The organism is Aeromicrobium flavum, from assembly GCF_007992115.1.
GTDB classification, from domain to species: domain Bacteria; phylum Actinomycetota; class Actinomycetes; order Propionibacteriales; family Nocardioidaceae; genus Aeromicrobium; species Aeromicrobium flavum.
Window position 1 is genome coordinate 1 of the sequence record NZ_BJZQ01000019.1, and the last position, 52,399, is coordinate 52,399.

At 71.5% G+C, this 52,399-nt stretch carries 50 protein-coding genes; 33 read left to right on the forward strand and 17 right to left on the reverse strand.

The window, feature by feature from the left end:
• Positions 1-96 precede the first annotated feature (96 nt).
• Positions 97-1,290 (forward strand): alpha/beta fold hydrolase, encoded by a 1,194-nt coding sequence (locus tag AFL01nite_RS13810; protein WP_146828358.1) that lies wholly within the window; start codon positions 97-99, stop codon positions 1,288-1,290.
• A gap of 21 nt (positions 1,291-1,311) precedes the next feature.
• Here AFL01nite_RS13810 and AFL01nite_RS13815 read toward each other — a convergent pair whose 3' ends face one another.
• A complete protein-coding gene (locus AFL01nite_RS13815; RefSeq protein ID WP_146828360.1) occupies positions 1,312-2,394 on the reverse strand; it encodes an LCP family protein in 1,083 nt (360 codons plus the stop codon).
• 130 nt (positions 2,395-2,524) lie between these two features.
• On the opposite strand from AFL01nite_RS13815, the gene AFL01nite_RS13820 reads away from it, so the two are divergent.
• On the forward strand, positions 2,525-3,967 hold the full coding sequence (locus tag AFL01nite_RS13820; RefSeq protein ID WP_146828362.1) for an LCP family protein: 1,443 nt from the start codon (positions 2,525-2,527) through the stop codon (positions 3,965-3,967).
• Positions 3,968-4,043: 76 nt separating this feature from the next.
• Complete coding sequence (locus tag AFL01nite_RS13825) at positions 4,044-5,477, forward strand: LCP family protein (protein ID WP_146828364.1); 1,434 nt, start codon at positions 4,044-4,046, stop codon at positions 5,475-5,477.
• Positions 5,478-5,517: 40 nt separating this feature from the next.
• Here AFL01nite_RS13825 and AFL01nite_RS13830 read toward each other — a convergent pair whose 3' ends face one another.
• The 3 genes from AFL01nite_RS13830 to AFL01nite_RS13840 form a co-directional block, all read right to left on the reverse strand.
• Positions 5,518-6,294, reverse strand: coding sequence for an ABC transporter ATP-binding protein (locus AFL01nite_RS13830; RefSeq protein ID WP_146828366.1), 777 nt, complete (start codon positions 6,292-6,294; stop codon positions 5,518-5,520).
• A complete protein-coding gene (locus AFL01nite_RS13835; RefSeq protein WP_146828368.1) occupies positions 6,278-7,141 on the reverse strand; it encodes an ABC transporter permease in 864 nt (287 codons plus the stop codon). The genes AFL01nite_RS13830 and AFL01nite_RS13835 overlap by 17 nt, the downstream gene beginning before the upstream one ends.
• An 87-nt stretch (positions 7,142-7,228) precedes the next feature.
• Entirely contained in the window at positions 7,229-7,897 is a 669-nt protein-coding gene (locus tag AFL01nite_RS13840; RefSeq protein WP_186813959.1) for a TIGR03089 family protein, read from the reverse strand.
• Positions 7,898-8,001: 104 nt separating this feature from the next.
• Here AFL01nite_RS13840 and AFL01nite_RS13845 point away from each other — a divergent pair, with 104 nt between their 5' ends.
• Genes AFL01nite_RS13845 through AFL01nite_RS13855 form a run of 3 tightly spaced genes read left to right on the forward strand, consistent with a single transcriptional unit; the run spans position 8,002 to position 12,433 of the window.
• Complete coding sequence (locus tag AFL01nite_RS13845) at positions 8,002-8,253, forward strand: WhiB family transcriptional regulator (protein WP_146828372.1); 252 nt, start codon at positions 8,002-8,004, stop codon at positions 8,251-8,253.
• 53 nt (positions 8,254-8,306) lie between these two features.
• Positions 8,307-11,114: a glycosyltransferase gene (locus AFL01nite_RS13850; protein ID WP_146828374.1), complete on the forward strand. Its 2,808-nt coding sequence runs from the start codon at positions 8,307-8,309 to the stop codon at positions 11,112-11,114.
• Positions 11,111-12,433 carry a DUF5719 family protein gene (locus AFL01nite_RS13855; protein ID WP_146828376.1) on the forward strand — a complete coding sequence of 441 codons (1,323 nt, stop codon included), beginning with the start codon at positions 11,111-11,113 and terminating at the stop codon, positions 12,431-12,433. The genes AFL01nite_RS13850 and AFL01nite_RS13855 overlap by 4 nt, the downstream gene beginning before the upstream one ends.
• A gap of 6 nt (positions 12,434-12,439) precedes the next feature.
• Here the strand turns inward: AFL01nite_RS13855 and AFL01nite_RS13860 are convergent, their stop codons facing one another.
• Entirely contained in the window at positions 12,440-12,892 is a 453-nt protein-coding gene (locus AFL01nite_RS13860; protein WP_146828378.1) for a metallopeptidase family protein, read from the reverse strand.
• Positions 12,893-12,941: 49 nt separating this feature from the next.
• Here AFL01nite_RS13860 and AFL01nite_RS13865 point away from each other — a divergent pair, with 49 nt between their 5' ends.
• The 5 genes from AFL01nite_RS13865 to ettA all read left to right on the forward strand — a co-directional run bounded on the left by AFL01nite_RS13865 (position 12,942) and on the right by ettA (position 18,612).
• Positions 12,942-13,292 (forward strand): DUF3499 domain-containing protein, encoded by a 351-nt coding sequence (locus AFL01nite_RS13865; RefSeq protein WP_146828380.1) that lies wholly within the window; start codon positions 12,942-12,944, stop codon positions 13,290-13,292.
• A complete protein-coding gene (locus AFL01nite_RS13870) occupies positions 13,289-13,465 on the forward strand; it encodes a Trm112 family protein (protein ID WP_146828382.1) in 177 nt (58 codons plus the stop codon). The genes AFL01nite_RS13865 and AFL01nite_RS13870 overlap by 4 nt, the downstream gene beginning before the upstream one ends.
• A gap of 84 nt (positions 13,466-13,549) precedes the next feature.
• Positions 13,550-15,277 (forward strand): dynamin family protein, encoded by a 1,728-nt coding sequence (locus AFL01nite_RS13875; protein ID WP_146828384.1) that lies wholly within the window; start codon positions 13,550-13,552, stop codon positions 15,275-15,277.
• On the forward strand, positions 15,274-16,872 hold the full coding sequence (locus AFL01nite_RS13880; RefSeq protein WP_146828386.1) for a GTPase: 1,599 nt from the start codon (positions 15,274-15,276) through the stop codon (positions 16,870-16,872). Before AFL01nite_RS13875 ends, AFL01nite_RS13880 begins: the two co-directional genes overlap by 4 nt.
• Before the next feature lie 57 nt (positions 16,873-16,929).
• Complete coding sequence (gene ettA / locus AFL01nite_RS13885; protein WP_146828388.1) at positions 16,930-18,612, forward strand: energy-dependent translational throttle protein EttA; 1,683 nt, start codon at positions 16,930-16,932, stop codon at positions 18,610-18,612.
• 78 nt (positions 18,613-18,690) lie between these two features.
• Here ettA and AFL01nite_RS13890 read toward each other — a convergent pair whose 3' ends face one another.
• Positions 18,691-19,179, reverse strand: a complete 489-nt coding sequence (locus AFL01nite_RS13890) for a MarR family winged helix-turn-helix transcriptional regulator (protein WP_146828390.1) — start codon at positions 19,177-19,179, stop codon at positions 18,691-18,693.
• A 108-nt stretch (positions 19,180-19,287) separates the two neighbouring features.
• Here AFL01nite_RS13890 and AFL01nite_RS13895 point away from each other — a divergent pair, with 108 nt between their 5' ends.
• Complete coding sequence (locus AFL01nite_RS13895; RefSeq protein WP_146828392.1) at positions 19,288-19,824, forward strand: YceI family protein; 537 nt, start codon at positions 19,288-19,290, stop codon at positions 19,822-19,824.
• 82 nt (positions 19,825-19,906) lie between these two features.
• Here the strand turns inward: AFL01nite_RS13895 and AFL01nite_RS13900 are convergent, their stop codons facing one another.
• A complete protein-coding gene (locus AFL01nite_RS13900; protein ID WP_146828394.1) occupies positions 19,907-20,509 on the reverse strand; it encodes a TetR-type transcription factor C-terminal domain-containing protein in 603 nt (200 codons plus the stop codon).
• A gap of 87 nt (positions 20,510-20,596) precedes the next feature.
• Here AFL01nite_RS13900 and AFL01nite_RS13905 point away from each other — a divergent pair, with 87 nt between their 5' ends.
• The 4 genes from AFL01nite_RS13905 to acpS all read left to right on the forward strand — a co-directional run bounded on the left by AFL01nite_RS13905 (position 20,597) and on the right by acpS (position 32,223).
• A complete protein-coding gene (locus AFL01nite_RS13905) occupies positions 20,597-21,814 on the forward strand; it encodes an acetyl-CoA C-acetyltransferase (RefSeq protein ID WP_146828396.1) in 1,218 nt (405 codons plus the stop codon).
• On the forward strand, positions 21,811-22,566 hold the full coding sequence (locus AFL01nite_RS13910) for an SDR family oxidoreductase (protein ID WP_146828398.1): 756 nt from the start codon (positions 21,811-21,813) through the stop codon (positions 22,564-22,566). Before AFL01nite_RS13905 ends, AFL01nite_RS13910 begins: the two co-directional genes overlap by 4 nt.
• 271 nt (positions 22,567-22,837) lie before the next feature.
• Positions 22,838-31,819 carry a type I polyketide synthase gene (locus AFL01nite_RS13915; RefSeq protein ID WP_146828400.1) on the forward strand — a complete coding sequence of 2,994 codons (8,982 nt, stop codon included), beginning with the start codon at positions 22,838-22,840 and terminating at the stop codon, positions 31,817-31,819.
• Positions 31,810-32,223, forward strand: coding sequence for a holo-ACP synthase AcpS (acpS, locus tag AFL01nite_RS13920; RefSeq protein ID WP_146828402.1), 414 nt, complete (start codon positions 31,810-31,812; stop codon positions 32,221-32,223). Before AFL01nite_RS13915 ends, acpS begins: the two co-directional genes overlap by 10 nt.
• A gap of 17 nt (positions 32,224-32,240) precedes the next feature.
• Here the strand turns inward: acpS and AFL01nite_RS13925 are convergent, their stop codons facing one another.
• The 3 genes from AFL01nite_RS13925 to fabG are packed head-to-tail and all read right to left on the reverse strand — an operon-like array spanning position 32,241 to position 34,679.
• Entirely contained in the window at positions 32,241-32,864 is a 624-nt protein-coding gene (locus AFL01nite_RS13925) for a TetR/AcrR family transcriptional regulator (protein WP_246119729.1), read from the reverse strand.
• 20 nt (positions 32,865-32,884) lie between these two features.
• A complete protein-coding gene (locus AFL01nite_RS13930; RefSeq protein WP_146828406.1) occupies positions 32,885-33,922 on the reverse strand; it encodes a phosphotransferase family protein in 1,038 nt (345 codons plus the stop codon).
• Position 33,923: 1 nt separating this feature from the next.
• Positions 33,924-34,679: a 3-oxoacyl-ACP reductase FabG gene (fabG, locus tag AFL01nite_RS13935; protein ID WP_146828408.1), complete on the reverse strand. Its 756-nt coding sequence runs from the start codon at positions 34,677-34,679 to the stop codon at positions 33,924-33,926.
• A 129-nt stretch (positions 34,680-34,808) separates the two neighbouring features.
• Between fabG and AFL01nite_RS13940 the strand changes: the two genes are divergently transcribed.
• The 3 genes from AFL01nite_RS13940 to AFL01nite_RS13950 are packed head-to-tail and all read left to right on the forward strand — an operon-like array spanning position 34,809 to position 37,289.
• Positions 34,809-36,317 carry an acyl-CoA carboxylase subunit beta gene (locus AFL01nite_RS13940; RefSeq protein ID WP_146828410.1) on the forward strand — a complete coding sequence of 503 codons (1,509 nt, stop codon included), beginning with the start codon at positions 34,809-34,811 and terminating at the stop codon, positions 36,315-36,317.
• Entirely contained in the window at positions 36,314-36,541 is a 228-nt protein-coding gene (locus AFL01nite_RS13945) for a biotin/lipoyl-binding carrier protein (protein WP_146828412.1), read from the forward strand. The genes AFL01nite_RS13940 and AFL01nite_RS13945 overlap by 4 nt, the downstream gene beginning before the upstream one ends.
• A gap of 43 nt (positions 36,542-36,584) precedes the next feature.
• Positions 36,585-37,289, forward strand: coding sequence for a thioesterase family protein (locus tag AFL01nite_RS13950; protein ID WP_146828414.1), 705 nt, complete (start codon positions 36,585-36,587; stop codon positions 37,287-37,289).
• On the opposite strand, the gene AFL01nite_RS13955 is transcribed toward AFL01nite_RS13950, so the two are convergent.
• Both AFL01nite_RS13955 and AFL01nite_RS13960 read right to left on the reverse strand, forming a co-directional pair.
• Positions 37,290-37,694, reverse strand: coding sequence for a globin domain-containing protein (locus AFL01nite_RS13955; RefSeq protein WP_146828416.1), 405 nt, complete (start codon positions 37,692-37,694; stop codon positions 37,290-37,292).
• Positions 37,691-38,593, reverse strand: coding sequence for a mechanosensitive ion channel family protein (locus AFL01nite_RS13960; RefSeq protein WP_246119730.1), 903 nt, complete (start codon positions 38,591-38,593; stop codon positions 37,691-37,693). The genes AFL01nite_RS13955 and AFL01nite_RS13960 overlap by 4 nt, the downstream gene beginning before the upstream one ends.
• 56 nt (positions 38,594-38,649) lie before the next feature.
• On the opposite strand from AFL01nite_RS13960, the gene AFL01nite_RS13965 reads away from it, so the two are divergent.
• Together AFL01nite_RS13965 and AFL01nite_RS13970 are read left to right on the forward strand one after the other, a co-directional pair.
• Positions 38,650-38,997: a hypothetical protein gene (locus AFL01nite_RS13965; protein ID WP_146828418.1), complete on the forward strand. Its 348-nt coding sequence runs from the start codon at positions 38,650-38,652 to the stop codon at positions 38,995-38,997.
• A gap of 136 nt (positions 38,998-39,133) precedes the next feature.
• On the forward strand, positions 39,134-39,925 hold the full coding sequence (locus AFL01nite_RS13970; protein ID WP_146828420.1) for a hypothetical protein: 792 nt from the start codon (positions 39,134-39,136) through the stop codon (positions 39,923-39,925).
• A 9-nt stretch (positions 39,926-39,934) separates the two neighbouring features.
• On the opposite strand, the gene AFL01nite_RS13975 is transcribed toward AFL01nite_RS13970, so the two are convergent.
• Positions 39,935-41,272 (reverse strand): CHAP domain-containing protein, encoded by a 1,338-nt coding sequence (locus tag AFL01nite_RS13975; RefSeq protein WP_146828422.1) that lies wholly within the window; start codon positions 41,270-41,272, stop codon positions 39,935-39,937.
• 193 nt (positions 41,273-41,465) lie between these two features.
• Here AFL01nite_RS13975 and AFL01nite_RS13980 point away from each other — a divergent pair, with 193 nt between their 5' ends.
• The 9 genes from AFL01nite_RS13980 (at position 41,466) to AFL01nite_RS14015 (ending at position 47,335) form a co-directional block, all read left to right on the forward strand.
• Positions 41,466-42,080 (forward strand): type IV toxin-antitoxin system AbiEi family antitoxin domain-containing protein, encoded by a 615-nt coding sequence (locus AFL01nite_RS13980; RefSeq protein ID WP_146828424.1) that lies wholly within the window; start codon positions 41,466-41,468, stop codon positions 42,078-42,080.
• Positions 42,077-42,844 (forward strand): nucleotidyl transferase AbiEii/AbiGii toxin family protein, encoded by a 768-nt coding sequence (locus AFL01nite_RS13985; RefSeq protein ID WP_222593545.1) that lies wholly within the window; start codon positions 42,077-42,079, stop codon positions 42,842-42,844. Before AFL01nite_RS13980 ends, AFL01nite_RS13985 begins: the two co-directional genes overlap by 4 nt.
• 164 nt (positions 42,845-43,008) lie before the next feature.
• Entirely contained in the window at positions 43,009-44,220 is a 1,212-nt protein-coding gene (locus tag AFL01nite_RS13990; protein WP_146828426.1) for a TadA family conjugal transfer-associated ATPase, read from the forward strand.
• Positions 44,208-45,062 carry a type II secretion system F family protein gene (locus AFL01nite_RS13995; RefSeq protein ID WP_146828428.1) on the forward strand — a complete coding sequence of 285 codons (855 nt, stop codon included), beginning with the start codon at positions 44,208-44,210 and terminating at the stop codon, positions 45,060-45,062. Before AFL01nite_RS13990 ends, AFL01nite_RS13995 begins: the two co-directional genes overlap by 13 nt.
• Positions 45,059-45,967 carry a type II secretion system F family protein gene (locus tag AFL01nite_RS14000; RefSeq protein WP_146828430.1) on the forward strand — a complete coding sequence of 303 codons (909 nt, stop codon included), beginning with the start codon at positions 45,059-45,061 and terminating at the stop codon, positions 45,965-45,967. The genes AFL01nite_RS13995 and AFL01nite_RS14000 overlap by 4 nt, the downstream gene beginning before the upstream one ends.
• 15 nt (positions 45,968-45,982) lie before the next feature.
• Positions 45,983-46,147 carry a hypothetical protein gene (locus AFL01nite_RS15370; protein ID WP_186813960.1) on the forward strand — a complete coding sequence of 55 codons (165 nt, stop codon included), beginning with the start codon at positions 45,983-45,985 and terminating at the stop codon, positions 46,145-46,147.
• Positions 46,144-46,521 (forward strand): TadE family protein, encoded by a 378-nt coding sequence (locus tag AFL01nite_RS14005; RefSeq protein WP_146828432.1) that lies wholly within the window; start codon positions 46,144-46,146, stop codon positions 46,519-46,521. Before AFL01nite_RS15370 ends, AFL01nite_RS14005 begins: the two co-directional genes overlap by 4 nt.
• Positions 46,518-46,934: a hypothetical protein gene (locus tag AFL01nite_RS14010; protein WP_146828434.1), complete on the forward strand. Its 417-nt coding sequence runs from the start codon at positions 46,518-46,520 to the stop codon at positions 46,932-46,934. The genes AFL01nite_RS14005 and AFL01nite_RS14010 overlap by 4 nt, the downstream gene beginning before the upstream one ends.
• The gene (locus tag AFL01nite_RS14015; protein WP_146828436.1) at positions 46,931-47,335 is read left to right on the forward strand and encodes a pilus assembly protein TadG-related protein; all 405 of its coding nucleotides are present in this window, start codon (positions 46,931-46,933) and stop codon (positions 47,333-47,335) included. The genes AFL01nite_RS14010 and AFL01nite_RS14015 overlap by 4 nt, the downstream gene beginning before the upstream one ends.
• Before the next feature lie 20 nt (positions 47,336-47,355).
• On the opposite strand, the gene AFL01nite_RS14020 is transcribed toward AFL01nite_RS14015, so the two are convergent.
• Positions 47,356-47,559 (reverse strand): hypothetical protein, encoded by a 204-nt coding sequence (locus AFL01nite_RS14020; RefSeq protein ID WP_146828438.1) that lies wholly within the window; start codon positions 47,557-47,559, stop codon positions 47,356-47,358.
• Between the two features lie 171 nt (positions 47,560-47,730).
• Here AFL01nite_RS14020 and AFL01nite_RS14025 point away from each other — a divergent pair, with 171 nt between their 5' ends.
• Positions 47,731-48,090 (forward strand): histone-like nucleoid-structuring protein Lsr2, encoded by a 360-nt coding sequence (locus AFL01nite_RS14025; RefSeq protein ID WP_146828440.1) that lies wholly within the window; start codon positions 47,731-47,733, stop codon positions 48,088-48,090.
• Between the two features lie 76 nt (positions 48,091-48,166).
• Here the strand turns inward: AFL01nite_RS14025 and AFL01nite_RS14030 are convergent, their stop codons facing one another.
• Genes AFL01nite_RS14030 through AFL01nite_RS14040 form a run of 3 tightly spaced genes read right to left on the reverse strand, consistent with a single transcriptional unit; the run spans position 48,167 to position 50,609 of the window.
• Positions 48,167-48,904: a hypothetical protein gene (locus AFL01nite_RS14030; RefSeq protein WP_146828442.1), complete on the reverse strand. Its 738-nt coding sequence runs from the start codon at positions 48,902-48,904 to the stop codon at positions 48,167-48,169.
• Positions 48,905-48,922: 18 nt separating this feature from the next.
• Positions 48,923-49,939, reverse strand: coding sequence for an SGNH hydrolase domain-containing protein (locus AFL01nite_RS14035; RefSeq protein ID WP_146828445.1), 1,017 nt, complete (start codon positions 49,937-49,939; stop codon positions 48,923-48,925).
• A 55-nt stretch (positions 49,940-49,994) separates the two neighbouring features.
• Positions 49,995-50,609 carry a DUF2510 domain-containing protein gene (locus AFL01nite_RS14040; protein ID WP_146828447.1) on the reverse strand — a complete coding sequence of 205 codons (615 nt, stop codon included), beginning with the start codon at positions 50,607-50,609 and terminating at the stop codon, positions 49,995-49,997.
• A 105-nt stretch (positions 50,610-50,714) separates the two neighbouring features.
• On the opposite strand from AFL01nite_RS14040, the gene AFL01nite_RS15375 reads away from it, so the two are divergent.
• Positions 50,715-50,864, forward strand: a complete 150-nt coding sequence (locus AFL01nite_RS15375) for a hypothetical protein (protein ID WP_186813961.1) — start codon at positions 50,715-50,717, stop codon at positions 50,862-50,864.
• A gap of 80 nt (positions 50,865-50,944) precedes the next feature.
• On the forward strand, positions 50,945-52,354 hold the full coding sequence (phoA, locus tag AFL01nite_RS14045; RefSeq protein ID WP_146828449.1) for an alkaline phosphatase: 1,410 nt from the start codon (positions 50,945-50,947) through the stop codon (positions 52,352-52,354).
• Positions 52,355-52,399 lie beyond the last annotated feature (45 nt).

Below are 52,399 nucleotides of genomic sequence, written 5' to 3' on the forward strand. Positions count from 1 at the left end.
GGCGGGTCGGTGCCGAGATTCGGCGCCGACCCGCCGGCGGTGCGTCTTCTGCGCGGACGCCCGGTCGAACGCGGGGTCCACGCGTAGCATGACGGCGTGATTCGACGACTGGCCGCCGTGACCCTGAGCACCGTGATGCTCCTGACCGTGGCGGCGTGCTCCGGCGAGGAGGAGGCGAAGCGCACGAAGGGGCCCGTCGGCTCCGCCTTCTACCGCCCGCCGGCCGACCTGGCCGACTACGACCACGGCGACGTCATCTGGTCGCGCAAGCTCGACGGCGGCCTGGGCCTGCAGAAGGCCGACGTGGACCTCGTCCTGTACGCCCAGCAGGGCGTGGGCGGCGACATCGTCGCCACCTCGGGGTTCGTGGCCGTGCCCGAGGGGCCGGCGCCGAAGGGCGGCTGGCCTGTCATCACGTGGGCGCACGGCACGACCGGCATGGCCGACAGCTGCGCGCCCACGCGGTCCGAGGCCGCCGTCGCGCTGCCGGGGTCGGTCAGCACCACCACGACCCGGCTGCAGCGCTGGCTCGACTCCGGGCACGCCGTCGTCGGCACCGACTACGAGGGCCTCGGCACGCCGGGCGAGCACCCCTACCTGATCGGTGCCTCGCAGGGCCGGGCCGTGCTCGACATCGTGCTGGCCGCCCGCCAGCTCGACGCCGATGTCAGCGAGCGCGTGCTGGTGGCGGGCCACTCCCAGGGTGGTCACGCCGCCCTGTGGGCCAGCTCCCTGGCCCCGCGCTACGCGCGCGAGCTCGACGTCGTGGGCACCCTCGCCTATGCGCCCCCGTCGCACCTGTCCCTCGCCGCGGAGGCCGGGCTGACGGGCGACGCGGACGTGCCGGCGGCCTTCGTCGCGATGATCCTGCGCGGGCTCGAGGTGGCTTACCCCGACCAGATCCCGGTCGCGAAGCTGCTCAACCCGCGAGGGATGAAGCTGTACCCCCGCGTGAGCGAGGACTGCCTGCTCGACCTGTTCGGCAGCAACGGGTTCGGCCTGGCGCCGATGACGGCGTTCGCGGCGAAGGGCGCCGATCCCGACCTCGTCCGGGGCAAGCTCGACGCCAACGACCCGAGCTTCCCCGACATCCGTGGACCGATCCTGATCGTGCAGGGCACGAAGGACACCACGGTGCCGATGGTGCTGACGAACGCGCTCGCCAAGGCCTATCGCGGCCGGGGCCTGGACATGACCTACACGAAGTACCGCGGCGCCGAGCACACCAACGTGCTCGACCGCTCGACCAAGCAGGTCACGACGTTCACCGAGACGGTGTTCGCCGGCTGACCGGGGTGGCCGGGCCGGCGCTCAGTCGCGCATGCCGTCCTCGGTGCACAGGTCGCCGAGCTGGTCGGTCGTGCCGGCCTTGAGGTGACCGAAGTACTTCACGGCGCGCTCGCGGTCCCACTGCACCGAGAGGTCGGCGATCGGGACGGTGCAGCTGCGGCCGTCGCCGCCGACCGCCTTGCCGAGCTTCCACGCGAAGCGCACGAACGAGGGCAGGCTCACGTCGTCGCCGACCGCGAGGGACTCGGCCGTGGTGGTCGCGACCTTGCTGAACGTGAAGGGGTTGAGCACGGTGGCGGGGGAGAGCGCCGCCTCGCCGATCGCGCCGATGACCTCGCGCTGGTGCTGACCGCGGGCGATGTCGCCGTTCGCGAACGCCTTGCGCGACCGGGAGTACGCCAGCGCCGTCTTCCCGTTCACCTCCTGGCAGCCCTCCTTGATGTTCAGGCGGGCGTCCTTGTCCTTGATGTCCTGCTCGGGGCAGATCTCGATGCCGCCGAGCGCGTCCACGACGTCGCGCAGGCCGACGAAGCCGATCTCGGAGTAGCCGTCGATGTGCACGCCGGTCTCGCCCTCGAGCGTCTCGACCAGCAGCGGCGGGCCGCCGAACGCGTAGGCCGCGTTGACCTTCGTGCGGCCGTGGCCGGGGATGTCGACCAGCGAGTCGCGGGGGATGGAGGTCAGCACGGACGGGCCCCCGCCGCCGTACGTCAGCAGCAGGATCGTGTCGGTGCGGCCGCGCGAGCGGTCCTTCGGGCGCTTGTCGGTGCCCACGAGCAGCCAGGTCGTGGCTCCGTCCTCGGGGCGGTCGCCCCCGGGAGTGGCGTCGACCTTGGTGATCTTCGACCACGCCACGAGCGGCACGATGACCAGGAAGGCGATCCACAGCACGAGCAGCAGCCACAACAGGCGCCACTTGCCCCGCGGCTTGCGCTGCCGGGGCTCGTCGGAGCGCTTCGGGCGCCCGGCCTTCGACCCCGGCGGAGGGAGGTTCGGCGGCGGCACGGCGGAGCCCGACGCGGCGGGGCGCGGCTGGTGACGACCGGACTCGTCCTCGTACAACCAGTCGTATCCGTCGCCGTCCTTGGGACCTGAGGGGGACATGTGGTGAAGGTACCGCGTACGTCCGTCGCGTGATTCCCACGCCCGGCCCTCGGCGCGTCATCCGCTCGATCCGGTGATCGCGCTCGATACTGAGGAAACCTACGGACCCTTCCCCACCGTGAGGACATCGATGCTCAACGACCGCCCGAGCGCTCTCGGCGGCACCTACGCCGACCCGACCAGCGCGACCGCCCGGATCCAGTTCCGGCGCGCCCTCACGCTCGCCGCCATGACCCTCGTGATGCCGGGCTCGGCGCAGCTGGTCCAGGGCAACAGGCGCGTCGGCCGGATCGCGATCCGGGTCTGGCTCACCGTGCTGGCCCTCGCCGCGGTGTTCGTGCTGTTCGCCCTCATGGACCGCCAGTTCGTCTTCGGGCTGGCCACCAACGCCACCTTGCTCACCCTCGGCCGCTGGGTCCTGGTCGCCCTGGCGTTGGGCTGGATCTCACTCATCGTCGACGCCTGGCGGCTCGGCCGCCCGCGCGAGCTGGCCCGACCGCACCTGGCGATCTCCACGGTCCTGCACGGCGCGCTCGTCGTCGGCACCGCGGCCGTCCTGTTCTTCGCGGCCCACACGGTGTCGGTGATGAACGGCTTCACCGACACGGTCTTCGCCTCCACGACGGTGTCGAAGCCGCACGACGGCCGTTACAACGTCCTGTTGATGGGCACCGACTCCGGCCAGGACCGCTCGGGCATGCGGCCCGACTCGATCAACGTCGCCAGCATCGACGCCGACACCGGGAAGGCCGTCCTGATCGGCCTGCCCCGCAACCTCGAGAACGTGCCCTTCCCGAAGGGCTCGCCGCTGCGCAAGCAGTTCCCGAACGGGTTCGACTGCGACGGCTGCTACCTGAACGCCGTCAACACGTGGGCCAACGACCACGCCGACCTCTTCACGACGAAGGAGCCGGGCATCGACGCCACCATGGGCGCCGTCGAGGAGATCACCGGCCTCAAGCTGAACTACTACGCGCTCGTGAACATGAAGGGCTTCTCCCGGCTCATCGACGCCGTCGGCGGCGTCGAGATCAACGTGCGCGAGCGCACCGCGATCGGCGGCATCGGCTCGCCGATCCGCGGCTACATCGAGGCCGGCGAGCAGCAGCTCTCCGGCGACAAGGCGCTCTGGTACGCGCGGTCGCGCGTCGAGAACGACGACTGGTCGCGCATGGGCCGCCAGAAGTGCGTGATGAACGCGATGGTGCGCCAGCTCAACCCGCAGAAGGTCCTGATGAACATGCAGGACATCGCCAACTCCAGCTCGGCGATGCTGCACACGAGCATCCCGCGCCAGGACCTCAACGTGTTCATGGACCTGGCCCTCAAGACCAAGTCCCAGCCGATCTCCTCGGTCTCGCTGGTGCCGCCGGTGATCTACACCGGCAACCCCGACTACGACAAGGTCCGCCGCCTGGTGTCCGACGCGGTCGGCTCGTCGCAGCGCAACGCCGAACTGCAGAAGGCGGCGCTCGTCACGGCGAAGCTCCCGCTCATCGAGGCCGGCGGCGAGACCCAGAAGAAGGACCCGCGCAAGGCCAACCGCAGCGCCGACCTGAACGAGACCTGCTGACGCGCCCCCGTGGTGTCATTCGTCAGGGACGCCGGGGTTTAATGGACCGTCATTCGCAGTCGAGGGGAGTCGTGCGTTGAGCGCTCTCGGGGCACGACCGACCCGGGTCGCCCAGAAGGGTGGACTGGGCCGCGCCCTCGTCCTGATCCTGGGCACAGTCGTGTGGCCGGGCATCGCCCAGTTCCTCGCCGGTGCGCGCCGCCTCGGCGCCGCCGTCATGGTCGCCTGGGTCGCGACGATCACGGCCGTCCTGGTCATGTGGTTCCGCTTCCGCCCCGACCGCGCGCAGGTCATCGACTGGCTGACCGATCCTGAGGTGCTGCAGGTCGCCCGCATCACCGGACTCGTCGTCACGGTGTTGTGGATGCTGCTGTTCGTCGACGCCTGGCGCCTGGCGCTCGTGCGCAGCCTCGACTGGTGGAGGCTGGGCCTGATCTCGGTCGTCAACGTCACGATCGTGGCGCTGGTGACCTCCACGACCTACCTCGGCTGGAACACGGTGACGGCGTCGAAGGACGTCGTCGAGCAGGTCTTCAGCGAGACCGAGGTGAAGTCGCCGCTCAAGGGCCGCTACAACATCCTGCTGCTGGGCGCCGACTCCGGCTCCGACCGCTTCGGCCTGCGGCCCGACTCGGTCAACCTCGTCAGCATCGACGCCGAGACCGGAGTCCCCCTCATGGTCTCGCTGCCGCGCAACCTGCAGAACGTGCCGTTCCCCGAGGACTCGCCGATGCGCGCGGTGTACCCGTACGGCTTCAACTGCGGGTCCGAGTGCCTGCTCAACGCCGTGCACACGGCCGCCGCCAACCGCACCGACCTGTACCCCGGCAGCAAGGACCCGGGCCTGGACGCCACGCTCGACGCCATCGAGGGCGTCACCGGGCTCAAGGTCAACTACTACGTCCTGGTCAACATGAACGGCTTCAAGAGCCTGGTCGACGCGGTCGGCGGCATCACGATGGACATCAAGGAGCCGATCGCCAAGTTCGGCAAGGACGACGCCTGGAAGCAGGTCTACATCCAGCCGGGACGCCAGAAGCTCAACGGCGACGACGCCCTCTGGTACGGGCGCAGCCGGGTCCAGTCCGACGACTACACGCGCATGGGCCGCCAGAAGTGCCTCATGCAGTCGATGCTCGAGCAGTTGAGCCCCGAGCAGGTCGTGCTCAACGCCGGCAAGCTCGCCAAGAGCTCGGCCGAGATGCTCAGCACCGACATCCCGGCCTCCGAGCTGGGTGCCTTCGGCGACCTGGCGCTCAAGGCCAAGGACCGCAAGATCGCCACCCTGTCGGTCGTGCCGCCGAAGTACTCCACGGTGACGCCGGACTTCGAGCAGATCCGCGCCGACGTCGCGAAGCTGGTGGCCAGGAGCGAGCGCCAGCAGCAGCGCGGTGCGACGTCGCCGACGCCCACCTCGGCCGCCCCCACGACGGAGGCGCCCACGGCGACGCCCACCACGGAGTCGCCCGGGGCCGCCAACAACACCGACGACCTCGCCGCCAGCTGCTGACCTGCAGAGCGCCACTCGCGGGACGGTGGCGCGGGCTGGGTCAGCGGGTGGCTTCGTAGGCGCTGATGACCTCGTCGGGATCGCCGTCCATCATCAGCTCGCCCTTCTCGATCCAGATGACGCGGTTGCACGTGTCGCGGATCGACTGCATCGAGTGGCTGACCAGGAACACGGTGCCGGCGTTGTCGCGGATCTCGCGGATGCGCTGCTCGCTGCGCTTGCGGAACTTGCGGTCGCCCACCGCGAGAGCCTCGTCGACGATGAGGATCTCGTGCTTGCGGACGGTGGCGATCGCGAACTTCAGGCGCGCGGTCATGCCGGAGGAGTACGTGCGCATCGGCAGGTCGATGAACGGGCGGATGCCGGCGAAGTCGACGATCTCGTCGTAGCGCTCCTCGACCTCGCGCTTGGACAGGCCCATCGCCAGGCCGCCCAGGATCACGTTGCGCTGACCCGAGAGGGTCTTGATTAGAGCCGCACCGACACCCAGCATGCTGGGCCGGGACACGGCGTAGACGGCGCCGCTGGACGACGGGGTCAGTCCGGTGATCGCGCGCATCAGCGTGGACTTGCCCGAACCGTTCGAGCCGATCACGCCGATGCTGTCGTTCTCGTAGGCCGTGAACGAGACGCCCTTGAGTGCGTGCACCGTGCGGGTGCGCTTGGCGCGTCGCAGCAGCCCGCCGCGGTCGGCCTCGGTGGCGCGCTTGCCCGTGGCGTACACCTTGTACTCGACATGGAGGTCGTCCACGATGACGACGGGCAGGCGGCTGTCCGGCCGCGCCCGCTTCCCGGTGCCCTCAGTCGACACGACCATAACGCTCCTCGGCAGCCCAGAAGAAGATGGTTCCGACGATCAGCAGTCCGATCGACCAGCACACCAGGATCGGCCAGAACTGCGTCCGCACGTCGTACAGCGGATCACTGTCGAGCAGCAACTCGCGCGCCAGGCTCAGGAAGGCGTAGAGCGGCTGGTACTCGACGTACTTCAGCAGCAGCGGCGTGTCGGCGAAGCGCACGTCGACGCTGAAGAAGATCCCGCTGGTGTAGAAGAGGAAGCGCGAGGCGAACGGCAGCAGGTTCGACAGGTCGGGCAGGTGCACGGTCAGGCGTGCCGTGATGAACGCCAGACCCAGGCAGAACATGTAGTACAGGATCAGCAGGGGAACCATCAGGAACCAGTTCAGCGACGCCTTGTGACCCAGGGCCAGCAGGAAGACCATCAGCAGCACGATGGTGGGGACCAGCTGCATGAACTTCTGGGTGACCACCGAGATCGGCAGCGACATCCGGGGGAACGAGAGGCTCTGCACGAGCGCCTGGTTGTTCGTGATGGCCTTGGAGCCGGCGCCGAAGCTCGACGAGAAGAACTCGAAGACGAACACGCCGATGATCAGGAAGACGATGAAGTCGGGGACGCCCCGCGTGCTCCGCATCAACGTGCCGAAGACGAGGCCGAACACGGCGGCCTCGAGGATCGGCTTGAGGACGATCCACAGCATGCCGAGGCGATGGCGCTGGTTCTCGGCCTCGATGCGGAACTTCGCCAGCGAGACGATGAAGTCCCTGCGTTGCGCGACGCCCCGCAGGTACTTCAGCAGCGGGGGTCGGCCGCCTACCCGGTGCAGGCCGTAGGCCTGCGGGTCGTCGACCTCTGAGGACATGCGCGGTTCCTGTCGTGAAATTTCCGGCGCATCCGTCGGCTGCCCGGATGCCCCGACGAGTCTAGGGCACCCCCCATGGCGATCGACTCAACGTCTCCGGTCGTCGAGCCGGGCATGTTCCTGCTGGGCGATGCGGTCGAGGTCGGCAGGCTCCGCACCGGCCACGATGACGAGGGAGCCCCCTCCCGCGAGGGCCGCCACGAGGTCGGCCGCATCGTGCGCGAGCGATTGCGGCTCACGCACGACGCGGTCCGTCAGCGGCGCGGCGGCGAGCAGCCCGGCGTGCGTGGTCGTGCGGCCGTCGAGGTCCAGTGCGACGTCGTCCGGGGTCGGCGGGTCGAGGTCGACGAACACGTCGGGACTCGAGGGGACATGGATCGCGGTGTCGAGGAAGCCGGCCGGCTCGGTGGGGAAGCGCCCGCCGAGGGGGCGCAACGACGCGGCCAGGCGCACGGGCTCGTCCGCCTCGAGCTCAGGACCCGACAGGCCGATCTGTGCGTCGTGGTCGGTGACGACGGCGCCGATGCGCCATGCCCCGAGCAGCCAGACGGTGCGCAGCCAGTGACTCGGCAGCCCGATCCGGATCCGCGTGCCGCGCTCGGCGTCGAGCTCGTCCACGAGCAGGTTGGCCACCTTGGCCACCCAGTTCGCCAGCGTCACGCCGCTGAGCTCGACCCGCTCGCCGGTCGAGACGTCGTAGTAGGTCACGACCGGGGTGGGGGTGGGCGTCAGGACGGTGGCGAGGGTGGGGGTCACGAGTTGCACGCTAGCGCGCGCCGCCGAGGCGCGACACGCCGAAGAATCCCTGACATTTGCTATTCGGCTTGACGTTTGGCAGAGAGACGTCTGTAATTACAGACATGTCATTAGTCGGTTGGATCGAGGGCGACGACCCCGAGCTCATGTGGCAGGAGCGCGCGCTGTGCGCTCAGACCGACCCCGAGTCGTTCTTCCCTGAGAAGGGCGGCTCCACGCGCGAGGCGAAGCGCGTGTGCCTGAGCTGCGACGTCAAGGGAGAGTGCCTCGAGTATGCCCTCGCCCACGACGAGCGCTTCGGCATCTGGGGTGGACTGTCCGAGCGTGAGCGTCGCAAGCTCAAGAAGCGCGCCTGATCGCGCACGCTGCTGACCCCGGCGGCTCGACGCCACCGCCTAAGGTGGCGACCATGCACGCCGACGCACCCGAGGACGCTCCCGTCCCCGCCTGGCGTTCCCGCCCCCCGACCGTCCTGGCCGTCCTGGTCGCCCACCGCGGATCGCGCTGGCTCTCCCAGACGCTCGCGTCGCTCGACCGCCTGAACCACCGTCCCGACCACCTGGTCCTCGTCCACGACGACAGCGACCCGGCCACCCGCGACCTGCTGCTCGCCCACGCCGGCGCCTCGCGGGTCGTCAAGGCGAAGCCCCGAGGTGGGTTCGGCGCCCAGGTCGCCGCCGCCGTCGAGTCCGAGACCGAGGCGTACGACTGGATCTGGATGCTGCACGACGACCAGATCTGCGACCCTGACGCGCTGTCCGGCCTGCTCGACGAGGCCACCGCAGATCCCGACATCGGCATCGTGGGCCCGAAGGTGCGCGAATGGCCGTCGCTGCGCCGCCTCCTCGAGGTCGGTCTCACCGTGACCGGCACCGGTCAGCGCGAGACGATGCTGGAGTCGGGCGAGCCCGACGCCGGCCAGCACGACCGCCCGCGTGACGTCCTCGCCGTCGGCTCGGCCGGCATGCTCGTGCGCCGCGACGTGTGGGAGCGGCTCGGCGGCACCGACCCGCGGCTGCCGCTGTTCTTCGACGACATCGACCTCGGTTGGCGCGCCAACCGTGCCGGCTACCGCGTCCGCACCGCCCCGCGCTCGGTCGTCTTCCACGCCGAGGCCAGCGGCAACCGGCGCCGCGTCCGGCGCAAGGGCGTCCGCGAGCACGCGGGCGAGCGCCGCGCGGCTGCCCTCCACACGATGCTGGCCAACAGCGACCCGCTGGCGTTCCCGTTCACGACGATCCGGCTGTTCCTGGGGTCGCTCGTGCGCTTCGTCGGCTTCCTCATCGGCAAGGACCTGCGGTCGGCCCGCGGCGAGATCATGGCGATGGTCACCGTGTTCGCCAACCCGGGCCCGATGATCGCCGCACGCCGCCGCCGCAAGCCCATGGTGAAGCGCAGCAACCGCGAGCTGGCCGACGTGTTCGCTCCGTTCTGGATGCCGTACCAGCACGGGCTCGACGTCGCCGCCACCACGATGCAGGCGGTCGTCCGGCCCGAGTCGGTCGAGTCGATCGGCCTGCGCACGATCGGCGTGGCCGACGACGACGAGGAGGATCCCGTCGTCGTCGACCTGCCGCCGTGGTGGCGCCGTCGACCGTGGCTCACGTGGGTCATCGTGCTCCTGCTCGTGTCGGTCGTCGCCGCGCGGTCGGTGGCCGCGGGGCACCTCTTCAGCCCCGTCCTGCCGGCGTCGCCGGGTTCGGTGAGCGACTGGTGGGGCCTGCTGTTCGAGCGCTCGCACGCCGTCGGGCTCGGCAGCGCCGACGGCGCCCCGGCGTACGTCGTGCCCCTCGCGCTGGTGGGCCTCGTCGCCTGGTTCGCCCCCGGCCTGATCGCCTGGATCCTCACCGTCCTGGCCGTGCCGTTCGCGGCGCTCACCGCCCACCGCTTCGGGCGGCTGGTCAGCGACGACCGGGGCGCCCGCATGGTGTGGGCGGTCTCGTACGGCCTCATGGTGGCCGTCACCGGCGCCGTCGCCGGCGGACACCTGGGCACCGTCGTGACCCTCGTCGTCGCGCCGCTGTTCGCCAACGTGCTGCTGCGCCTGGTGCTCGAGCCCACCTGGACGCGTGCCGCGCTCGTCGGCCTGTGGATCGCGCTCGTGGCCGCGTTCGCGCCGGTGGCCTGGGTCCTGGGCATGATCGCGCTGGTCGTCTGCGCCCTGCTCGTCCGGCCGGCCGCCCGCCACCTCGCGCTCAGTGCCGTCGTGGGCACCGTGCTGCTGGGCCCGTGGCTGGTCGACCGGGTGCTCTCCGGCCGGATCTGGTGGGAGGCCGGCAACCCGGTCGACGCGCGCGCCACGGCGTGGGACGTCGTCACCGGCACCGGCGGCGGGATGGGCTCGGCCCCGTGGTGGGTCGCGCTGCCGCTGATGGTGCTGGCCGTCGCGGCGCTCGTCCCCGAGGCCACGCGCCGCTCCGTCACGGGCGCCTGGATCGTGGCGCTCGTCGGACTGGCCGCCGGTCTCCTGGCGTCCGTCTCCACCTTCGTCCCGTACCCCGGCGCCCCCGAGGTGCGGGCCTGGGCCGGACTCGGAGCCGGAGTGTGGCTCGGCGGCCTGCTGACGGCCGTCCTCTTCGCGTGGCCGGTCCTGCGCACCCGACGCCATCGCGCCTGGCGCCGTCCTGCGATCGCGCTGCTGGCCGCGTTCCCGATCCTGGCCGGCGGCTGGCTCGTCGTGCGCGGCATCGACGATCCCCTCGAGTCGGGCGACGCGCGGGTCGTCCCGGCCTTCCTGGCGGCCCGACCCGGCACCACCGTCGTGCTCACCGGCGACTCCGAGGCCGGCATCGTCGCGGACGCCGTCGTCGGTCCCGGCCCGTACCTCGGTGCCGAGGCGCTGCGGACGACGGCCGACCGCGAGGAGCGGTTGCACGACACGATCGTCTCCCTCGTGACCACGCCCACCCGTGACGACGTCGACCAGCTCGCGCGGCTCGGCGTCGACAACCTCTACGCACCCGATGTCGACCTCGACCTGGCCCGCCGCCTCGACGCGGCTCCCGGCCTCGCGCAGAAGGGCAGCGACTCGCCCGACTCCCGGGTCTGGTCCGTGCAGTCGGAGGTCGAGCCCGACGCCGCGCCTCGTGCCGGCACATCCCGGCCCTGGCTCGCCGGGCTCTGGGTGCTGGCCTGGATCGGCGCCCTCATCGCGGCGCTGCCCGTGCGCCGCGACCCGGCCTCCGGGCCGTCGCCGGACGAGGAGGACGACGCATGATCGGCCGATTCCCCGTACGACTCGTCCTGCCGCTGATCGCCGTGCTGCTCGTGGCGGCGGTGTGGTTCGTGCCCGAGCCCGAGCCGCCCGTGGTCGCCGGCGGCAGCAGCAGGGTCGACGTCCGACAGAGCGTGTGGGCGTGCCCGGTCGCGTCCGGCTGGACCGTGGCCGCCGGCCAGGTCGCGCCCGGCACCGAGGCCGTCGCGCGCCCGATCCCGTCGGAGGCCGCCCCGGATCCCGTGTGGGCCCAGGCCGATCGCTGGCGCACCGCCGAGCCCGGCGGCCAGGGCCTGGTCCTCCAGCAGACCGGTGAGGGGTCCGGCTCGGTCGGCTACGTCGCCGGCGACCGCGGCCGCTCAGCGATCCTCGGCTCCTGCCCGCCGGTCGTCGACGAGGCCTGGTTCGTCGGCCTGGGCGACCGCGGGCGCAAGGACGCCACGATCACGCTGATCAACCTGGGCGAGAACCGCGCGGTGGCCGACCTGACGTGGTGGGGTGCCAACGGCCCGATCCAGTCCCTCGACACCTCGGGCCTGGTCGTCGAGGCCGGTGAGCGCCGCGAGATCTCGGTCGACGAGGTCGCCGCCGGCGAAGGGGCGGTCGCGGCGCACGTCTCACGGCGTCGCGGCTCGCTGACGGCGGTGGCCCTCGACGCGGGCCCGGGCGGTGCCGACCTCGTGTCGCCGGCGCCCGGCGCCGCGCGGTCGCAGGTGCTGGCTGGCCTCCCGCGGGGCGACGCCACCCGCCTCGCACTCGCCAACCCCGGCACCTCCACCGCGCACGTCACCGTAGCGGTGCGGGGATCGGAGGGCTCCTTCGCGGCGCAGGGCCTCGAGAACGTGTCGGTCGAGCCCGAGTCGACACGCGTCGTGGACCTGCCCGAGGCGATCGACCTCGACCGGGCGTCGCTCTCGGTGACCTCCGACCTGCCCGTGGTCGCGTCGGCATCGGTCGAGACCGACGACGACGTCGCGCGCGTCGTGCCGTCGCCGGCGATCACCGGCCCGGCCGTCGTTCCGGTCCGACTCGCGGGGCGTGCCGTGCGGCTCGTGCTGACCAGCGACACGTCCGCCCAGGTCGAGGTCGAGGCGTTCTCGGCCACGATGACGTCGCTGGGCACGCAGCGCGTCGCCGTCCAGGAGGGCGCCTCCACCACCGTCGGCCCGGCGCGGGGCAGGCCCGCCTACCTGGTGATCACGCCCGCGGACGGCGCCGAGGTCAGGGCCGGTCTCTGGCAGGTCGACGGCGACCGGGTCGCCGCGACCCCGGTTCGTCCGGCGCCGGTCTCGGTGATCGCGCCGGGCGTCTCGGTGCGCTGAGGCGGCTCAGCCCCGCGGGTCGAGGTCCTCGGGGTCGTGGTGCCAGACCTCGCCGAGGCGGGTGAGCAGCACGGCCCAGACGAGGTCCTCGACCTCACCGGCCGACCGCGCCCGGCCGATGATCGGCAGCCGGTAGAGCACGATCCGGTAGCCGCCGGGAGCGGGATTGACGATGCTGCGGGGGACGGGCTCGTCCCAGCCCGGCGGCAGCAGTGGCGCCTCCTCGATCGCGACCTCGACATGGTCGGGCTCGCGGTCGAAGTGCCGGTCGAGCCGGGTCAGGACGTCGGAGACGAGGTCGTCGAACGCCTCGCGCGGGTTGCGGTGGACGGGCGCGCCGCGGGGGCTCAGGGGGCCGGGCAGCGACAGCACGCCGCGCGGTCCGCGCCCGCGCCGGTCGCGCGCGGCGCCGGGACGCGGGCCGTGGACCTCGGGACCTGGTCCGGGTTCGCTGGCCACCCGGTGAGCCTACTGCGGTCCTGCGGTCCGGCGGGCTAACCTCGCCCTCGTGGGACTGCAACGTCGATGCTCGCGCGCAGGCTGCCCGAACTCCGCGGTGGCCACGCTGACGTACGTGTACGCCGATTCGGTCGCGGTGCTCGGACCTCTCGCCACCTACGCCGAGCCCCACGCCTACGACCTGTGCTCGCGCCATGCCGAGCGGCTGTCCGCCCCGCAGGGGTGGAGCGTCGTGCGCCTGGCCCCGGAGTTCCACGAGCCCGAGCCGACGCACGACGACCTGGTCGCCCTCGCCGAGGCGGTCCGCGAGGCCGGGCGCCCGATCACCGAGCCGGCCGCGGACGACGGCGGGCCCGTGCTGCGCCTGGTCCGCAACGACTCGACTACGGTGGTCCCGTGAACCTCGATCCAGCGCTCGTCGAGATCCTCGTCTGTCCCCAGTGCCGCTCCGGCCTGTTCGTGGACGTCGAGGCCGAGGAGCTCGTGTGCAACGGCTGCGCCCTGGCGTATCCCGTCCGCCGCGACATCCCCGTGATGTTGGTCGACGAGGCGCGACCGCTCAACCCCTCCTGACACTTCTGTCACATCAGTAACCACCACCACAGCCGTTCGGTGGGTCCGGTCCCCGCGTCTCGACTACCATTGAAGAGATCTGAGATGACTGAGCCGACCGCTGTTCCCCCGCGCGAGGCCGTGGTCGAGGACGGTTTGCTCCAGGGCCTGTCGGGTCTCGCCGCTGCCGTCGTCGCCACGCCCTTGGTGCTTGAGGTACCCGGAGTCGACCGGGACCGGGCCCTCCAGCGCGAGGTCTCCGAGCAGCTGGGCGACTACGTCGTGCCCCGGTTGGAGAACATCGGCGCCCCGTTGCTGGTCGTCGTGGGCGGCTCCACGGGGGCCGGCAAGTCCACCTTGGTCAACTCGATCGTGGGCCGCCGGGTCACGGCCACGGGCGTCCTCCGTCCCACCACGCGCACGCCGGTGCTCGTCCACCACCCCGCCGACACCGAGTGGTTCCGGTCCGGCCGCATCCTGCCGGAGGTCGCGCGCACCGGGTCCAACAGCCGTCGCGCCAACACGATCCGCCAGGTCGCCTGCTCGACGCTGTGGCCGGGCATCGCCGTCCTGGACGCCCCCGACTTCGACTCCATCGACGAGACCAACCGCGAGATGGCCGAGCAGCTCCTCGGGGCCGCCGACCTGTGGCTGTTCGTCACGTCGGCCGCGCGCTACGCCGACCAGGTCCCGTGGGACTACCTGCGCCGTGCCGCCGACCGCGATGCCTCGATCGCCGTCGTCCTCGACCGCACGTCGGACGAGGCCCTCGTCGAGGTGCGCCGCCACCTGGCCCGCATGCTCAGCGAGCACGGACTGTCGGACGTGGCCCTGTTCTCCGTGCCCGAGTCCACCCCCGACTCCGAGGGCGTCCTGCCCCCGTCGGACGTCGAGCAGGTCGTCACCTGGCTGCACGTGCTGGCCGACGACGAGGCGCAGCGGCGCGCGATCGTCCTCAAGACCCTGCAGGGCGCGATCCTGCACGACATCGAGTCGTCACGGCAGCTCGAGGGCGCGCTCACCCGCCAGGTCGACGCCGCGGCCCAGCTGCGGCAGGACGTCGAGTCCGTCTACCTCGGCGCGCACAGCGACCTGATGACCGCCGCGACCGACGGCACCATGCTGCGCGGCGAGGTGCTGGCCCGCTGGCAGGACTTCGTGGGCTCGGGCGAGATCTTCCGCAAGCTCGAGCGCACCGTGGGCTCGTGGCGCGACCGGCTCTTCAAGCGCAAGCCCACCAGCCCCGAGGAGGTCGAGGAGGCCGCGCTGTCGGGCCTGCACCTGATGATCCTCGACCGGGCCGAGCGGGCCGCCGAGGAGGTCGCCCGCGCCTGGGACGGCTCCGAGGCCGGACGGGCGCTGCTCGACCGCCAGCGCGGACTCGACCGCGCCTCCCGCGACGTCCGCGTGCGGGCCGAGCGCATCGCGCGCGAGTGGCGCGAGTCGGTGTTCGATCTCGTCGCCGAGCAGGGTGCCGACAAGAAGACCAAGGCACGCGCGCTGTCCTTGGGCGTCAACGCCGCTGGCGTCACGCTCATGGTCGTCGTGTTCGCCGGCACCGCCGGCCTGACCGGCGCCGAGCTGGGCATCGCCGGTGGCACCGCCGCGGCTGGCCAGGCCGTGCTCAACGCCGTCTTCGGCGACCAGGCCGTGCGAGCGCTGGCCGAGCAGGCGGGACAGGACCTCTCGCGCCGCCTCGAGGACCTGTTGGAGTCCGAGGCCGACCGCTTCCTGGACCTGCTGCCCGACCCGGTGGCGCTCGAGACCTCGCAGTGGCAGCTGGAGGCCGCGATCGCGGCCGTCGACAAACCTCGAGGGAGGCGGAGCCGATGAGCGCCCTGGACGAGCGGGTCACCGCACTGCGCTCGGCGATCGACGCCGCCGGCGACGTCATCGACCCCGAGCTCGTCGCCCCCGCGGAGGCGACCTTCACGCACGCCCGCGAGCGGCTGGACCACTCGATGCAGCACACCGTCGTGGTGCTGGCCGGGTCCACGGGATCGGGCAAGTCCTCGCTGTTCAACCGGCTGAGCGGCCTCGAGCTGGCCGAGGTCGGCTACCTGCGTCCCACCACGTCGCAGCCGTTGGCCTGCGCGTGGGGCCCGGCGGGCGCGACGGAGCTGCTCGACTGGATCGGCGTGTCGCGGCGCGACCAGATCTCGCGGCGCAGCATCCTCGACGCCCCGAAGGATGACGCGTTCGAGGGCCTCGTCCTGCTCGACCTGCCCGACCACGACTCGGTCGTGATGGCCAACCAGGAGGTCGTCGACCACGTCGCACGGTACGCCGACCTGTTCGTGTGGGTCCTCGACCCGCAGAAGTACGCCGACGCGGCGATCCACGCGCGCTACCTCCGCCCGCTGGCCACGCACAAGGACTCGTCCGTCATCGTCCTCAACCAGGCCGACCGGCTGAGCGAGACCGACCTCAAGATGGCCGTGAACGACCTCGAGCACATCCTCGAGCGCGAGGGCTTCGCCGGGGTGCCGGTCATCGCCACGAGTGCGCTCACCGGTGCGGGCCTGCCCGAGCTGCGTGCCGAGATCGGCCGCCGGATCACGTCCAAGCGAGCGTCCCAGGCGCGCCTGGTCGCCGATGTGCGCCAGGTCGCCCTGCAGCTCGCCGCGGTCGGGGGAGTGGAGCCCGTGCCGGGCCTCGACCGCCCCACCCGCGACGGGCTCGTCGACACCTTCGTCGCCTGCGCCGGCGTCCCGCAGATCGCCGACGCCGTTGAGGACTCGATGGCGCGCCGCGCGGTCGTCGCCACCGACTGGCCGCTGATCGGCTGGATCGGACGGCTGCGCCACGACCCGCTGCGCGAGCTCGGCTTCGGTCGGTCCGCGCGCGACGCGGTCGCCGGCACGATGCCGATCTCCCCGACGGTGCAGCGCGCCCGGGCCGACCTCGCCCTGCGGGAGGCCACCGAGGCGGCCACCGAGGGCATGTCCCGGCCGTGGCGCGCCTCCGTGATCGACGCGGTCGTCGGCGACGGCGCCCGTGCCGTGATCGACGAGCTCGACGAGTCCGTGGCCGGCGTCGACCTGGGCCTCAAGCACCGTCCGCTGTGGTGGACCGCCGTCGGCGCCCTGCAGTGGCTGACCTTCCTGGCCGTGATCGGCGGCGTCGCCTGGGCGATCGCCTCGGTCGCGGGCCTGGTCGACCCCGACCCGTGGTCCGGCGCACCCCGGCCGCTGGGCCTGAGCCTGCCGATCATGCTCATCGCCCTCGGCCTGCTCTTCGGGATCGTGCTGACGGTCGGCTCGCGCTGGCTGGGCGCCGTGGGGGCCCGCCGGGCGGGCGCCAAGGCCGAGAAGAAGCTCACCGAGGCCATCAACCGCACGACCGAGCGCATCGTCGTCGCGCGCCTGCGCAGCGAGCTCGACCGCTACGAGCGTTGGCGCAACGGCCTGGCCAACGCCACCCGCTGAGCGGGGGCCACTGCGGTTCGCCGCCCTTGCCGTGCTCTCGCTAGGCTGGTGGGCATCATGGCTGACTACGTCCTCTCTCTGCGCAACGTCCGCAAGGCCCATGGCGACAAGGTCGTCCTCGACAACGTCTCCCTCTCGTTCCTGCACGGGGCGAAGATCGGCGTCGTGGGCCCCAACGGCATGGGCAAGTCCACGCTGCTCAAGCTGATGGCGGGTCTCGAGCACTCCAACAACGGCGACATCGTGCGCGACCCCGACGCCTCGGTGGGCATGCTCCAGCAGGAGCCCCCGCTGACCGAGGGCAAGACGGTGCTCGAGAACGTCGAGGAGGCCGTCTCCGAGATCAAGGGCAAGATGAAGCGCCTCGAGGAGGCGTACGCCGAGATGGGCGAGCCCGACGCCGACTACGACGCGCTGATGGCCGAGACCGGCGACCTGCAGACCTACCTCGACAACACCAACGCGTGGGACATCGACAGCCGCCTCGAGCAGGCCATGGACGCGCTCCGCTGCCCGCCCACCGACGCGATCGTCGACACCCTCTCCGGTGGTGAGCGCCGCCGCGTCGCGCTGTGCAAGCTGCTGCTGCAGCAGCCCGACCTGCTGCTGCTCGACGAGCCCACCAACCACCTGGACGCCGAGAGCGTGCAGTGGCTCGAGGGTCACCTCAAGAGCTACCCCGGCGCCGTCCTGGCCGTCACCCACGACCGGTACTTCCTCGACAACGTCGCCGAGTGGATCGCCGAGGTCGACCGCGGCCAGATCCACGGCTACGAGGGCAACTACTCGACCTACCTCGAGACGAAGAAGGACCGCCTCAAGATCGAGGGCCAGAAGGACGCCAAGCGCGCCAAGATGCTCGAGCGCGAGCTCGAGTGGGTCCGCTCCAACGCGAAGGGCCGCCAGACCAAGAGCAAGTCGCGTCTGGCCCGCTACGAGGAGCTCGCCGCCGAGGCCGAGAAGGCCCGCAAGATCGACACCACGGACATCAACATCCCGGCCGGCCCGCGCCTGGGCGACGTCGTGCTCGACGCGAAGGGCCTGACCAAGGGGTTCGAGGGTCGCGTCCTGTGGGACGACATCACGTTCTCGCTGCCGCGCGCCGGCATCGTGGGCGTCGTCGGTCCCAACGGCGTCGGCAAGACCACCCTCTTCCGCATGATCACGGGCAACGAGGAGCCGGACTCCGGCGTCCTCGAGGTCGGCAAGACGGTCAAGATCAGCTACGTCGACCAGAACCGCGCCAACATCGACCCGAACAAGAACGTGTGGGAGGTCGTCTCCGAGGGCCTGGACTTCATCAAGGTCGCCAACTTCGAGATGAACTCGCGCGCGTACGTCGCGTCGTTCGGCTTCAAGGGCTCCGACCAGCAGAAGAAGGCCGGCGTGCTCTCCGGTGGTGAGCGCAACCGCCTGAACCTGGCGCTGACCCTCAAGCAGGGCGGCAACATGCTGCTGCTCGATGAGCCCACCAACGACCTCGACGTCGAGACCCTGTCGTCGCTCGAGGACGCGCTGCTGGACTTCCCCGGCTGCGCCGTGGTGACCTCGCACGATCGCTGGTTCCTCGACCGCATCGCCACGCACATCCTGGCGTGGGAGGGCACCGAGGACGAGCCCGGCCACTGGTTCTGGTTCGAGGGCAACTTCGCGTCCTACGAGGCCAACAAGGTCGAGCGCCTCGGCGAGGAGGCGGCCCGCCCGCACCGCGTCACGCACCGCCGCCTCACCCGCGACTGAGGTCCCCGCCTCGCTGAGTTGCACGTTTCGCCCGCGACACACCGTGTTGCGGTGCCGGAACGTGCAACTCAGCGCGTCCTAAAAGGTCCGGCCGCCGATCGCGGCCTGGATGGCGTCCATGACGCGCTGGGTGGCGGCGAGGTCCTCGGCGGAGCACTGGTCGATCAGGTACTCGCGCACGCCGCGCACGTGCGTGTGGGCGGCGGTGGCGAGCAGCTCGAAGCCCCGGTCGGTGAGGACGGCGGTGACGCCGCGGCCGTCGGTGCCGCACTGGGTGCGCAGGACGATGCCGTCGCGCTCGAGCCGGCTGATCGTGTGGGTGATGCGACTGCGCGAGTGCGACAGTGCCGCGGCGAGGTCGGCCATGCGGATGGAGCGGTCGGGCGCCTCGGAGAGCCGTACGAGGATCTCGTACTCCGACATCGACAGGCCGTGCTCGCTGCGCAGGTCGCGGTCGAGGCGGTCCATTAGCACGGTTGTGCCGCCCAGGAACGAGCGCCATGCCTGCTGCTGGGTCTCGTCGAGCCAGCGGGTCTCGTTGACGGAGGCGATGGTCAGATCGGTCATGAGACTAGTTTACCCGTTCAAGTACTTGATTGAAAGTTCAACCATGTGCTAGCGTGGATCTTGTTGAACGATCAACAGGACGATCAACCCCACACTTCAGGAGACACCATGAGCGACATCACCCCCGGCACCTGGCAGCTGGACCCCACGCACACCGAGATCGGCTTCACCGTCCGCCACATCATGAGCAAGGTGCGCGGCAAGTTCGAGAAGTTCGAGGGCACGATCGTCACGTCCGAGGACGTCACCGCCTCGCACGCCACGGCCACCATCGACCTCTCGTCGATCAACACCGGCACGGCCGACCGTGACAACCACCTGCGCTCGGGCGACTTCTTCAACGTCGAGAGCACGCCGACGATGACGTTCGTCTCCACCGGCGTGGTGCGCAAGGGCGACACCGACTTCGTCGTCACCGGCGACCTGACGATCAAGGACGTCACGAAGCCGATCGAGCTGGCCGTCGACTTCCTCGGCGAGGGCAAGGACCCGTGGGGCGGCACCCGTGTCGGCGTCGAGGCCACCGGTCAGCTGAGCCGCAAGGACTTCGGCATCGACTTCAACATCCCCCTCGAGGGCGACAAGGTCATGATCGGCGACAAGATCACGCTGCAGATCACGGCCGAGGCGGTCCTGCAGGCCTGACCTGCGCCACCGTCGAACGGGGCTCGCGACACCCATCCCCCCGGGGTGTCGCGGGCCCCGTCGTCGTGTCCGGGGGAGGGGCTCAGGCTGCGCCGACCATGCGCACGGCCAGCTCGCCGTGCAGAGCGGCGATCTCGTCGGGCGTCGTCGGGCCGCCCGGGTGGTACCAGCGCACGAGGTCGATGCTGAGCGAGAGCAGCGCCAGCGCCGTGCCCTTGGCGTCGGCGACGCTCATGACGTCGGCCTTCACGCCGGCTTCGATGGCTTCGCGCATGAGGGCCTCGATCGCGCGGCGGTACTCGGCGATCTCGGCACGGTGCTCGGGGGTCAGGGCATCGAACTCGTACTGCACGATGCGGCCGACGCGGCTGTTGACGGCGTGCCAGCGGCTGAACTCGGCGACCATCGCGCGGACGCGCTCGACGGGGTCGTCGGTGCTGGTGGAGGCCTGGTGGATGATCTCGACGGCGGACAGGTGCCCGCGGCGCGAGATCTCGAACAGCAGGTCCTCCTTCGTCGCGTGGTGCACGTAGACCGCCGCCGGGCTCATGCCCGCACGGGACGCGATGTCGCGCGTCGTGGTGCCGGCGAACCCCGATGTCGCGAAGGCCTCGACGGCGGCGTCGAGGAGGCGCTCACGGGTCGATGCGGATCGGTCGCGACCGTTCGCCGAGTCGGTGGTCATGGTGGACAGCATGACGCAGGAATGTCAGACTAAGCAAGCGCTTAGTCATCGGCGGGTCGCCCGCCGGCACATCGAAAGGCAACAACCATGCCCGAAGCAGTCATCGTCTCCACCGCGCGTTCCCCGATCGGCCGTGCCGGCAAGGGGTCCCTCAAGGACATGCGCCCGGACGACCTGACCGTCCAGATGATCGAGGCCGCGCTGGCCAAGGTCCCCGGCCTGGACCGCCGCGACATCACCGACCTGCACCTCGGTGTGGGGCAGCCCGCCGGCGAGGCCGGCCACAACCTGGCGCGCGCCGTCGCCGTGCTCTCGGGCATGGACCACCTGCCCGGCGTCACGGTCAACCGCTACTGCTCCTCCTCGCTGCAGACGACGCGCATGGCGTTCCACGCGATCAAGGCCGGCGAGGGCGACGCCTTCATCTCGGCCGGCGTCGAGACCGTCAGCCGCTTCGGCAACGGCTTCGCCGATCTGCCCGGCACCGAGAACCCGGCCTTCGCCGACGCGATCGCCCGTACCGCCAAGCGCGCCGAGGGTGGCGCCGACACGTGGGTCGACCCGCGCGGCAACAGCGAGCTGCCCGACCTCTACATCGCGATGGGCCAGACGGCCGAGAACGTCGCGCAGCACCTGGGCATGAGCCGCCAGGAGCAGGACGAGTTCGCGGTCCGCAGCCAGAACCTCGTCGAGCAGCGCATCGAGGAGGGCTTCTGGGCCAAGGACATCACGGAGGTCACGCTGCCCGACGGCACCGTCGTCACCAAGGACGACGGCCCCCGCGCCGGCACCACGATCGAGGCCGTCAGCCAGCTGAAGCCGGTCTTCCGTCCTGACGGCACCGTCACCGCCGGCAACGCCTGCCCGCTCAACGACGGCGCCGCCGCCGTCGTGATCATGTCCGACACGAAGGCCAAGGAGCTGGGCCTGACCCCGCTCGCGCGCATCGTGTCGACGGCCGTCACCGGTCTGTCGCCCGAGATCATGGGCCTCGGTCCGGTCGAGGCGATCCCCGCCGCGCTGAAGCACGCCGGCATGGGCATCGACGACATCGACCTGTACGAGATCAACGAGGCCTTCGCCGTCCAGGCGTGGGGCTCGGCGCGTGAGCTCGGCATCCCGATGGACAAGCTCAACGTCAACGGCGGCGCCATCGCGGTGGGCCACCCGTTCGGCATGACCGGCGCGCGCATCACGTCCACGCTGATCAACTCACTGCAGTGGCACGACAAGCAGTTCGGCGTCGAGTCCATGTGCGTCGGCGGCGGCATGGGCATGGCCATGGTGCTGGAGCGCCTCTCGTGACTGCACGCCGCTTCGACGGCAAGGTCGCGATCGTCACGGGCGCGTCGCGCGGCATCGGTCTCGGTGTCGCGCAGCGCCTGGTCGACGACGGTGCGAAGGTCGTCATCACGGCGCGCAAGACCGAGGCCCTCGAGGCCGCGGTGGCCGAGCTCGGCCCGGACAACGCGGTGTACGTTGCCGGTCCGGCCGACGACACCGACCACCAGGACGAGACGGTCGCGAAGGCGATCGAGACGTTCGGCGGGCTGGACTTCCTGGTGAACAACACCGGGATCAACCCGACCTACGGGCCGATGATCGAGATGGATCTCGCGGCCGGCCGCAAGATCTTCGACGTCAACGTGCTCGGTGCCGTCTCGTGGGCGCAGAAGGCCTGGGCCGCGTCGCTCAAGGAGAACGGCGGCGCGATCGTCAACATCGCGTCGGTCGCCGGCCAGAAGCCCGCCCCGATGATCGGGATGTACGGCGCCTCGAAGGCTGCGGTGATCCACGTGACCCAGGAGCTGTCGCTCGAGTTGGCTCCGGCCGTGCGCGTCAACGCGGTCGCCCCGGCGGTCGTCAAGACCCGCTTCGCCGGTGCCTTGTACGAGGGACGCGAGGAGGAGGTCGCCTCGGCGTACCCCCTCAAGCGGCTCGGTGTGCCCGAGGACATCGCGGGCGCCGTGACGTTCCTGCTGTCGCAGGACGCGGCCTGGATGACGGGTCAGTGCCTGACGATCGACGGGGGTCTCACCCTCACCGGCGGCGTCTGACGCCGCCACGCCACGACGGGCCCCGGGACGTGTTCCCGGGGCCCGTCGTGGTCCCTTCTGCTGAATCCTGCGCGAAACGTCGATTTGACGGCGGTCTCAGGCATAACTTGTCCCCATCGTGTGGGTAACCATGTGTGCAAACGCGAGTTGCAGTTACACCAGTCACACCACCCCCGCCGACCACGCGCGAGGGGGTGGGTGTGACCTAAAACATGAGGAAACCCTCGGGTTAAAGATGAGGAATCCCTCATGTTTATGTCACGATGGATGCATGACGACGCTCGACACCTCCCTGTTCCACGCTTCGACCCAGCCCGACCGCCGCACCGACAGCCTGCTCGACGACCTGCGCTCGGGCACGCCGTGGGCGCTCGTGTTCGGCGGACAGGGCGGTGACTGGCTGCATCCGCTCGCCGACCTGGTGCGCGACTTCGCGCTCGACGGCGAGGTCGCCGACCTCGTCCGTCGCAGCGACCGGATGCTGGCGCCCGTCGCCGCCGAGCTGGCGCGCGGGGGAGTGGGGTTCGACCCGGTCGTCTGGGTCGACGTGCTGGCCGTCGGCGAGTCCGCCGAGGACGTCGACGCCCCCGGCCTGCCCGCAGGCGCCGACATCACGGCGCCGGCCGCATCCGTCCCGGGCATCACCCTCGCCCAGCTCGCCGGGCTCCGTGCCCTGTCGCGCCAGGGCCTCGACGTGGCCGCCCACCCGCCGGTCGCCGTGGCCGGCCACTCGCAGGGCGTCCTGGCCGCCGAGGTCCTCGCCGGCGTCCCCGAGGTCGAGGTGCTCGCACTCGCCCGCCTGATCGGTGCCGCCGCACAGCTCGTCGGACGCCGCCGCGGCCTTCTGGGTCGCACGATGCTCGCCGTCTCGGGAGTCGTCCCCGAGCGCGTCGCCACCATCGTCGAGGGCACGGGCGCCGTCTGCCACATCCGCAACGGCCGCCGTGCCGTGGTCCTCTCCGGGCCGGAGTCCGCGCTGGCCGCCGCCACCGACCGTCTCGAGCAGGTCGCCGCCCGCGAGAAGGACGAGCGCGAGCGCAAGGTCACCGGCGGTGCTCCCTTCAGCCCGGTCATCGAGCCCGTCGACTCCGCGCTCGCCTTCCACCACCCGGACCTGGCCGGCACCGCCGACCTCGTGGCCGAGTGGGCCACCCGCATCGGCATCGACGCCGAGCATGCCCGTCGCGCCACCGAGCGGGCGATCGTCGATCCCGTCGACTGGGTCGCCGACGTGACCGCCGCCCTCGACGCCGGCGCGCGCTGGATGATCGACCTCGGCCCGGGCGACCTCGCCTCGCGGCTGTCGGCTGCCGAGGCGCGCTCGCGCGGCGTCGGCCTGGTCGCCGCCACGACGCGCCGCGGCCACCGCGAGCTGACGATCACCGGCGCCCGCCCCGTGCCCCCGGTGGCGTGGTCGTCCTTCGCACCCCGCCTCGTGACCCTGCCCGACGGCTCGACCACGGTCGAGACCGGCTTCACCCGGGCGACCGGCAAGTCGCCGATCCTGCTGGCGGGCATGACGCCCACCACCGTCGACGCCCCGATCGTCGCCGCGGCTGCCAACGCCGGCTTCTGGGCCGAGCTCGCCGGCGGCGGCCAGGTCACCGAGGAGATCTTCGACGCCCGCATCGCCGAGCTCGACACGCTGCTCGACGAGGGCGCCACGTTCCAGTTCAACTCGCTCTTCCTCGATCCCTACCTCTGGCGGCTGCAGCTGGGCCAGAACCGACTCGTCCAGCGCGCTCGCGCTGCGGGCGCGCCGATCGACGCCGTCATCGTCACGGCCGGCATCCCCGAGCTCGACGACGCCGTGACCCTCGTGGACGAGCTGACCGAGACGGGCATCGAGCACGTCGTCTTCAAGCCCGGCACCGTCCGCCAGATCCGCGAGGTCCTCGCGATCGCCAAGCAGGTCGAGCGCACGGTCATCGTGCAGGTCGAGGGAGGTCGCGCCGGCGGTCACCACTCGTGGGAGGACCTCGACGACCTGATCCTGGCCACCTACGGCGAGCTGCGCGCCCAGCCGAACGTCGTGCTGTGCGTCGGCGGCGGCATCGGCACCTCCGACGCCGCGGCCGCCTGGCTGACCGGCACGTGGGCCCAGCGCCACGGCTTCCCCGACATGCCCGTCGACGGCATCCTCGTCGGCACGGCCGCGATGGCGACGCTCGAGGCGACGACGGCTCCCGAGGTGAAGCAGCTGCTGGTCGAGACCCGCGGCACCGGCGCCTGGGTCGGCGCCGGCACGGCGAAGAACGGCATGGCCTCCGGCCGCAGCCAGCTCGGCGCCGACATCCACGAGATCGACAACACCGCCTCGCGCACCGGCCGCCTCCTCGACGAGGTCGCCGGCGACGCCGAGGCCGTCGAGGCCCGCCGTGACGAGATCGTCGAGGCGCTCGACCGCACGGCGAAGCCGTACTTCGGCGACGTCGCCGCGATAACCTACGGCCAGTGGCTGCGCCGCTTCGTCGAGCTGTCCGGCACCGCCGCCGACGGCTCGCCGCAGTGGCTCGACGTGTCGTTGCGCGACCGCTTCCACGCGATGGTCCAGCGGACCGAGGCCCGCCTCGCCGCCGAGGACCGTGGCGACATCCCGACCCGCTTCGCCGAGGCCGCCGACGTCGAGGACGGCCCGGCCGCCCTGGCTCACCTCCTCGAGGCCCACCCCGACGCCGAGACCGTCACCCTCCACCCCGCCGACGAGGCCTTCTTCGTCGAGGTCTGCCGCCGCGCCGGCAAGCCGGTGAACTTCGTGCCGGTCATCGACGCCGACGTGCGCCGCTGGTGGCGCTCGGACTCCCTCTGGCAGGCGCACGACCCGCGCTACTCCGCCGACGAGGTGTGCGTCATCCCGGGCACCGCGAGCGTCGCGGGCATCACGCGGGTCGACGAACCCGTCGCCGACCTGCTGCAGCGCTTCGAGGACGCCGCGATCGACGCCCTGCTGGCCGCCGGCCGCGCCCCGCAGCGGGTGCCCGGCCGCCGGCGCGAGGACGAGGCCCAGCTGGCGGGTCCGCTCGCGCTGGTCCTGGCCGCGCCCGACGTCGCATGGGCCGGTCGTACCGTCCGCAACCCCGTCCACCGCCTCGGTGCCGAGTGGGTCCTGACCGGCGCGGACGCCGCCGAGCAGGCCACCACCGGTGCCCGACTGTCCGTCGCGGGGGAGCCCGGCGTCGACCTCACCGTGCCGCTCGGCGCGGGCCGCGAGCTGACCCTGCGCATCGACCTGCCCGCCGTCACCGCGAAGGGCCACGCGCCGGTCGTCACGACCGACGCCGCCGTCGCCGCCATGTCGCAGATCGTCCGGGGCGCCGTCGCCGGCGACCTGCCCGAGGTCTCGAACGGCGTCGCGCACCTCGCCGCCGGCTGGGATCCGGACCTCGCGGCCGACCACGCCGCCGTCAGCGCCGGCCCGCTCGTGCTGGGCCGTCACCGCGTGCCCGACGTCCTGGTCGGCCTCGCCTGGCCGGCCGTGTTCGCCGTCATCGGCGAGGCGCGCACCGCCGAGGGCCTGCCCGTCGTCGAGGGCATGCTGGACCTCGTCCACCTCGACCACGCCATCACCGCCGGGCGACTCCCGGACGAGCGGACCACGCTCGACATCCGGGCCCGCCTGGCCTCGGTGGAGGAGTCGCAGTACGGCCGCGTCGTCACCGTCGACGTGACCGTCGGCGACGTCGCCACCCTGCGTGAGCGGTTCGCGATCCGCGGCCGCACGGGCACCGCGACGCTGGCCGATCCCGACCGCGCCGGTGCCGCCCTGGGCGACGCCGACGTCAAGGACACGCCGCGCCGCACCCGCGCCCGCGTCACCGTGACCGCCCCGTCGGACCTGACCGCGTTCGCCGCGGTCACCGGCGACCACAACCCGATCCACACCAGCACGGCCGCCGCGCGCCTCGCGGGCCTCGGCGCGCCGATCGCGCACGGCATGTGGACCTCGGCCGCCGCGCAGCACGCGGTGACGTCGGAGACCGGACGCCGCATCGCCGGCTGGACGACCCGCTTCATGGCCCCGGTCCGCCCGGGTGCCGAGGTCGAGGTCCGCGCGGACCGCGTCGGCCTCACCGAGGGTCGCGAGGTCCTCGACGTCACGGTGCGCTCCGAGGGCGAGATCGTCATGGCCGCCTCGGCCCTGCTCGACGCGCCCCGTACGGCGTACGCCTTCCCCGGCCAGGGCATCCAGAGCCCCGGCATGGGCATGGCGGGCTACCAGCGCTGCCCCGCGGCGCGGGAGGTCTGGGACCGGGCCGACAAGCACACGCGCTCGGCGCTGGGCTTCTCGATCCTGTCCGTCGTCCGCGACAACCCGACCGAGCTGACCGTCCGCGGCGTCACGCACCACCACCCCGAGGGCGTGCTCTACCTGACCCAGTTCACCCAGGTCGCGATGGCGGTGCTGGGCGCGGCCCAGATGGCCGAGCTGCGCGAGGGCGGCGCCTTCGTCGACGGCGCGGTCCTGGCGGGCCACTCCGTCGGCGAGTACAACGCGCTGGCCGCGGTGTCGGGCGTCATCAGCCTCGAGGCCGTCGTCGAGGTCGTGTTCCAGCGCGGCTCCGTCATGCACACGCTGGTGCCCCGCGACGAGAAGGGCCGCAGCGACTACCGCCTGGCGGCGATCCGTCCCTCGCAGATCGGCCTGGCCGACGACGAGGTGAAGGACTACGTCGAGGGCGTCGGCGAGGCCGCGGGAGAGTTCCTGCAGATCGTCAACTACAACCTGCGCGGCTCGCAGTACGCAATCGCCGGCACGGTGGCCGGCCTCGAGGCGCTCGAGCGCTCCGTGGCCGAGCGCCGCGAGCGGTTCGGCGGCAAGGCCGCGTTCATCCTCGTGCCCGGCATCGACGTGCCGTTCCACAGCCGCGTCCTGCACGGTGGCGTGCCGGACTTCCGCGCCAAGCTCCAGGAGCTGCTGCCGCCGTCGATCGACCCGTCGATCCTCGAGGGCCGCTACGTGCCGAACCTGGTGCCGAAGCCGTTCAGCCTCGACGAGGACTTCATCCGCGAGGTCGAGCAGTACGTCGGTACGACGGTCCGCCGGTCGGAGGACCCGGGCATGCTGTGCCGCGACCTGCTGATCGAGCTGCTCGCCTGGCAGTTCGCCAGCCCGGTGCGCTGGATCGAGACGCAGGACCTGATGTTCACCCCCGTCGAGGAGGGCGGCCTCGGGGTCGAGCGCTTCGTGGAGGTCGGCGTCGGCTCCGCGCCCACGGTCGCGAACCTCGCGGCCGGCACGCTGAAGATCCCCGGCTACCCGAGCGTCGAGGTGCTCAACGTCGAGCGCGACGCCGCCGCCGTCTACGGCACCGACGAGGACCCGGCTCCGGTCGAGGACGAGCCGGAGACCGCCGCGCCGCAGGCCGACACGGCTGCGCCGGCCCCCGCCGCGCCCGCCGCCTCGGGTGGCCCCGCCACCCAGACCGCCGCCGACCTGCCGTTCTCGGCAGCCGACGCCACGCAGGCCCTCATCGCCTGGTGGACGAAGCTGCGCCTGGACCAGCTCGGTGCGGCCGACTCGATCGAGTCGCTCACCGACGGCGCGTCCAGCCGCCGCAACCAGCTGCTGATCGACCTGGGCGGCGAACTGTCGCTCGGCGCGATCGACGGCGCCGCGGAGGCCGACCTCGTGACCCTCGGTGGTCAGGTCGACGCCCTGGCGCGCACCTACAAGCCCTTCGGGCCGGTGCTCGGTGAGGCGTTCGGCGACCACCTGAAGAAGGTCCTCGGCCCGACGGGTCGCAAGCAGTCGGCCGTCGCCGAGCGCGTCACGGGTGCGTGGCAGCTGGGTGCGGGCTGGGCCTCGCACGTCCTGGCCGAGCTGGCGATGGTGACCCGCGAGGGTCAGAGCGTCCGCGGTGGCGCGTTCGGTGAGGCGACGATCGCCTCGGCCGGCGACGTCGACGCCGCGATCGACGCCGCGGTGCAGTCCGTGGCCGCGCGCCACGGGGTGACGGTGCAGATGCCGTCCGCCGGCGGTGGCGAGGGCGGCACCATCGACGCTGCCGCCCTGGGTGAGTTCACCGCGGCGATCACCGGCCGCGACGGGGTGCTGGCCTCCGCGGCCCGCCTCGTGCTGGAGCACCTCGACCTCGTCGACGTGCCCGAGGCGGTCGAGCCCGACGAGCAGGCGGCCACGGTCGTCGAGCGGGTCGAGGCCGAGCTGGGGGCCGACTGGATCAAGGCGACCGCCGGCGTGTTCGACGCCGAGCACGCGGTCGTCCTGGACGACCGCTGGGCCTCGGCGCGCGAGGACCTCGCGCGACTGGCGCACGGTGACGACGTCGAGGGCGCCTTTACCGGCACCGGCGAGGTCGTCGCGCAGCAGGCCGAGCACTGGCTCGCCCGCACCGGCGACGAGCGGTTCGGCCGCATCGCCGCCGAGGCGCGCGACACGACCCCGGGCGACTTCGCCGGCGAGGTCGCCGTCGTGACCGGCGCGGCCGACGGCTCGATCGCCGGCTCCGTCGTCGGTGGCCTGCTGGCCGGCGGCGCGACCGTCGTGGCGACCACGTCGTCGCTGGCGCCGAAGAAGCTGGCCTTCTTCAAGAGCCTCTACCGCCGGCACGCCCGGGCCGGCGCGGTGCTGTGGGTCGTCCCGGCCAACCTCGCGTCGTTCGCCGACGTCGACGCTCTCGTCGAGTGGATCGGGTCCGAGCAGTCCCGCACCGCCGCCGGCGTCACGACCGTGTCGAAGCCGGCGCTGACCCCGACCCTGCTCGTGCCGTTCGCGGCTGGCCGGGTGATGGGCGACGCCACCGAGGCCGGCCCCCGGGCCGAGCTCGAGATGCGCATCCTGCTGTGGTCGGTCGAGCGGCTGGTCGGCGCGCTGTCGTCGTCGGTCACCGACCGCAATCTCGACGCCCGCCTCCACGTGCTGCTGCCGGGCTCGCCCAACCGCGGCATGTTCGGCGGCGACGGCGCCTACGGCGAGGCCAAGGCCGCGCTGGACGCGCTCGTCACGAAGTGGGGCTCGGAGAAGCGCTGGGCCGACAAGGTCACGCTGGCCCACGCCATCATCGGCTGGGTCCGCGGCACGGGCCTGATGGGCGCGAACGACCCCCTCGTCGAGGCCGTCGAGGCCGCGGGTGTCCGCACCTGGTCGCCCGACGAGATGGCCGCCGCCCTGCTCGAGGCCTGCACCCCGCAGGCCCGCCGGGAGGCGACCGAGGGTCCGCTCACGCTCGACTTCACCGGTGGCCTCGGCGACGCCGATCTCGACATGAAGGCACTGGCGGCTCAGGCAACAGCCGGCGATCGCGTGGCTGACGAGCGCAGCCAGTCGCCCGTCGAGATCCCGGCCCTGCCGGCACCCCCGTCGCGGCTGGACCGCGTCGAGACGCCGGACTGGTCCGACGTCACCGCGCGCCCCGAGGACCTCGTGGTCATCGTCGGCGCCGGAGAGCTGGGCCCGTACGGCTCGGCACGCACGCGCTTCGAGATGGAGGTCGAGGACCGCCTGTCCGCGGCCGGCGTGCTCGAGCTGGCGTGGTCCACGGGCCTGCTCAGCTGGGACTCGACGAACCGCGGGTGGTTCGACACCGAGTCCGGCGAGGTCGTCGCCGAGCACGAGATCGCCGACCGGTACGAGGACGCGGTCCGCGAGCGGATCGGCGTGCGCCGGTACGCCGACGACGGCGAGATGGTCGACAACACGGCGCCGCTGCTGGCGTCGGTGTACCTCGACCAGGACCTCACCTTCACGGTGTCGGGCGAGGCCGAGGCGCAGGCGATGCGCGAGGCCGACCCCGAGCACACCCGGATCGCGCAGGACGCCGAGGGCGAGTGGACGGTGACCCGCCAGGCGGGCACGCAGGTCCGCGTGCCTCGCAAGATGAAGCTGACCCGCACGGTGGGCGGCCAGATCCCGACGGGCTTCGACCCGACGGTCTGGGGCGTCCCGGCCGAGATGGTCGAGGCGGTCGACCGCGTGGCGCTGTGGAACCTGGTCTGCACGGTCGACGCGTTCCTGTCGTCGGGCTTCACCCCGTCCGAGCTCATGCGCTGGACGCACCCGACGCTGGTGGCCAACACCCAGGGCACGGGCATGGGCGGCATGTCGTCGATGCACTCGCTGTACATCGACACGCTGCTGGGCGAGTCGAAGCCGAACGACATCCTGCAGGAGGCTCTGCCCAACGTCATCGCGGCGCACGTCGTGCAGTCGTACGTCGGCAGCTACGGCGCGATGATCCACCCCGTCGCGGCGTGCGCCACGACCGCGGTGTCAGTCGAGGAGGGCGTCGACAAGATCCGCCTGGGCAAGGCCGAGTTCGTCGTGGCCGGTGGCTTCGACGACCTCTCGGTCGAGGGGATCGTGGGCTTCGGCGACATGTCGGCCACCGCGGAGTCCGCGGCCATGGCGGCCAAGGGGATCGAGGACCGCTACTTCAGCCGGGCCAACGACCGTCGCTACGGCGGGTTCGTCGAGTCGCAGGGCGGCGGCACGATCCTGCTGGCCCGCGGCGACCTGGCCGCGCGGATGGGCCTGCCGGTGCTGGGTGTCGTCGCCTACGCGGCCTCGTTCGCCGACGGCGTGCACACGTCGATCCCGGCGCCGGGCCTCGGTGCCCTCGCGGCGGGTCGCGGCGGGCGCGGGTCGCAGCTGGCTCGCTCGCTCTCCGCGCTCGGCGTGGGCGCCGACGACATCGGCGTGCTCAGCAAGCACGACACGTCGACGGGCGTCAACGAGCGCAACGAGTCCGAGCTGCACGAGCGGCTCGCCGGAGCGCTGGGTCGGTCGGACGGCAACCCGCTGTTCGTCATGAGCCAGAAGGCGTTGACGGGTCACGCCAAGGGCGGCGCGGCCGCGTTCCAGCTCATCGGCCTGTGCCAGGTGCTCGAGGGCGGCGTCATCCCGCCGAACCGGAGCCTGGACTGCGTCATGGACGACCTGGCCGAGCACGAGCACCTGGTGTGGCTGCGCGAGCCGCTGGCGACCGGTCCGCTGAAGGCGGGCCTGCTGACCAGCCTCGGCTTCGGCCACGTGGCCGGGCTCATCGCCGTCGTCCACCCGCAGGGCTTCGTGGCGTCGCTGTCGGAGGACGAGCGAGCCACGTACCTCGAGGCGGCCGAGCGTCGCCGGATCGAGGGTCGCATGCGGCTCGTCGACGCCATGTACGGCGGCGACGCGCTGTACCGGCGCCCGGTGGGCCGACGACTGGGCGAGTCGGGCGTGCGGGAGCGCGAGGCCGCGCTGCTGCTCGACGACAGCGCCCGGCTCGGGGACGACGGGGTCTACGCGTGCCGGTGATCGGCACGGGCATCGACCTCGTGCACGTGCCCGGATTCGCCGAGGAGTTGCGGCGACCGGGCACCCGCGCCGGCAGCGCCTTCACCGCTGCCGAGCGCCGCGACGCCCGGAGCTCTCCTTCTGGCTCCGGGCGTCGCACCCCCGACCTCGAGATGGCGTCGCTGGCGGCCCGGTGGGCCGCCAAGGAGGCCTTCATCAAGGCGTGGTCGGAGTCGCTTTGGGGTCAGCCCCCGGTCATGGACGAGCACGTCCACGCCTCCATCGAGGTCATCCGCGACGCGTGGGGCCGCCCCCGGGTGCGACTGCTCGGTGAGGTCGGCAAGCGCCTCCCCGACGTGACGATCCACGTCAGTCTCAGTCACGACGGCGACCTCGCCACCGCGATGGTCACGCTGTCCGCCTGACCCGGACGGGGGAGGGGTCAGGTGGCGCCGGCCTCGGCGGCCAGCAGGTAGGAGGCCAGCAGCCGCTTGAGCTCGATGATGGCCTCGTCGTGCTCCTGCAGGTCGCGTACCGAGAAGTTGAGCATCGAGTAGGCCATGTGCACGAGCACCTCGGCCATGATCTTGCGGCGGTCGCGCGGGGTGCCGGGCGTGAGCGGCGCCAGCACGTGCGCGACGCGGGCGGCCAGCTCGCGCTCGGTGATCTCGGCGGTCGTGCGGGTGATCGGCGTGGACTGCACGGCGTACCAGACGGCGCTGCGCGAGGGGTCGTTGATCCACAGCCGCGACATGTGGTCGACGAGGCGGTCGAGCAGGACCAGCCAGTCCAGCGTCGGCAGCTCGCTGGCCAGGCTGTCCAGCTCGGAGGCGATCGCGACCGCGTTCTGCCGGTCGAGCTCGCACACGATCACGTACTTGTTGGCGAAGAACTGGTAGAGCGTGCCGATCGGGAGGCCAGCGCGCTGCGCGACCTCCTCGCACGTGAACGACTCGAACCCCACCTCGAGCAGCAAGTCGCGCGAGACCTGCAGCAGGTGGTCGAACTTGACCTTGCTGCGCTCCTGCGTCGGCCGCTTGCGCGGTTGGAGGATCTGGGTCGTCACGGGCGTCACCCTACCCGCGATTACTTGGAAGTAGCATCCAATCCCTGCTGCACGAGCGGGTCGATCATGGCGCCGATGCCGTCGAAGCCCGATCCCACGGTCTGCCCGTGCGAGTGCCGGAAGTAGATGCCCTCCAAGATCACGGCGAGCTTGAAGTACGCCAGGCCGAGGTGGAAGCCCAGCTCGCTGACGTCGCGACCCGAACGGGACGCGTAGCGCTCGACGACCTCGTCGGGGGAGAGGTAGCCCGGAGCGCGGGGCGCGTCGGTGACCTGACCGCTCGACGGACCGGCCGCCAGGGCCAGGTTCTGGTAGGCCAGCATGACGGCGACGTCGGTGAGCGGGTCGCCGAGCGTGCTCATCTCCCAGTCCAGGACGGTGGTGATGCGGTCGCCGTCGTTCGTGTCGACGAGGACGTTGTCGAGGCGGTAGTCGCCGTGCACGATCGTGCCGTCGCTGGACGCGGGCACCGACGACGTCAGCCGCTCGGCCAGCTCGTCGATGCCGTCGATCTCGCGCGAGCGCGAGGACTCGAGCTGCTTCTTCCAGCGGGCCACCTGGCGGGTGAGGTACCCGTCGGGGCGGCCGAAGTCGGCCAGGCCCACGGACGCGTAGTCGACCGCGTGCAGGTCGACGAGGGTGTCGACGAGGCGCTCGGTGATGGCGCGCGTGCGCTCGGCACCGATCGGCTCGAGGTCGACCGCGCGCTGGAACGCGGTGCCGGACATGCGCTCCATGACGTAGAAGTTCGCTCCGATGACGGAGTCGTCGGAGCACGCGGCGATCATCCGCGGCACGGGGACGGCCGTGCCGGCGAGCGCCGCCATGACCTTGTGCTCGCGGCCCATGTCGTGGGCCGTGGCCAGCACGTGACCCAGCGGGGGACGGCGCACGATCACGTCGCGCTCGCCGTTCGACACGACGTACGTCAGGTTCGACTTGCCGCCGGTGATGAGGGTGGCGCTGAGGTCCCCGGGGAGTTCCCCGGGAACCTCAGCGTCGAGCCACGTGCGCAGGGCCCCGAGGTCGAGTCCCTTCACTTCGTCAGAAGCGGTCACGTCAGTCCTTCGGTCCGCCGGCGACGTAGATGACCTGGCCGGAGACGAAGCCCGCGGCCTCGCCGCACAGGAACGCCGCGGTGTTGGCGATGTCCTCGGGCTGGCCGACGCGCTGCACCGGGATCTCCTTGGCGGCGTACTCGATGAAGTCGTCGAACGGGACGCCGATGCGCTCGGCGGTTGCCGCGGTCATGTCGGTCTGGATGAAGCCCGGGGCGATCGCGTTGGCGGTGACGCCGTACTTGCCCAGCTCGATCGCCAGGGTCTTCGTGAAGCCCTGGACGCCGGCCTTGGCGGCCGAGTAGTTGGCCTGGCCGCGGTTGCCGAGGGCCGAGGTGCTCGACAGGTTGACGATGCGGCCGTACTTGGCCTCGGTCATGTACTTCTGGACCGCCTTCGTCATGAGGAACGCGCCCTTGAGGTGGACGTTCATCACCAGGTCCCAGTCGTCCGAGGTCATCTTGAACAGCAGGTTGTCGCGGATGACACCGGCGTTGTTGACCAGGACGGTGGGGGCACCGAGCTCGTCGGCGACCTTGGTGACGGCGGCCTCGACGGCGTCGGCGTCGGCGACGTTGGCGCCGACGGCGAGCGCCTGGCCACCGTTCGCGACGATCTCGTCGACGACGGTCTGGCAGGCGGCCTCGTCGAGGTCGAGGACGGCGACCTTGTAGCCGTCGGCGGCGAATCGCTTGGCGATGCCGGCGCCGATGCCGCGGGCGGCTCCGGTGATGATGGCGGTACGGGATTCGGACACGTGGTCTCCTTGGGTGTCTAAGCGCTTGCTTAGTTCACCGTATCGCACGGCTCACGGGTGCGGAAGGTCACATCCGAAACGCGCAGCAAGAATATGAGGGATTCCTCATGTTTGGTCTATAGTCGAGGAATGCCTCATGTTTCTCACGACCGGCTGACGACGCAGACGACCGACTCGGTCTCGGCCCCCCGGGCCAGCCTGGACCAACGCCGACGCGAGCGGTTCGCCCGCGTCGAGCCGCGCGGCGCCCGGGTGCACACCGCCCGCGAACGGGCCGAACTGCTGCTCGACGAGGGCACCTTCGTCGAGCTCGCGCCGCTCAAGTCGGCCCAGTCCGGTGCCGGCAGCGGCGTCGTGACGGGATGGGGCCTGGTCGACGGGCGTCCCGTCGTCGTGGCGTGCCACGACGCGGCCATCGCCTCGGGCGCCATCGGCGCGGTGATGGCGGCGGCGATCTGCCGCGCCCAGCGGTTCGCGATCGACAGCGGCTTCCCGATCGTCTACGTCAACGACTCCGGCGGCGCCCGGGTGCCCGACGGCATCCACGCCCTCCACGGCTGCGGCGAGATCTTCGCGCTCAACGTCGAGGCGCAGCAGCGCATCCCGCAGATCTCGGTGATCCTCGGCCCGTGTGCCGGGGCCGCGGCCTACTCGCCGGCGCTGACCGACTGGACGATCATGGTCAAGGGTCACGGGCACATGTTCCTGACCGGCCCCGACATCGTCCGTGCGGCCACCGGCGAGGATGCCACGGCCGACGAGATCGGCGGCTCGGGCATGCACACCCGCACCAGCGGCGTGGCCCACCTGGAGGTCGAGACCGAGGTCGACGCGCTGCAGTCGGTGCGCCACCTGCTGTCCTACCTGCCGTCGAACACCGAGGCCCGCCTCCCCGTGGGCGACCCGGTGCCGGTCAACCCCCGCTCCGCCGACGCCCTGCCCACCGTCGTGCCCGAGAAGGCCAGCGTCGTGTTCGACATGCGCGCCGTCGTCGACGGTGTGCTCGACAACGGCGCCCGGCTCGAGCTCATGCCCGAGCACGCCGGCAGCGCACTGACCCTCTTCGGCCGCATCGACGGCCGCCCCGTCGGTGTCGTCGCGAACCAGCCGGCCGTCCGCGGCGGCATCCTCGACTCCAAGACCTCGGTCAAGATCGCCCGCTTCGTCGAGTTCTGCGGCCGCTTCGGCATCCCGATCGTCACCCTCGTCGACGTGCCCGGCTTCCTGCCCGGCACCGTCGAGGAGGGCCGCGGCATCATCACGCACGGCGCGAAGGTGCTCAAGGCGTACGTCGAGGCCAAGAAGTCGATGCGCCTCACCGTCGTCGTGCGCAAGGCCTACGGCGGCGCGTACATCGCGATGGGCTCGACCTCGCTGGGCGCGGACCACGCGTGGGCCTGGTCGAACGCCGAGATCGCGGTGATGGGTCCCGGCGGAGCCGTGGGCCTGCTGCACCGGCGCGCGCTCGCCGCGGCCGACGATCCCGGCGCCCTGCGCGACGAGCTGGCGGGCGAGTACCGCGAGAACGTCGCCCGTCCGTTCCTGGCCGCCGAGGCCGGGATCATCGAGGACGTCATCCACCCCGAGGAGACTCGCGACCGGCTGGTCTCCGCGATGCGCCTGCTGGAGCACCGATGATCGACGCCAAGGCCGAGATCGTCGGCAACGTCTGGAAGATCCTGGCTCGCGAGGGCGACCAGGTCGGACCCGGCGACCCGCTGGTCATCCTCGAGACCATGAAGATGGAGATTCCCGTCGTCGCGCCCGCCCACGGGCACGTGGCGTCGGTGCTGGTCTCCGAGGGCCAGATCGTCCAGGAGGGCGACCCGGTCGTCGAGATCGACGACACGCTGGGAGCCTGACGCCGGCTCCGGATCGCAGCATGAGGGGTGGCAGGATGCGCGGATGACCCCGTTCCGCCACGAGATCCCCATGCGCTGGGCCGACCTCGACTCGTTGAACCACGTCAACAACGTCGTCTACCTCAAGTACGCGGAGAACGCGCGTGCGGCGATGGGCGAGCTGCCCGAGGGCCCGATCGGCACCATGCGGGTGCAGTTCAAGCGCCCGATCCTGCTGGGGCGTGCGCCCGTCGTCGTCGAGAGCCGGCTCGAGCCGCAGCGCGTGTCGCAGACGATCCTGGTCGCCGGCAGCGAGCACGAGTTCGCGACGGTCGAGACGGACTTCGGCACCCTCACCGAGGACACGAAGGTCAACGAGCAGGCGCACCTGGCGTCGATCGCCCTGCGGCACACCGATGCCGACGCGTCGGGCCGGGTCAGCGAGCCGCAGGTGTTCGAGCTGTTCCAGGAGAGCCGGATCCCGTTCATCTCCACCGTGCTGACGCAGATGACGCCGGGCCGGTTCGTGGTGGCGAGCGTCGAGGTCCGGTACCACCGCGAGATCCGCTGGACCGCTGCGCAGCTCGAGGTCCGGGCGTGGGTCTCGCGGGTCGGCAACGCCTCGTTCACGATCGAGGCGCAGCTGGTGGAGGACGGCGTGGTGCTCACCTCGTCGACGGCGATCCTGGTCGGCTTCGACGCCGACACGCAGGCCTCGCGCCGGTTCAGCGACCAGGAGCGCGAGTCGCTCGCCGCCGCCCTGGCCTGATCAGCCGGGCGAGTTGATCATGAAGTTGGCCGCGTGCTGCGCGTACGCCCAGAACTGGGCGTCGTGCTCGGGTTCGAGCCTCGCCGCGTCGAGGCCCTCGCGGAAGTGCTTGAGCCAGCGGTCGCGTCCGTCCTCGGTGACCGCGTAGGGCGCGTGCCGCATGCGCAGGCGGGGGTGTCCCCGCAGTTGCGAGTACGTGTTCGGCCCGCCCCAGTACTGCTCGAAGAACAACGTGAGGCGTTCAGCGGCCGGCCCGAGGTCGTCCTCGGGGTACATGGCCTTGAGCACCTCGTCCTGCGCGACGCCCTGGTAGAAGACGTCGACGATGAGCTCGATCGTGGCGCGTCCGCCGATCGCCTCGTAGAACGTCTCCGGCTCCGCGGAGGTCGGCTGGGACTCGGTCATGCGGCGCCTCCCGAGGGCGGAAGTGTGGTGGAGGGGATGCGGATGCCCGCCTCGTCGAAGCGGCGCAGCACCCGGCTGCGCAGGGCTCGGCCGACGTCGCCGGCGTGCAGGGGAGCGGTCTTGAGCACGGTGCGCACGACGGCACCGTCCTTGTCGAAGCGCTCGACGCCCCAGACCTCGGGCTCCTCGATGATGACGGACGACAGGGTCGAGTCCTCGAAGAGCGCGTGGGCCTCGTCGCGCAGGATCTGCTGGACCAGCTCGAGGTCGGAGCCGTAGGCGACGGTGACGTCGAGGACGGTGCGGGCCCACTCCTGGCTCTGGTTGCCGACGCGCAGGATCTCGCCGTTGCGGACGTACCAGGCGGTGCCGTTGACGTCGCGCAGCTTGGTGACGCGCAGCCCGACGGACTCGACGATGCCGGACGCCTCGCCCAGGTCGACGGCGTCGCCGACGCCGTACTGGTCCTCGAGGATCATGAAGATCCCCGAGAGGAAGTCCTTGACCAGCGTCTGGGCGCCGAAGCCGAACGCCACGCCCGCGACGCCGGCACCGGTCAGCAGGGGAGCGATCGGCAGGCCGAAGACGCCGAGCACCATGACGAACGCGATGCTCCAGATGGCGCCGGAGGCGATGCTGCGCAGCAGCGACCCCATGGTTTCCGCGCGCTGCCGGCGACGCTCGCTCGTGCCGGAGCGCAGGTCGGACAGGAACACGCCGGCCTTGGAGTTCGCCAGGATCCCCGGGACGGGCCCCTGGGCGGCACGGCCGGTGAGTCGGTTGATGAAGCGGTGCGCGAGCCAGCGCAGCACCATCGCGATGACGATGATGAGGACGGCGCGGCCGGGCACGTCGAGCAGCCAGGCGACCACGTCCTCAGGTGTCCATGACCAATCCACCCCTCAACCCTACGGGTGAGCGGTCACGCCCCGATGTCGGTGGATACGATGGGCCCATGAGCCTCGCCCGAGTGATCACCACCGTCACCGCCGCCCTGCTCGCCGTCGTCGCGGCCGCGATGCCGGCCTCGGCCGAAACCCGCCCCGACTCGGCCGACTGGCCCGAGGACCCGCAGGCGTTCTCGTTCCTCGAGTGGGTGGGGCTCTTCATCGGCGGCACGGCACTGCTCTTCGTCGTGATCTGGCTGATCGCCGCTGCGATCAACTCCAAGAGCCAGCACTACCGGCCCACCATCCCGGCCGAGGGCGCTCACCAGTCCGGCCACGACATCGAGGCTACGCACCGCATGCCGCTGCCGGGTGCCGCCTCCGCCACCCCGAGGGACGCCGACCCCACGAAGTGACACGGCGACGGACCTCGGTCCGTCGTCCCGCGAGCGCCAGTCGGCTCCTGGTCCTTGCCACCCGCGCCCGCGCGTCATCATCCTTGAGGCACGGGGTCGCGTTCGTCTGAGGCCGTCCCCGAGGTCGGGGGGCCGCATGTCCGAGCAGCGCATGACGCCGAGTCGTCGCCTGAAGGTGATGGGCGCGGCGCTCGCCTCGATCGTCGCCGCGTGGGCGGTGTCGTACTTCGGCCCGGGACTGTGGTCCGAGGCCAAGGAGGCCGCGGGTCAGGACCCCCTGCGCGTCACCGTCCTGGCGTCCGACGAGTTCGTCTCCCCGGTCGAGGCCGAGCACCGCGGTGAGTACGTGTGGCCGGCCGACACCGAGGGCATCCGTGACCGGGCCGCGGCGTGGGTGGCCGGCGAGGGCGCCCTGCCGCCGGACGAGGTGTCGCGTGAGGAGGGTGCCTTCGACGCGCACTCGACGATGTTCCGGCTCCAGCTGCGAGCGTCGGGCGGCGACACCGTGACCATCCACCAGTTCGAGGTCGAGACGCAGGACCGCAAGCCGCCGCTCGCGGGCTACTGGTTCACCGGCGACCAGGGCGGTGTCGCCGACGTGTCGTACCTGAGCGTGTCGCTCGACGACGAGAAGGTGACGTGGATGGATCCGCAGACGGGTGTCGAGACCCCGCCGAAGACGCTCGAGGTGACGTCGTCGGACCAGGAGTACGTCGACGTGCTCGCCCGCGCCACGGACTGCGCCTGCACGTGGCGGCTGAGGCTCGGTTACACCACCTCCGACGGAGATCGGGGCGAGCTGGTCGTCGGTCCGTCGAAGGGGCAGTCGTTCCGCACGACGGGCCTGGGATCGGCCGCGAGCGTCCACCTCACCTCGGGCTGCACGATGCCCGCCGGCGCGAGGCCCGACCTCTGCGCCGGCCTGTAGTGACGTCGCTCAGTACTTCGGGTCGGCGTAGAACACGATGCGCGACGTGTGCCGCTTCACGACGTGGACGCCGCGGGGGATGCGCGAGCCGCCGCCGGCCGAGACGTTGCCCTCGACCGTCCAGACGTGGTCGCCCTTGACCTTCGAGACGATCCCGACGTGGGTGGGCTTGCCCTTCTCGAAGTAGCCGATGTACGCCAGGCGTCCGACGCGCGGCGTCTTCGCGGTACGTCCGCGCTTGCGCTCGGCCTTCACGAGGGCGGGAAAGCTCTTGGACTTGAGCACCGCGCCGGGCTTGCCGGCGGCGTGGGCGAGCCAGGAGACGAAGTAGCCGCACCACGCGTCCGGGGGATCGGTTTCACCGATCCACCGGTTGTACTTGCTCTGGCGGGGCGTCTTCTCGCGGTAGCCCACCTGCGACTTCGCGACCGCCACGAGGTCGGCCGCACCGAGCTTCGGCGAGACCGCGACGGTCACCTTCTTCTTGGCCTTCTTGTTCACGTAGATGGCGCCGGTGCGGAACTGCTGCAGGCACCCGCCCTCGGGCAGGCCGCACCGGACGTCGCCGGTGGGGGCGCCGAGCCTGCCCTTCGCGCCGGCGTGCGAGCGGTACGTCGAAAGGTGCTTGCCGCGCACGAGCCACGTGCGGCTGCCGCGCTGGACGAGCGTCGCCCGGGCGTAGTTGCGCCACGCGACGTCGCCGGCGCGTCGAACGCCGGACGTCGGCTTGCCCAGCAGGAAGCCCATCGACTTCTCGCGGGAGGCGAGCGTGCGGGTGCCGGTGTGGCGCTTGACCCTGATCTTCGCGGACGAGCGGGTGGTGCTGACGACTGCGCGGTAGACGCCGCTCCTCGGCTTGGCGGGCGACCACGAGTACCAGCCGGTCTTGGACGTCCGCAGCGTCTTGACCCTCGTCTTGCGCTTGCCGCTGTAGCGGTAGATCTTCACCTTCGCCCGGGCCTGCGGCTTGCCCTTCGTGGTCAGCACGCGGCCGCGGAGCCAGAAGTTCTCGCGGGTGAGGACGCGGGTGTCGTGGCCGCTGTTGACCTGAATGCTCACCCAGCGCTTCGTCGCTGCCTGGGCCGTGCGCTTCGAGGTCGCGGGCGGTGCGGTGGCGGTCCGTGGCGCCGCCGATCGCTCCGGTGCGGGGGCGGTCTGCTCGGGGGAGGCCGTGGGCGTCGGGGCGGGCTCGGCCGGGGGAGCGGTCTCGACGGGCTCGGTCGTGGCCGAGGTCGACGGTTCGGGCGTGGGCGCCGTGTCCGTCGTGGCATGGCTGGGCAGGGTCATCAACGAGGGAACCAGGGCCAGGGCGACAGCCACGCCCCACCGGCGTCCGACACGCATCATGACCACAGGGTGCATCACTTCCGTCTCATCCGCATCTGGCACGGGGCTTTCCGGCGACTCCCGTCGATTTTCCCGCGAGGAGAGCGGGGATACTCCTTCGTTCGTCCGGAACTCCCCTCGGTGCGGAAGTGCGTCACTAGAGAAAACGTAGTGTTCAATGCTACGATTTCACTAATAGTGGAACGGAGGAGACATGACGGCACTCCGAGATGTCGCTCGCGCGCAACTGCGCGCCGCCCGGCCGATCAATCTCGCGGACAAGTACGCGAACCCGCGCGCCCTCCTGCGCCACCATGTCGCGAAGGGCGAGCTGATCCGGCTCGCTCCCGGCTACTACATGGCTCCGCCGGACGACCGACCGCTCCCGTGGCGGCCCACCATCGAGACCGCCACCGCGGCCATCGCGACGACGGCCTACCCCGGCGAGGAGATCGCGCTCATGGGCCTGACGGCAGCACGCCTCCACGGGGCGTTGCCTCGTGCCATCGGCGCCGGCATCGTCGCCGTCCCGCGTCAGCACGCACCCATCACCCTCGATGACGGCGGCCAGGTCGTCTTCGTCACCCGCGACACCGCCCGCCTCGACGGCGTGCGGATGCCCGTGGAGACCGGCCGCGTCCTGGTCACCACCGTCGAGCAGACCGTCCTCGACCTCGCGCGCCGACCGAACCTGGGCGGCCTCGAGACCGAGGCTCACGCCGCGATCGAGAACCTGATGCCGCGCGTCGACACCGAGCACCTGCTCGCGCTCGCCGACGAGCAGCACTTCGGCCGCCGCGCCGCTGGGCTCATCGAGGCCACGCGGTGACCGCGCCGACCGATGCCGGGCCGCCGCAACTCACCGACGAGGCGAGTGTCCTCGAGCAGTTCGGTGTCAGCACCGCAAGTGCGACGCGACAAGCTCATCTCGCACGTACTGGTCGCCCTGTCGCAGCTGCCGACGACCAGCTGACGTTCTTCGGCGGCACCGCGCTCAGTCGCACCTACCTGACCGACCTCCGGCTCAGCGAGGACATCGATCTGATCGCCCTGGGTCGTCGCGCTGACATCGCCAAGGACATGGACCGCGTCGTCTCGCGTGCGCTGGCGAGGGCCTACGGCGAGGTCACCTGGCAGCCCGAGCTCACCAGCACCCGCGGCTCGCAGCCGGCGGTCTTGCAGGTCGACGACCTCCAGGTGCAGGTGCAACTGCTCGACGGCACTGGCTATCCCGCCTGGCCGACGGAGGTCGTCAGCCTGTACCAGCGGTACGAGGGCGTTCCTGCCGCGTCCCTGCGCGTGCCGACCATCGCTGCCTTCGCCGCCTCCAAGCTCGCAGCATGGAGCGACCGCGCAGCCGCGCGTGACCTGTACGACCTCTGGGCGCTCGCCGAGCGTGGCGCAGTCACCACGGAAGCTCTCGACCTGTTCGTCAAGCATGGCCCCACGGGCCGTCCGCCCACGCCACGGATGTTCGAGACAGCACCGACCGAGGAAGCGTGGGAGACGGGGTTGGGCCACCAAGGCGTCATCAGGGCCAGCCCCGACGAGGCACTGGCCGCCGTCCGGGACGCCTGGCTCGGCAGCGCCTGACCGATCCGCCCGGACACGTCCGGCAGACGATCTCACTCGGACGCTCGCGGGCTTGGGCGTCTCTTTCGTCCCTTCATCCACAGATTGGTTCTCGGGCCTTGTCGGGGCAACTCGCGGTTGGGAATGATGCGGGCCAAGCAGTTCCGGCTTTCGGGGGGAAGCGCATGGAGGTCTTGGCCGATCGCGTCCGCGCGTTGGTCCGCGAGCGGCGGATCGACCCGCGCACCGACGTCGACGCGTTGCGGCAGGCGGCCAGCGACGCGGTCGCCGAGCACGAGCAGCGCAGTCTCACCGGAGCCGTCCGCGCGCTCGACGAGCCGGACCGCGTCGTGGGCGAGCTGGTCTCCGACCTCGTGGGGTTCGGTCCGCTGCAGCGCTTCCTCGACGACCCGGAGGTCGAGGAGCTCTGGGTGAACGAGCCCGAGCGGGTCTTCGTCGCGCGCAACGGCCGCCACGAGCTGACGTCGGTCATGCTCACCGCCGATCAGGTCCGCGAGCTCGTCGAGCGGATGCTGTCGTCGAGCGGTCGTCGGCTCGACATCAGCCAGCCGTTCGTCGATGCCATGCTCCCCGGCGGGCACCGCCTCCACGTCGTCCTCGACGGGATCACGCGCGGATTCACCGCCGTCAACGTCCGCAAGTTCGTGGCCCGCGCCTCGGTGCTGGAGGACCTGGTCGCGCTCGGCACCCTCGACGACCGCTCGGCGGAGTTCCTGAGGTCCTGCGTCCTGGCGGGACTCAACATCGTCGTCAGCGGAGGCACGCAGGCCGGCAAGACGACCCTGTTGAACTGTCTCGCCGGCGCGATCCCGGGCACCCAGCGACTCGTCTCGGTCGAGGAGGTCTTCGAGCTCAAGACGTCCCACCCCGACTGGGTCGCGATGCAGACCCGTCAGGCCGGCCTCGAGGGAACCGGAGAGATCACGCTGCGGATGCTGGTCAAGGAAGCACTGCGCATGCGCCCGAATCGCATCATCGTCGGCGAGGTCCGCGCCGAGGAGGCGCTCGACCTGCTCCTCGCGCTGAACTCGGGCCTCCCCGGCATGGCCTCGATTCACGCCAACTCGGCCAAGCAGGCCCTGGTGAAGCTCTGCACCCTGCCCCTGCTGGCGGGCGAGAACGTCTCGGCAAGCTTCGTGGTCCCCACGGTCGCGACGGCCGTGGACATCGTCGTGCACACCGCGATCGACGCGGCGGGACGCCGCACGGTCCGCGAGATCGTCGCCACCACCGGCCGCGCCGAGAACGGCATCATCGAGGCGGAGCCGATCTTCGTCAGGCGGGGCGGGGTCCTCGAACGAGGGCCTGGCACGCCCCAGCGTCGTGAGGCCTTCGAGGCCGCCGGCATCGATCCGGGGTCGCTGTGGGAACGCTGATCGGCCTGGTCTTCGGCATCGGGCTCGTGCTCCTCGCCGACAACTGGCAGCCGAAGCCGGAGAGCCCGGCCCGACCCCGTGCACCACGCCGCATCGAGGCGTTGCTGGAGCGGGCCGGGATGCCGGACGTCAGCCCACGGACCATCGTGGTCGCCGCGATGGGCGCCGGTCTCGTCGCTGCCGTCGTGGCGGCCGGGATCACCGGCGTGGCCGTCGTCGGGCTCCTGGCCGGCATCGCTGCTGCGTGGACGCCGCTCGCCCTCGTCCGCTCCCGTGCCGTGCGGCGTCAGCGCGAGCACGCCGAGGCGTGGCCGGACGCCGTCGACCATCTGGCCTCCGCCGTCCGGGCCGGACTCTCGCTCCCCGAAGCGCTCATCCAGCTCGGCGAACGCGGTCCCGAGCAGCTGCGCCGGCCGTTCGTGCAGTTCGGCCGCGACTACGGGTCCACCGGTCGGTTCGCCGAGAGCCTCGATCTGCTCAAGGCGCGGCTGGCCGACCCGATCGGCGACCGTGTCGTCGAGGCACTCCGCATCGCCCGCGAGGTGGGTGGCGGGGACCTGGGCCGCCTGCTGCGATCGCTGTCCGGCTTCCTGCGCGACGACCTGCGCACGCGCGGCGAGCTCGAGTCCCGCCAGTCGTGGACCATCGGTGCCGCCCGCTTGGCGGTGGCCGCGCCGTGGCTCGTGCTGCTGATGATGAGCCTCCAGCGGGAGCTGATCGCGCGGTTCGCCACGCCGTCGGGCGTCCTGCTGCTCGTCGCGGGGGCGGCGATCTGCCTCGTCGCCTACCGGTTGATGCTGCGCCTGGGCCGCCTGCCCACCGAGCAGAGGATCCTCGCATGACCGGCGCACTGGTCGCAGCGGCGTTCATGAGCGGGTTGATCCTCGTGGTCCAGGGGTGGCGCCGGGCTCGCCGCCCGAGCCTGGCCGACCGCGTGCTGCCCTACGTCCGCGACATCCACCCGGTCATCGGCCCGCCCGCCGGTCGGATCCTGGATCAGCTCGTCGGGCCCTCGTGGCGGCGCGTGACCCGAGGGATCGGCGAGTCCGTGGGGAGCAACGCCGCGATCGCCCGTCGGCTCCGACGCTGCGGCAGCGACGAGAGCATCGAGGACTTCCGTGTCCAGCAGGCGACGTGGGGTGCGGTGGGCCTGGCTGCGGCTGTCGGCATGTCCCTGGTCGCGTGGTCGATGGCGCAACCGCCGGCGATCGCCCTGCTGCTGTGGTGCGGGGCGGGCCTGATCGGTGGCTGCCTGGCCTGCGACCAGAGGCTGTCCGCGCGCGTCAGGAGCCACGAGGCGCGGATGCGGGCGGAGTTCCCGACCGTCGCCGACCTGCTCGCCCTGTCGGTCGCCGCCGGCGAGAGCCCGGTCTCCTCGCTCGACCGGGTCACCCGCGTCAGCCACGGTGCCCTGTCGCGCGACCTCGGCCGGGTCCTCGCGGAGGTCCGTGCCGGCGGCACGGTCGTGGCTGCGCTCGACGACCTCGCCGCGCGCACGGGCGTGATGAGCGTGGCGCGGTTCGCCGAGGCGTTGGCCGTCGCGATCGATCGCGGCACCCCGCTGATCGACGTCCTCCACGCGCAGGCCGCCGACGTCCGCGAGGCGGCACGGCGCGAGCTGCTCGAGTCCGGCGGTCGGCGCGAGATCGCGATGATGGTCCCCGTCGTCTTCATGATCCTGCCGATCACCATCGCGTTCGCATTCTTCCCTGGTTTGGCCGGACTCCACCTGACGTCGGGTGGCTGAGATGAAGGAGATCCGATGAGGTCACGACTTGCACGGCTGCGCACGCAGGAGCGCGGCGACGTCCCCGGGTGGGTGATGATCACGCTGATGACCGCGGGGATCGTCGCGGGCCTGACGGCCCTCGCCGGGCCGGCGCTGACCTCGATGCTCAACCAGGCGTTGACGTCCGTCGGCGGATGAGGGACGAGCGCGGTGCGGCCGTGCCGGAGTTCGTGCTGGTCCTCACCGTGCTGATCCCGCTCGTCCTCGGCATCGCCCAGCTCGCGCTGGTCCTGCACGTGCGGAACACGATGGTGGCCGCAGCGTCCGACGGCGCCCGCGCTGCCGCAGCACTGGACGCGGGTGTCGCCGGGGCGGAGTCCCGCGCCCGTGACGTCATCCGCACCACCTTGGCGGATCGTTTCGCCGACGACGTGGTGGCCCGTGAGTCCCAGGTCGACGGCGTGCCCGTGATCGAGGTCCGGATCCGGGGTGAGGTTCCGCCGCTCGGCCTGTGGGGGCCGGGCGTCGCGGTGGACGCCGTGGGTCACGCCGTCCGGCAGGAGGAGCCGTGAGCCGGGAGCGGGGGAGTGCGACGGTCGAGTTCACGTGGCTGACGCTTCTGTTGCTGGTGCCCCTGGTCTACGTGGTCATCGCGGTGTTCGAGACGCAACGCACCGCCTACGCCGTCGCGGCGGCGAGCGAGGCCGGGGCACGCGCCTTCGTCCAGGCGGACGACCCGACGACGGCGCGGTCGCGAGCGCGGGTGGCCGCCCGGCTGGTCCTGGCCGATCACGACGTGTCCGGGGCGGCCGTCGACACGCGCTGCCGGCCTGACTGCTTCGTTCCCGGGTCGACGGTCGTCGTGGAGGTCCGTTCCTCCCAGCGACTGCCGCTCGCGCCCGACGTCTTCGGCGATCCGGTCGCCGCGTTCGACGTCTCGTCGACCCACACCGAGCCGTTCGGCCGCTACCGGGCGGCCCCATGAGACCCGACGAACGGGCCAACGTCACGGTCCTGACCGTGGGCTTCCTCGCCGTCCTGGGCCTCCTGGTCGTCGTCGTGGTGAACAGCTCCGCGGCCTTCCTCGAACGGCGCGAGCTGATGAATCTTGCCGACCGCGTCGCGCTCCACGCGGCGGACGGACTCGACCGCGACGTCGTCTACACCGAGGGGATCGACGAGGCGGCGGTGCTGGACGACTCGGACGCCCGCACCCTCGTGAGCGGCCTCGTGCCCGCCGACGTGAACCTCACGCTCCGCACCGCCGGCGACCGCGTGGACGTCGAGCTGACACGCCCCTACCGGCTGCCGTTCGTGCCTCCGGGCTTCCCGGACACCGCCACGATCCGGGCCGAGGCCTCGGGCCGTCTGCGGTTGGCTCCCTGACGAGAGGGGCGGTGGAACGCTCACTCGCGGCGCGAGACCGCGAGCCCCAGCTCGACGCCCTTGGCCACGACGCCGACCTGTGCCGCGAGCACGGCCGAGACGACGAGACCCCAGCCGACGAACGTCGCCTCGGAGGTCTCGCCGATGGCCAGGACGACAGCGCCCACGCAGGCGAGAACGAGCCCGGCGAGCAACCAGCCGCCGGCGGACGAGGGAATGGTCATGCCGGCACACCCTAGCCACCCGGGGTGTCGCACGGGCAGTCATTCGAAATGAGAATTCGATTTCCACCCGATGGATATCGGGAAATACGAGTTCTCTTGTCGATAAGGTGACGAAATGAATAGCGAAGACCATTCACGCTATTCACGTAAATGTTGAAGAAAGGCAGAAACATGGCGCAGCGAGTCGTGACCATCCTCACCAGTGACATCTCGGGCAAGGAGATCGAAGACGGCCAGGGCGAGACGGTCAACTTCGCCCTGGACGGCACGTCCTACGAGATCGACCTGACGAAGAAGGAGGCCGAGGAACTGCGCGGTGCGCTGAAGAACTACATCGCGCTGGGTCGCCGGTCCTCGCCGTCGTCGCGTCCGTCGGCCGGCCGTCGCGGCAACGGCAGCGGCAGCGGTTCGGGCCGTACGCCCGAGGAACTGGCGCACGTGCGCGCCTGGGCCAAGGAGAACGGCCACGAGGTGAGCGAGCGCGGGCGGATCAAGCGCGAGGTCCTCGACGCGTTCGACGCCGCCAACTGATCCGCGCGGCGGGAGCCTCACCGAGCTGTCGTGAGGCTCTCGTCCATGCGGGGATCGCGTGTCCCCGGCAGGCCGATCATCCGCAGATACGTCGCGAGGTTCTCGCGATAGCACCGTTCGACGCCGTCGACCGGAGCGTCGGGTGCGGCCGCAGGCGACACCATCCGACCGGCGTCAGTGGGGAAGTGCTGCGCCTCGGGCAGGTGGGGCACGGCGACGATCGCCGTGCCCACCCGCGTCGGCTGGTCCTTCGCGTCATGACCAACCGCACGTCCAGCCGGTAGAGGAAGACGCCCTCGCCCTGGCCGCGGGGCTCGACGTTCATGGTGAAGGTGAACCGGTCGGCCGAATTCGGCTCCAGGGCCTGACTGACCTTGCTGCGAAGCACCTGGTCCGCGGCGGGGTCCACGGGGAGGACCACGTCGTAGTCCTTCGACGACTCGAGCGGGCCGCCGCCGGCCTCGCAGATCCGGAGCCTCCCGAAGTCGAGGATCCCGAACTGGGCTCCCGTGATCACCGAGACCGATGCGCCCACGTTCCGCAGGGTCACGTCGATCTGCGGGAAGACCGTGGGTGGGTCGGACACCAGGTCCTGCCGCTCTCCGCCGTCGACCACGAAGTCCAGGACCTCGATCCGCTCGTCCGCGAGAGTGGTCGGTGGCGTGGGCCGGGGATCATCTCCGTCGCCCCAGCTCGACAGGGCCGCGGTCAGCACCGCACCCACCACGACGACCACGACGGGTCCGACGAAGATGCTCATCTTCTTCTCGAAGCTCAGCTCGGCCCACTGGTCCCTGAACCCTCGATCAGGCATGGGACCACCCGCACCGACTCAGCGGACCAGCCGCTTCGCGCGGAGCTGCGCGAGCAGCACCGGCGCCAGCGTCTTGGAGTAGGTCACCGTGATGTGGGACTGGTCGCGGTAGACGTTGGCGCCGCCGATCACCGCCGGGCAGAAGCCTTTCCTGCAGAACCGTGACCGGAGGTCGATGGCGGCGGCCCCGCCGGTCTTCTTCGCCGTCAGCAGGAACGGGTCCCGACCGAGGCCCTTCCGGTAGGAGACGCCGCACTTCCGCGCGCCCTTGATGGCGCCGTGCTTCACCAGGCACGGCTGCGGCTCGCCCCTCAGCCGCGGGTTGTCGCTGACCGCCGCGATCCGCACGCCACGCGTGAGCAGGGGCCGCCACACGGCACGCATCTTCCTCACCTGCGACGACGCGCCGCCCGACACCTGGCGCGCGTAGCCGGTCGTCACGATGACGTCGGTCCGCGGGGCCTGCTTCACGAGCCAGCGCTGCAGGTTCTTGCGGTAGATCCAACACGGGCGGACGCGCGACTTCGCCAGGCGGGTCACCGGCGACCGGGTCCACGAACACGAGCCGCGCACCTGGGCCTCGAGCGAGAAGTGCCCCGCCCGGGCGAGGACGGCGAGCGCGGGGAGCAGCGTGCGGGCGTGGGAGTCGCCGACGAGGATGACGTGAGGTCGTCCCTTGGCGCGCTTGCCGAAGGTGCAGCCACGGTTGAGCCGGGTCTGCTGGACGCCCGACTGGTAGCACTGCTTGCCGGGGAACCGCGCGGTCTGACTGCGGGCGATGCTGGGCTTGGGGATCAGTTTGCCGCGCAGCGCCGGGTTGTGGCAGCGCTTCCTCGCCATCGAGGCGGCCCCGAAGCACCGGGGTGTGGCCGCGGCCGCCCGGACCACGGTGGCGACGGGCGCAGCGTCCGCGGCGGAAGCCGTCTCGGCTCGCGCCGGGGCGTGGGTCGACTCCGAGACGGCGACGAGCGCGCCGCCGACCGCCACGGCCGAAGCGACCAGGACGAGCCGGATGCGCCGGGAGACAGACCCCATGTCACCACGGTCACCCCATCGGCCCATGGGCGCAAGGGCTCAGTGGCGCAAGGGCTCAGTCGTCGCTGTCCAGCTTCCAGCGGCCGTCCTCGCGGATCAGGGTGTAGCTGGTGTACGTCGGACCCATCCGGCCGCCGTGGTACTCGTCCAGCTCGGGGAACTCCTCCTTGACGATCAGGATGCCCACCGGACCGAACCGCATGCCCCACTCCGGCGTGCCGACCCGCAGGGGCTTCGGCGTCCGCATCCGCTCGCAGGTGAACGGCTCGTCGTACAAGCCGTAGCGGAAGGTCTCCGTCGTCACCGCGATGAGCGCCGCGCAGTCCGACGACCGCTCGGCCTCGGCGAACTCCGCGTACGTGCGCTCCAACGGCTCTGCGCCCAGACCGCCCGAGTTCCACACCGCCACCGCCGACAGCACGCCCACCAGCGCGGACACGAGGAAGACGATCGGCAGGATCCAGACCAGCTTCGACCGCTTCACCTCGACGAGGTCCTCGCGCTTCACCTGCTGCCGCACGGGCTGGGCCGGCTGCGGCACCTGCTGCTGCGGCGCGGCCGACGCCAGGGGAGCGGTGTGCTCGGTCCACCGGGACCCGTCCCACCAGCGCAGCTGCCCGTGCCCGTCGTCGTACCAACCGGGCGGGGTGATCGGCGTGGAGGCGTCCATGCCCACCATCATGCCGCGCACGGGGTGCCCTGCGGTCGACCGATCGTCCCGGGCCCGTCGGCCGGCGTTCGCTTCCTCGTCACGTGCGTGGGCTGCGCTGGTGCCATGAACCACATCGACTGGCAGCGCGTCCGGCGCACCGCCCTCGTGCTGGCGTGCGCGACCTACTTCGGCACCCTCACCGTCATCGGCCAGGTGGCCGACGGCGGACCCGTCCCCGAGCCACCGGCCCAGCGGGTCGAGGCCTCCCGCTGACGCCGTCGGTTGCGCCGATGGCCCGCCGGGCTTCCGCCGCGGTTCACCCGGTGGTCACCGGGGTCCGCTGGTCTGTGGCCATGAAGATTCGCACCAGCACCCGCAGCACGCTCGTCATCGGGACCGCCGGACTGCTCCTCGGGGGAGCAGTCGTGGGATCGGTCGCCTCCGGCCAGCGTGACCTCTCCGAGCATGGAGGCGCGACGCGCCTCTCGGGCGACCAGACCAGGGTCGTCAAGAAGGCCATCGACGGCAGCCGCCCCGACAACGTCATCCTCATCGTCGGCGACGGCATGGGCGACTCGGAGATCACCAGCGCCCGCAACTACGTGCACGGCGCCGCCGGTCGGTTCCCGGGCATCGACAACCTCCCGCTCACCGGCCAGTACACGACCTACGCGCTCACGAAGGACGGCAAGCCCGACTACGTGCCGGACTCGGCTGCGACCGGCACCGCGTGGGCCACCGGCACCAAGTCCTATGACGGCGCCGTCAGCGTCGACGTCAACGGCAAGCCCCAGAAGACCTTGCTGCAGCTGGCGAAGAAGGCCGGCTACAAGACGGGCAACGTCTCCACCGCCGAGCTGCAGGACGCGACGCCGGCCGTCCAGGTCGCGCACGTCACGAGCCGCAGCTGCTACGGGCCGGTGGCCACCGCGGCCAAGTGCCCCGAGAACGCCAAGGAGAACGGTGGCCGGGGCAGCATCACCGAGCAGATGCTCGACACGCGCCCCGACGTCTCGCTCGGCGGCGGCGCCGCGACGTTCGCGGAGAAGGCCACCGCGGGCTCGTGGAAGGGCCAGACGCTGCGCCAGCAGGCCGAGAACCGCGGCTACCGCATCGTCGAGGACCTCGACGCGCTCACGAAGGTCACGAAGGCCGACCAGGACCAGCCGCTGCTGGGCCTCTTCACCCCGGGCAACTTCCCCGTGCGCTGGAACGGCCCGGCGGCCACGCCCGACGGCGGCGCGAAGGCGCCGGTCGCGTGCACCGAGAACCCGGCGCGCACCGACGCCCTGCCCGGCCTGGCCGACCTGACGAAGAAGTCGATCGAGCTGCTCGACCGGGGCAACCGCAAGGGCTTCTTCCTGCAGGTCGAGGGCGCCAGCATCGACAAGCGCAACCACTCCTCGGACGCGTGCGGCCAGATCGGCGAGACGCTCGACCTCGACGAGGCCGTCAAGGTCGCGCTGGACTACGCCAAGAAGGACAAGCACACGACCGTCATCGTCACCGCCGACCACGCGCACACGAGCCAGATCATCGACGCCGGCACGACGACGCCGGGCTCGACGGTGAACCTGCTGACGCACGACGGCCAGCCGATGACGATCAACTACGCCACGAGCGCCGCCGCGGGCTCCCAGCAGCACACCGGCTCGCAGCTGCGGATCGCTGCGTACGGGCCGCGGGCCGCCAACGTCGTGGGCCTGACCGACCAGACGGACGTGTTCTTCACGATCCGGGACGCGCTCAGGCTGAAGAAGTAGTCACCACCGAACAGCGGCGGGTCGTCTCCCTCGAGACGGCCCGCC

Coding starts and splice junctions, on each gene's coding strand:
- AFL01nite_RS13815 (WP_146828360.1), bottom strand. CDS start 2,394: ATGTCCCCCTCAGGTCCCAAGGACGGCGACGGATACGACTGGTTGTAC.
- AFL01nite_RS13820 (WP_146828362.1), top strand. CDS start 2,525: ATGCTCAACGACCGCCCGAGCGCTCTCGGCGGCACCTACGCCGACCCG.
- AFL01nite_RS13830 (WP_146828366.1), bottom strand. CDS start 6,294: ATGGTCGTGTCGACTGAGGGCACCGGGAAGCGGGCGCGGCCGGACAGC.
- AFL01nite_RS13835 (WP_146828368.1), bottom strand. CDS start 7,141: ATGTCCTCAGAGGTCGACGACCCGCAGGCCTACGGCCTGCACCGGGTA.
- AFL01nite_RS13845 (WP_146828372.1), top strand. CDS start 8,002: ATGTCATTAGTCGGTTGGATCGAGGGCGACGACCCCGAGCTCATGTGG.
- AFL01nite_RS13850 (WP_146828374.1), top strand. CDS start 8,307: ATGCACGCCGACGCACCCGAGGACGCTCCCGTCCCCGCCTGGCGTTCC.
- AFL01nite_RS13855 (WP_146828376.1), top strand. CDS start 11,111: ATGATCGGCCGATTCCCCGTACGACTCGTCCTGCCGCTGATCGCCGTG.
- AFL01nite_RS13875 (WP_146828384.1), top strand. CDS start 13,550: ATGACTGAGCCGACCGCTGTTCCCCCGCGCGAGGCCGTGGTCGAGGAC.
- AFL01nite_RS13880 (WP_146828386.1), top strand. CDS start 15,274: ATGAGCGCCCTGGACGAGCGGGTCACCGCACTGCGCTCGGCGATCGAC.
- ettA (WP_146828388.1), top strand. CDS start 16,930: ATGGCTGACTACGTCCTCTCTCTGCGCAACGTCCGCAAGGCCCATGGC.
- AFL01nite_RS13890 (WP_146828390.1), bottom strand. CDS start 19,179: ATGACCGATCTGACCATCGCCTCCGTCAACGAGACCCGCTGGCTCGAC.
- AFL01nite_RS13895 (WP_146828392.1), top strand. CDS start 19,288: ATGAGCGACATCACCCCCGGCACCTGGCAGCTGGACCCCACGCACACC.
- AFL01nite_RS13900 (WP_146828394.1), bottom strand. CDS start 20,509: ATGACCACCGACTCGGCGAACGGTCGCGACCGATCCGCATCGACCCGT.
- AFL01nite_RS13905 (WP_146828396.1), top strand. CDS start 20,597: ATGCCCGAAGCAGTCATCGTCTCCACCGCGCGTTCCCCGATCGGCCGT.
- AFL01nite_RS13915 (WP_146828400.1), top strand. CDS start 22,838: ATGACGACGCTCGACACCTCCCTGTTCCACGCTTCGACCCAGCCCGAC.
- AFL01nite_RS13940 (WP_146828410.1), top strand. CDS start 34,809: ATGCCTCATGTTTCTCACGACCGGCTGACGACGCAGACGACCGACTCG.
- AFL01nite_RS13945 (WP_146828412.1), top strand. CDS start 36,314: ATGATCGACGCCAAGGCCGAGATCGTCGGCAACGTCTGGAAGATCCTG.
- AFL01nite_RS13950 (WP_146828414.1), top strand. CDS start 36,585: ATGACCCCGTTCCGCCACGAGATCCCCATGCGCTGGGCCGACCTCGAC.
- AFL01nite_RS13955 (WP_146828416.1), bottom strand. CDS start 37,694: ATGACCGAGTCCCAGCCGACCTCCGCGGAGCCGGAGACGTTCTACGAG.
- AFL01nite_RS13965 (WP_146828418.1), top strand. CDS start 38,650: ATGAGCCTCGCCCGAGTGATCACCACCGTCACCGCCGCCCTGCTCGCC.
- AFL01nite_RS13970 (WP_146828420.1), top strand. CDS start 39,134: ATGTCCGAGCAGCGCATGACGCCGAGTCGTCGCCTGAAGGTGATGGGC.
- AFL01nite_RS13975 (WP_146828422.1), bottom strand. CDS start 41,272: ATGATGCGTGTCGGACGCCGGTGGGGCGTGGCTGTCGCCCTGGCCCTG.
- AFL01nite_RS13980 (WP_146828424.1), top strand. CDS start 41,466: ATGACGGCACTCCGAGATGTCGCTCGCGCGCAACTGCGCGCCGCCCGG.
- AFL01nite_RS13990 (WP_146828426.1), top strand. CDS start 43,009: ATGGAGGTCTTGGCCGATCGCGTCCGCGCGTTGGTCCGCGAGCGGCGG.
- AFL01nite_RS14000 (WP_146828430.1), top strand. CDS start 45,059: ATGACCGGCGCACTGGTCGCAGCGGCGTTCATGAGCGGGTTGATCCTC.
- AFL01nite_RS15370 (WP_186813960.1), top strand. CDS start 45,983: ATGAGGTCACGACTTGCACGGCTGCGCACGCAGGAGCGCGGCGACGTC.
- AFL01nite_RS14005 (WP_146828432.1), top strand. CDS start 46,144: ATGAGGGACGAGCGCGGTGCGGCCGTGCCGGAGTTCGTGCTGGTCCTC.
- AFL01nite_RS14015 (WP_146828436.1), top strand. CDS start 46,931: ATGAGACCCGACGAACGGGCCAACGTCACGGTCCTGACCGTGGGCTTC.
- AFL01nite_RS14020 (WP_146828438.1), bottom strand. CDS start 47,559: ATGACCATTCCCTCGTCCGCCGGCGGCTGGTTGCTCGCCGGGCTCGTT.
- AFL01nite_RS14025 (WP_146828440.1), top strand. CDS start 47,731: ATGGCGCAGCGAGTCGTGACCATCCTCACCAGTGACATCTCGGGCAAG.
- AFL01nite_RS14030 (WP_146828442.1), bottom strand. CDS start 48,904: ATGCCTGATCGAGGGTTCAGGGACCAGTGGGCCGAGCTGAGCTTCGAG.
- AFL01nite_RS14035 (WP_146828445.1), bottom strand. CDS start 49,939: ATGGGGTCTGTCTCCCGGCGCATCCGGCTCGTCCTGGTCGCTTCGGCC.
- AFL01nite_RS14040 (WP_146828447.1), bottom strand. CDS start 50,609: ATGGACGCCTCCACGCCGATCACCCCGCCCGGTTGGTACGACGACGGG.
- AFL01nite_RS15375 (WP_186813961.1), top strand. CDS start 50,715: ATGAACCACATCGACTGGCAGCGCGTCCGGCGCACCGCCCTCGTGCTG.
- phoA (WP_146828449.1), top strand. CDS start 50,945: ATGAAGATTCGCACCAGCACCCGCAGCACGCTCGTCATCGGGACCGCC.